This is a genomic window from Actinomyces bouchesdurhonensis (genome assembly GCF_963540955.1).
Lineage (GTDB): Bacteria > Actinomycetota > Actinomycetes > Actinomycetales > Actinomycetaceae > Pauljensenia > Pauljensenia bouchesdurhonensis.
The window spans coordinates 1-57671 of the sequence record NZ_CAUTSL010000007.1 but is presented as its reverse complement, the minus strand read 5'-3'; the positions used below and the strand labels follow the sequence as shown (position 1 = coordinate 57671).

Annotated in this window: 43 protein-coding genes; 30 read left to right on the top strand and 13 right to left on the bottom strand. The window is 66.4% G+C overall.

The features are described from left to right. The first annotated feature begins 129 nt into the window (after positions 1 to 129). The 13 genes from RYL44_RS02345 (at position 130) to RYL44_RS02285 (ending at position 14436) form a co-directional block, all read left to right on the top strand. Entirely contained in the window at positions 130 to 600 is a 471-nt protein-coding gene (locus RYL44_RS02345) for a MarR family winged helix-turn-helix transcriptional regulator (protein ID WP_314974977.1), read from the top strand. Beyond that, complete coding sequence (locus RYL44_RS02340; protein WP_314974976.1) at positions 597 to 1496, top strand: ABC transporter ATP-binding protein; 900 nt, start codon at positions 597 to 599, stop codon at positions 1494 to 1496. Before RYL44_RS02345 ends, RYL44_RS02340 begins: the two co-directional genes overlap by 4 nt. After that, on the top strand, positions 1493 to 2131 hold the full coding sequence (locus tag RYL44_RS02335; protein ID WP_314974975.1) for an ABC transporter permease: 639 nt from the start codon (positions 1493 to 1495) through the stop codon (positions 2129 to 2131). Before RYL44_RS02340 ends, RYL44_RS02335 begins: the two co-directional genes overlap by 4 nt. Next, positions 2128 to 2823 carry an ABC transporter permease gene (locus RYL44_RS02330; protein WP_314974974.1) on the top strand — a complete coding sequence of 232 codons (696 nt, stop codon included), beginning with the start codon at positions 2128 to 2130 and terminating at the stop codon, positions 2821 to 2823. The genes RYL44_RS02335 and RYL44_RS02330 overlap by 4 nt, the downstream gene beginning before the upstream one ends. Then, entirely contained in the window at positions 2820 to 3719 is a 900-nt protein-coding gene (locus RYL44_RS02325) for an ABC transporter substrate-binding protein (protein WP_314974973.1), read from the top strand. Before RYL44_RS02330 ends, RYL44_RS02325 begins: the two co-directional genes overlap by 4 nt. 261 nt (positions 3720 to 3980) lie before the next feature. Further along, a complete protein-coding gene (locus tag RYL44_RS02320; protein ID WP_314974972.1) occupies positions 3981 to 5573 on the top strand; it encodes a peptide ABC transporter substrate-binding protein in 1593 nt (530 codons plus the stop codon). Positions 5574 to 5909: 336 nt separating this feature from the next. Continuing rightward, on the top strand, positions 5910 to 6836 hold the full coding sequence (locus RYL44_RS02315) for an ABC transporter permease (RefSeq protein ID WP_073983632.1): 927 nt from the start codon (positions 5910 to 5912) through the stop codon (positions 6834 to 6836). Further along, entirely contained in the window at positions 6829 to 7800 is a 972-nt protein-coding gene (locus RYL44_RS02310; RefSeq protein WP_276740472.1) for an ABC transporter permease, read from the top strand. The genes RYL44_RS02315 and RYL44_RS02310 overlap by 8 nt, the downstream gene beginning before the upstream one ends. Then, positions 7797 to 9710, top strand: a complete 1914-nt coding sequence (locus RYL44_RS02305; protein WP_314974971.1) for an ABC transporter ATP-binding protein — start codon at positions 7797 to 7799, stop codon at positions 9708 to 9710. The genes RYL44_RS02310 and RYL44_RS02305 overlap by 4 nt, the downstream gene beginning before the upstream one ends. A gap of 911 nt (positions 9711 to 10621) precedes the next feature. Continuing rightward, positions 10622 to 11344, top strand: a complete 723-nt coding sequence (locus tag RYL44_RS02300) for an ABC transporter ATP-binding protein (protein WP_314974970.1) — start codon at positions 10622 to 10624, stop codon at positions 11342 to 11344. A 208-nt stretch (positions 11345 to 11552) separates the two neighbouring features. Further along, positions 11553 to 12341 (top strand): ABC transporter permease, encoded by a 789-nt coding sequence (locus tag RYL44_RS02295; RefSeq protein WP_314974969.1) that lies wholly within the window; start codon positions 11553 to 11555, stop codon positions 12339 to 12341. 9 nt (positions 12342 to 12350) lie between these two features. Further along, positions 12351 to 13454, top strand: a complete 1104-nt coding sequence (locus RYL44_RS02290) for a sensor histidine kinase (RefSeq protein ID WP_314974968.1) — start codon at positions 12351 to 12353, stop codon at positions 13452 to 13454. Between the two features lie 235 nt (positions 13455 to 13689). Further along, positions 13690 to 14436, top strand: coding sequence for a response regulator transcription factor (locus RYL44_RS02285; protein WP_314974967.1), 747 nt, complete (start codon positions 13690 to 13692; stop codon positions 14434 to 14436). Between the two features lie 34 nt (positions 14437 to 14470). Here the strand turns inward: RYL44_RS02285 and RYL44_RS02280 are convergent, their stop codons facing one another. The 4 genes from RYL44_RS02280 to RYL44_RS02265 all read right to left on the bottom strand — a co-directional run bounded on the left by RYL44_RS02280 (position 14471) and on the right by RYL44_RS02265 (position 18643). Continuing rightward, positions 14471 to 15325 (bottom strand): VanZ family protein, encoded by an 855-nt coding sequence (locus tag RYL44_RS02280; protein ID WP_314974966.1) that lies wholly within the window; start codon positions 15323 to 15325, stop codon positions 14471 to 14473. Positions 15326 to 15530: 205 nt separating this feature from the next. Further along, a complete protein-coding gene (locus RYL44_RS02275) occupies positions 15531 to 16274 on the bottom strand; it encodes an HNH endonuclease family protein (protein WP_314974965.1) in 744 nt (247 codons plus the stop codon). Positions 16275 to 16399: 125 nt separating this feature from the next. After that, a complete protein-coding gene (locus tag RYL44_RS02270; protein WP_314974964.1) occupies positions 16400 to 17935 on the bottom strand; it encodes an amino acid permease in 1536 nt (511 codons plus the stop codon). A 9-nt stretch (positions 17936 to 17944) separates the two neighbouring features. Further along, positions 17945 to 18643 (bottom strand): trimeric intracellular cation channel family protein, encoded by a 699-nt coding sequence (locus RYL44_RS02265; RefSeq protein WP_314974963.1) that lies wholly within the window; start codon positions 18641 to 18643, stop codon positions 17945 to 17947. Between the two features lie 239 nt (positions 18644 to 18882). Between RYL44_RS02265 and RYL44_RS02260 the strand changes: the two genes are divergently transcribed. Then, positions 18883 to 19899, top strand: coding sequence for a PfkB family carbohydrate kinase (locus RYL44_RS02260; RefSeq protein WP_314974962.1), 1017 nt, complete (start codon positions 18883 to 18885; stop codon positions 19897 to 19899). Between the two features lie 653 nt (positions 19900 to 20552). Here the strand turns inward: RYL44_RS02260 and RYL44_RS02255 are convergent. Then, a complete protein-coding gene (locus tag RYL44_RS02255) occupies positions 20553 to 21395 on the bottom strand; it encodes an alpha/beta fold hydrolase (protein ID WP_314974961.1) in 843 nt (280 codons plus the stop codon). A 239-nt stretch (positions 21396 to 21634) separates the two neighbouring features. Here RYL44_RS02255 and RYL44_RS02250 point away from each other — a divergent pair, with 239 nt between their 5' ends. From RYL44_RS02250 to RYL44_RS02190, 13 genes are all read left to right on the top strand, one after another. Then, positions 21635 to 21928 carry a YtxH domain-containing protein gene (locus RYL44_RS02250; protein ID WP_314974960.1) on the top strand — a complete coding sequence of 98 codons (294 nt, stop codon included), beginning with the start codon at positions 21635 to 21637 and terminating at the stop codon, positions 21926 to 21928. Positions 21929 to 21954: 26 nt separating this feature from the next. Then, positions 21955 to 23082 (top strand): VIT1/CCC1 transporter family protein, encoded by a 1128-nt coding sequence (locus RYL44_RS02245; RefSeq protein WP_314974959.1) that lies wholly within the window; start codon positions 21955 to 21957, stop codon positions 23080 to 23082. Positions 23083 to 23136: 54 nt separating this feature from the next. Continuing rightward, entirely contained in the window at positions 23137 to 23622 is a 486-nt protein-coding gene (locus RYL44_RS02240; protein ID WP_314974958.1) for a hypothetical protein, read from the top strand. After that, on the top strand, positions 23613 to 23966 hold the full coding sequence (locus tag RYL44_RS02235) for a hypothetical protein (protein WP_314974957.1): 354 nt from the start codon (positions 23613 to 23615) through the stop codon (positions 23964 to 23966). The genes RYL44_RS02240 and RYL44_RS02235 overlap by 10 nt, the downstream gene beginning before the upstream one ends. Then, positions 23963 to 25525 carry a hypothetical protein gene (locus RYL44_RS02230; RefSeq protein WP_314974956.1) on the top strand — a complete coding sequence of 521 codons (1563 nt, stop codon included), beginning with the start codon at positions 23963 to 23965 and terminating at the stop codon, positions 25523 to 25525. The genes RYL44_RS02235 and RYL44_RS02230 overlap by 4 nt, the downstream gene beginning before the upstream one ends. After that, positions 25507 to 26061, top strand: a complete 555-nt coding sequence (locus tag RYL44_RS02225) for a DUF6301 family protein (protein WP_276738928.1) — start codon at positions 25507 to 25509, stop codon at positions 26059 to 26061. Before RYL44_RS02230 ends, RYL44_RS02225 begins: the two co-directional genes overlap by 19 nt. Continuing rightward, positions 26054 to 26620 carry a DUF6301 family protein gene (locus RYL44_RS02220; RefSeq protein ID WP_314974955.1) on the top strand — a complete coding sequence of 189 codons (567 nt, stop codon included), beginning with the start codon at positions 26054 to 26056 and terminating at the stop codon, positions 26618 to 26620. The genes RYL44_RS02225 and RYL44_RS02220 overlap by 8 nt, the downstream gene beginning before the upstream one ends. A 100-nt stretch (positions 26621 to 26720) precedes the next feature. Then, positions 26721 to 27671 (top strand): ADP-ribosylglycohydrolase family protein, encoded by a 951-nt coding sequence (locus tag RYL44_RS02215; protein WP_314974954.1) that lies wholly within the window; start codon positions 26721 to 26723, stop codon positions 27669 to 27671. Positions 27672 to 27957: 286 nt separating this feature from the next. Further along, entirely contained in the window at positions 27958 to 33324 is a 5367-nt protein-coding gene (locus tag RYL44_RS02210) for a DUF3418 domain-containing protein (protein WP_314974953.1), read from the top strand. 198 nt (positions 33325 to 33522) lie between these two features. Next, positions 33523 to 34038 carry a SprT-like domain-containing protein gene (locus RYL44_RS02205; protein ID WP_314974952.1) on the top strand — a complete coding sequence of 172 codons (516 nt, stop codon included), beginning with the start codon at positions 33523 to 33525 and terminating at the stop codon, positions 34036 to 34038. Positions 34039 to 34425: 387 nt separating this feature from the next. Further along, the gene (locus RYL44_RS02200) at positions 34426 to 34959 is read left to right on the top strand and encodes a phosphoribosyltransferase (RefSeq protein ID WP_314974951.1); all 534 of its coding nucleotides are present in this window, start codon (positions 34426 to 34428) and stop codon (positions 34957 to 34959) included. Next, a complete protein-coding gene (locus RYL44_RS02195; protein ID WP_314974950.1) occupies positions 34956 to 35609 on the top strand; it encodes an AAA family ATPase in 654 nt (217 codons plus the stop codon). The genes RYL44_RS02200 and RYL44_RS02195 overlap by 4 nt, the downstream gene beginning before the upstream one ends. A 227-nt stretch (positions 35610 to 35836) precedes the next feature. Further along, positions 35837 to 37174, top strand: a complete 1338-nt coding sequence (locus RYL44_RS02190) for a cytochrome c biogenesis protein/redoxin (protein ID WP_314974949.1) — start codon at positions 35837 to 35839, stop codon at positions 37172 to 37174. Between the two features lie 449 nt (positions 37175 to 37623). Here RYL44_RS02190 and RYL44_RS02185 read toward each other — a convergent pair whose 3' ends face one another. Next, positions 37624 to 38403 (bottom strand): hypothetical protein, encoded by a 780-nt coding sequence (locus tag RYL44_RS02185; RefSeq protein ID WP_314974948.1) that lies wholly within the window; start codon positions 38401 to 38403, stop codon positions 37624 to 37626. A 496-nt stretch (positions 38404 to 38899) separates the two neighbouring features. On the opposite strand from RYL44_RS02185, the gene RYL44_RS02180 reads away from it, so the two are divergent. Further along, positions 38900 to 39850, top strand: a complete 951-nt coding sequence (locus tag RYL44_RS02180) for an endonuclease domain-containing protein (protein ID WP_314974947.1) — start codon at positions 38900 to 38902, stop codon at positions 39848 to 39850. A 154-nt stretch (positions 39851 to 40004) separates the two neighbouring features. Here RYL44_RS02180 and RYL44_RS02175 read toward each other — a convergent pair whose 3' ends face one another. The 5 genes from RYL44_RS02175 to RYL44_RS02155 form a co-directional block, all read right to left on the bottom strand. Next, on the bottom strand, positions 40005 to 40508 hold the full coding sequence (locus tag RYL44_RS02175) for a low molecular weight protein-tyrosine-phosphatase (protein WP_314974946.1): 504 nt from the start codon (positions 40506 to 40508) through the stop codon (positions 40005 to 40007). A 161-nt stretch (positions 40509 to 40669) separates the two neighbouring features. Then, positions 40670 to 41413 (bottom strand): 5'-methylthioadenosine/S-adenosylhomocysteine nucleosidase, encoded by a 744-nt coding sequence (gene mtnN, locus RYL44_RS02170; RefSeq protein WP_314974945.1) that lies wholly within the window; start codon positions 41411 to 41413, stop codon positions 40670 to 40672. A 685-nt stretch (positions 41414 to 42098) separates the two neighbouring features. Next, positions 42099 to 43262, bottom strand: coding sequence for a class C sortase (locus RYL44_RS02165; RefSeq protein ID WP_314974944.1), 1164 nt, complete (start codon positions 43260 to 43262; stop codon positions 42099 to 42101). A 138-nt stretch (positions 43263 to 43400) separates the two neighbouring features. After that, complete coding sequence (locus RYL44_RS02160; protein WP_314974943.1) at positions 43401 to 45023, bottom strand: SpaH/EbpB family LPXTG-anchored major pilin; 1623 nt, start codon at positions 45021 to 45023, stop codon at positions 43401 to 43403. Between the two features lie 82 nt (positions 45024 to 45105). Continuing rightward, entirely contained in the window at positions 45106 to 48168 is a 3063-nt protein-coding gene (locus RYL44_RS02155; RefSeq protein ID WP_314974942.1) for a SpaA isopeptide-forming pilin-related protein, read from the bottom strand. 458 nt (positions 48169 to 48626) lie between these two features. Between RYL44_RS02155 and RYL44_RS02150 the strand changes: the two genes are divergently transcribed. Next, a complete protein-coding gene (locus RYL44_RS02150) occupies positions 48627 to 50390 on the top strand; it encodes an L-serine ammonia-lyase, iron-sulfur-dependent, subunit alpha (protein WP_314974941.1) in 1764 nt (587 codons plus the stop codon). Between the two features lie 414 nt (positions 50391 to 50804). Beyond that, complete coding sequence (locus RYL44_RS02145) at positions 50805 to 53804, top strand: prealbumin-like fold domain-containing protein (RefSeq protein ID WP_314974940.1); 3000 nt, start codon at positions 50805 to 50807, stop codon at positions 53802 to 53804. Positions 53805 to 54036: 232 nt separating this feature from the next. Here RYL44_RS02145 and RYL44_RS02140 read toward each other — a convergent pair whose 3' ends face one another. Continuing rightward, on the bottom strand, positions 54037 to 56568 hold the full coding sequence (locus RYL44_RS02140) for an FtsX-like permease family protein (protein ID WP_314974939.1): 2532 nt from the start codon (positions 56566 to 56568) through the stop codon (positions 54037 to 54039). A 128-nt stretch (positions 56569 to 56696) separates the two neighbouring features. Next, entirely contained in the window at positions 56697 to 57458 is a 762-nt protein-coding gene (locus RYL44_RS02135; protein WP_314974938.1) for an ABC transporter ATP-binding protein, read from the bottom strand. Between the last annotated feature and the right edge of the window lie 213 nt (positions 57459 to 57671).

Here is a 57671-nt window from a genome sequence, read left to right as displayed (position 1 = left end):
ACGACGCCCCGCACGCGGTTCGAGAGCCGTTCGACGAGCACACAGCGGCGACCTATTTCGCGAAAGCATCAACGAGTCTCCCCTCACACTCACTATACATATCAATTATTTCCACGTAATATGTTGACCATGACAACAGATGCGTCATCGCTGTTTACGGCCCTCGTGAGCGCGGAACTACGCGCCTGGAACGCGGTCGAGTCCGCGCTCTGCGAGGCGAACAACCCCCTGTCACTGGGCCGCTTCCTGGTCCTGCGCGCCGTGCGCGACACCCCCGCCTGCCGCATCCAGGAGGTGGCCGCGAGTCAGGGCATCACGCTGGGCGCGGCCTCACGCCTGGTCGACCGCCTGCACCGCGACGGACTGCTCCATCGGACGCCGTGCGAGCACGACCGCCGCGCCACGATCCTGACGGTCACCGACACGGGCATGACCCACCTCGCCAGCGCCGAGGCCATCGTCGCCGCCGAGCAGGAACGACTCCTCGCACCCCTCTCCCCGGGCCAGCGCGAACGCCTCGCCCACGCGCTCGCCCTCATTGACGAGGCCGCGGACCCGACGCGCGCGGACGCGCAGGGATGCGGGAAGGGGCGCGCATGATCCGCTTCGACCACGTCTCGAAGACCTACCCGGGCGGAACGAAGGCCGTCGAAGACTTTTCCCTCCACGTCGAGCGCGGCTCGACGACGGTCCTCCTGGGAACCTCGGGCTGCGGAAAGACGACGCTCATGCGCATGGTGAACGCGATGGTCACCCCGACCTCGGGCGCGGTCTTCGTGCGCGGCGCCAACGTCGCGGACGAGGACCCGGTGCGCCTGCGCCGCTCGATCGGCTACGTCCTGCAGGAAGGCGGCCTGTTCCCGCACCGCACGATCGCGGACAACATCGCGACCGTGCCGCGCCTAGAGGGCGTCGGCAGGAAGGAGTCCCGCGAGCGCGCCCTCGAGCTCCTGGGTCTGGTGGGCCTGGACACGCAGATGGCCGATCGCTACCCCTCCGAGTTGTCGGGCGGGCAGCGTCAGCGCGTGGGGGTCGCGCGGGCGCTGGCGAATCGCGCGGACATCCTGCTGATGGATGAGCCTTTCGGCGCGCTCGACCCGCTCGTGCGCGCGGATCTGCAGCGGGAACTGAAGGAGATTCAGCGCTCGCTAGGCACGACGATCCTGTTCGTGACGCACGACGTGGACGAGGCCTTCACCCTGGGCGACCAGGTCGCCGTCCTGTCCACGGGCGGGCACATCGAGCAGGCGGGTCGCCCACTCGATCTGCTCACCTCCCCGGCCTCCACCTTCGTCGCCGACTTCGTGGGGGCCTCGCGCGCGGCGCGCCCGGTGCGCGTGACGGGCTCCCACGGCCTGGTCGTGGACGAGGCGGGAACCCCGGTGGGCACGCTCACGCACGGCACGCTCACGCAGGGAGGAGACGAGGCCTCGGCCCCCACGGCCCCCTCGCCCGCGCCGCGCGGAGGCGCCGATCCCGCCGGAGCGCGCCCATGACCTGGCTGTCCTCGAACCTGGCGCTGATCGGCGAGCTGACCGCGGAGCACCTGTGGATCGCCCTGCCGGCGATCGCGCTCTCGGTCGCACTCTCGGTGCCAATCGCCCGCTGGGCGGCGTTCTCGCGCCGCGGCGGCTGGGCGCTGTCGGCCCTGTCGGCCCTGTACGCGGTGCCGTCGCTGCCGCTTCTGGTGGTGGTTCCGGTGATCATCGGGGTGGCGCTGCGTTCGAGCGCGAACATGATCGCGGTGCTCACCCTGTACGGCGTGGCCGTCCTGGTGCGTCAGGCGGCCGAGGGTTTCCGTGCGATCCCGGGCGCGACCCTGCGGGCGGCGAACGCGTGCGGCTACTCGCTGCCGCGCCGCTTCGTGGAGGTTGAGCTGCCCCTGGCGACGCCGGTCATCATCGCGGGGACGCGCGTGGTGGCCACGTCCACGGTGTCGCTCGTGACGGTGGGCGCGTTCATCGGGGTGCGCTCGCTGGGAACGCTGTTCACGGACGGTTTTCAGCGCGGCATCACCGCCGAGGTCGTGGCCGGCCTGGTTGCGACGGTGCTCCTGGCGCTCGCGGTGGACGCGGCTGTGCAGGGGATCGGCTGGGCGCTGACCCCGTGGGTGCGGAGGGGGAGGGCGTGAGTATCGTCTTGGAAGCCCTGAGGTGGCTTGCGACCCCGGCGAATTGGGTGGGCGAGTCGGGGATCCTCGCCCGTAGCGCCGAGCACCTGGGGTTGACCGTCCTCATCGTCGCGCTTGCGGCGCTGGTGTCACTGCCCGTGGGCACGTGGATCGGGCACACGGGCAGGGGCCGGTGGCTGGTGGGTGCGACGGGCGGAGCCCGGGCGGTGCCCACCCTGGGCGTGCTGACGCTCGCGGGCCTGTGGCTGGGCATCGGCCTGGCGGCTCCGACGCTGGCGCTTCTGGTGCTCGCGGTCCCGCCGCTGCTGTCGGCGACGTATTCGGGGATTGCCTCGACGCCGCGTGCGACGGTGGATGCCGCCCGCGCGATGGGGTTGACTGAGCGTCAGATTCTTGTGGGTGTCGAGGCGCCCCACGCGGCGGGCCTCGTCGCGGCGGGTGTGCGCTCGGCGACCCTGCAGGTGATCGCGACGACCACCCTGGCGGCTTACACGGCGAACTATGGCCTGGGCCGCTTCCTCTACGCGGGGTTGAAGACCCGCGACTACGCGCAGATGATCGGCGGCGCGATCGTCGTCGTCGCGCTCGCCCTTCTCGCGGATGCTGGGCTGGCGGCCGCGAGCCGCGCGCTGCGCGCCCGCACTCACTCGCTCCCGGACGCGGGAGACAACTCACTCAAGGAGTCACTATGAAACGCTCGATGATCACGCTCGCGGCCGCCGCCGCGTCCGCCCTGGTCCTGGCCGCCTGCGGGTCGGCGCAGACCGTCGACGGGGGCACCACGGCCTCGTCGACGATCGTCGTGGGCTCGCAGGATTACTACTCGAACGAGATCATCGCCGAGGTCTACGCGCAGGCCCTGGAGGACGCCGGTTACACGGTGGATCGACAGATGCGCATCGGCCAGCGCGAGGTCTACATGCCCGAGCTCTGGGCCGGTTCGATCGACGTGTTCCCCGAGTACACGGGCAACCTGTTGCAATACCTGGATTCCGACGCGACCGCCCGTTCGACGGATGAGGTTTACGCGGCGCTGACCGGCGTCCTTCCGCAGGGGCTGCGCGCCCTCGACCAGGCGCCGGCGACCGACCAGGATTCCTACGTGGTGACCTCGGACTTCGCCGCGGAGCATTCGCTGACCTCGATCGGCGACCTGGCCGGGGCGGGGCCGCTGACCCTGGGCGGGAACTCGGAGCTTGAGACTCGCCCGTATGGCCCGACCGGCCTGTCGCGGACCTACGGGGTGACGGTGGCCTTCACGCCGATCGAGGATTCGGGCGGCCCGCTCACGGTCAAGGCGCTGAGGGACGGGGACATCCAGCTGGCGAACATCTACTCCTCGGATCCGGCGCTGGCGGACGGCACTCTGACGGTCCTGGCGGATCCGCAGGGCCTGTTCCTGGCCTCGCACGTCGTCCCCCTGGCCTCGGCTCGCGTGGACGATGCGGCGGCCGCCGTCATTAACCGCGTGAGCGCCGCGCTTGAGCCCGCGGATCTGGTGGAGATGAACCGCGCGTCCACGCAGGAGCAGCGGTCGGCGTCGCAGATCGCCCGGGAGTGGCTGTCCTCTAAGGGTTTGCTTTCCTGACGTGTCCTTCCATGGACGAGGCCGGGGCTGGGGAGCGCGTTCGTGTTTCGCACCCCGGCCTCGTTGATCGTGTAGTCGCCCACAAATTCAAACCTTTATGTGACACACACCATTATTTGACCTACTTTTTACGTTTGTAACCAAAATGTAATGCGCACATGATGGACTTACCCACTACGTTTCACGAAAGACGAGCTACTCTCAGACCATGACCACGGGCAAGGCCCCACGGTCCCAACCATCAACCAGGAGGAAGTAACCATGAACCTGAAAAAGGCATGGCTCGCCATCCCCGTCGGCGCTGCGCTCGCACTGAGCGCATGCTCCAGCGGCATCAACGCCAACGCTGTCGTCATGAACGGCTCCGAACCGCAAAACCCGCTCCTGCCGGGCATGACCAGCGAAAACGGCGGCGGCAAGATCCTGTCCGCACTCTTTAGCCAGCTCGTCCGCTACGACACTGACGGCACCCCCGTCCTCGACGTCGCCGCATCCATCGAACCCAACGAAGACAACACCCTCTGGACCGTCAAGCTCAACCAGGACCGCAAGTTCTCCGACGGCACCCCCGTCAAAGCCGAGAACTTCGTCCGCGCCTGGCAGCTCATCACCACCAAGGAACAGACGCAGGCCTCCTTCTTCGACTCCTTCGAAGGCACCAACGAAGAGGGCAACGGCGACCTGTCCGGCGTCCAGGTCGTCGACGACTACACCTTCACAATCAAACTCAAGCAGCCCAGCTACGACCTCGTCAGCCGCCTCGGCTACACCGCCTACGCGCCGCTGCCCGACTCCACCCTGAACGACCCCGATGCCGGCGGCCAGAACCCGGTCGGCAACGGCCCCTACAAGCTCGCCTCCAAGACCGCCTGGGATCACAACGTCCAGATCTACCTGGTCCCCAACGATTACTACGTCGGTGCCGAGAGGGCCCAGAACGAAGGCCTCGTCTTCAAGTTCTACCAGTCAATGGACGCCGCCTACAACGACCTCAAGGCCGGCAACCTGGACGTCATGGACGCCATGCCTTCCTCGGCCATTGGCTCCTACCAGGACACCTTCGCCGGACGCTCCGTCAATGACCCCTACGCCGGCATCATGACGCTGACAATCCCGCAGTACCTCGACCACTTCTCCGGCGAGGAAGGCCAGCTGCGCCGCCAGGCCATCTCCATGGCCATCAACCGCGACGAGATTACCCAGCAGATCTACTCGGGCACCCGCACCCCCGCCAAGGACTTCACTGCCCCCACACTCGAAGGCTACTCCGAGAACCTGGCAGGCTCCGACGTCCTGACCTACAACCCCGACAAGGCTAAGGAACTGTGGGCCCAGGCCGACGCCATCGCCCCGTGGGACGGCACCTTCGAGATCGCCTACAACTCCGACGGCGGCCACAAGGAATGGGTGGACGCTGCCGCGAACTCCATCAAGAACACGCTGAACATCAGCGCCGAAGGCAAGCCGATCGTCGACTTCAAGACCATGCTCCAGCAGGAGGATGAGAAGACGATTGGCGCAGCCTTCCGCTCCGGCTGGCAGGCCGACTACCCGTCGATCTACAACTTCCTGCAGCCGCTGTACGTGACCGGCGCAGCCTCCAACAAGGGCTTCTACTCCTCCCAGGAGTTCGACAACCTGATCACCCAGGCTGCCGGCGCCGCCACTGAAGAAGACGGCATCGCCATCATGCAGCAGGCCCAGGAGGTCCTCCTGAAGGACCTGCCCGTCATCCCGCTGTGGTACTACAACGTCAACGGCGCATGGAACGACAAGGTCGACAATGTGACCTTCGACTGGCACGGACTACCGGTCGCCTACAAGATCACCAAGACCTCGACAGACAAGAAGTGAGTTCTTAGGAACCATCCTCACGAAGGGGGTGGGTGGCAGCAGCCGCCCACCCCCCTTCGCGCAGCAACCACCACTAAACCCAAAACCCACGCCAACACACGGGCCACGCGCGCACCAAACGCGCCCCCAGCCTCGTCGAAGCCCACATCGCAGACCACACCTGTCAACCACAATCAGGGAAACACACCTGATTCGCTGGCCACATAACGACCCCCACTACTCATTTGCCCATTCTTTACCCTATGATGGGACACATAGGCAGCCCCGCCCCCAGCGGGGCGCACGATCGGGAGCGGCACAGCGCCCATCCCTCGACACGAACCTAAAGGATTGCCCATGCTCCGCTACATCGGACGGCGACTCCTCCAGACCATCCCGGTCTTCTTCGGAGCCACCTTTCTGATCTTCGCGATGGTCTACCTGATGCCAGGTGACCCCGTTGCCGCGCTCGGCGGCGACCGCGGCCTCACCGAGGCGGCCGCTGCGAAGATCCGCGCCGAGTACCACCTCGACCAGCCTTTCTGGATGCAGTATCTGCTCTACCTCAAGGGCGTGTTCACCCTTGACTTCGGCAAATCCTTCAACCAGCAGCCCGTCATCGACGTCATGGCTCGAGCCTTCCCCACCACGATGGCGCTGGCCGTCTACGCGCTCGCCATCGAGTCCATTTTCGGCATCACGCTGGGCACAATCGCCGGCGTTCGCCGCGGCGGCTGGTTCGACTCCACGATCCTCGTGTTCTCACTCCTGCTGATTTCGGTGCCGACCTTCGTCCTCGGCTTCGTCCTACAATTCCTCCTCGGCATCAAACTCGGAGTCTTACCGGTCACAGCCAGCGTCTCCGTCGACTTCGCCTCCCTCACCATGCCAGCCATGGTGCTCGGCGGCGTCTCCCTGGCCTACGTCATCCGACTGACCCGCCAGTCCGTCTCCGAGAACGTCTCCGCCGACTACGTGCGCACCGCCCGCGCCAAGGGCCTGACCAACCGCGCCGTCATGTCCCGCCACATCCTGCGCAACTCCCTCATCCCCGTCGCCACCTTCCTCGGCGGCGACCTCGGCGCCCTCATGGGCGGCGCCATCATCACCGAGGGCATCTTCAACATCAACGGCGTCGGCGGCACGCTCTGGCAGGCCATCCGACTGGGCGAAGCCCCCACCGTCGTGTCCATCACGACCGTGCTCGTCCTCGTCTACATCCTGGCCAACCTCGTCGTTGACCTCCTCTACGCCGTGCTCGACCCGAGGATCCGCTATGAGTGACATCATTCCCTCCGCCAACATTGCCCGCACCCGCGCCGGGCAGGACCACTACGTCTCCGACATCGACGAGACCGGCCTCGGAGCCGTCGACGCCGTACCCGACGAGGGTGCCCCCTCCTCGATGTGGGGCGAAGCCTGGAAACGACTGCGCGTCCGCCCCCTCTTCTGGTTCGCAGCCGTCATCATCTTCGTGGCCATCATGATTTCGCTCTTCCCGTCGCTGTTCACCAGCCAGGACCCGCGCTACTGCGAACTCGCACGTTCACTGAAAGCACCCGAACTGTGGAGCCATCCCTTCGGATTCGACAAGCAAGGCTGCGACATCTACTCGCGCGTCATCTACGGTGCCCGCGCCTCCGTCTCCGTCGGCGTGCTCACCACAATCGCCGTCGTCATCATCGGCGGCACGATCGGTGCCATCGCCGGCTACGTCGGCGGCTGGATTGACTCGCTGCTCTCGCGCATCACCGACGTCTTCTTCGCGATCCCTCTGCTCCTGGCGGCCATCGTCTTCATGCAGATGTTCAAAGAGTCACGCTCCATCGCCATGGTCGTCGTCGTCCTGTCAACCTTCGCCTGGACATCCATCGCGCGAATCACGCGCGGCTCCGTCATGAGCGCCAAGAACGAAGAATTCGTCACCGCGGCACGCGCCACCGGCGCCTCGCGCGGACGCATCCTCATGAGCCACATCATCCCCAACTCGATGGCCCCCATCATCGTGTACGCGACCGTCGCACTGGGCACCTTCATCGTCTCCGAGGCCTCACTGTCCTTCATGGGCATCGGCCTGCCGCCCACGATCGTCTCCTGGGGCGCCGACATCTCGACAGCCAAGGACCAGCTCAGCGACGCACCCATGGTGCTCTTCTACCCGGCCGCCGCCCTGGCCCTAACCGTCCTCAGCTTCATCATGATGGGTGACGCCGTGCGCGAAGCCCTCGACCCGAAGGCACGCAAGTGAGCGAAACGAACAACCCCGCCCCCTCCGACAAGGAGATGGAAGAGATCGTCGAACGAGCCGTCGCCCCCAGCGCGGCCCCGGCCTCGTCCCCCATCCACCCCGACGACGAGCGCCCCCTGCTCAAAATCACCGACCTCGAGGTCACCTTCACCTCCTCAACGGGCATCGTCCCCGCCGTACGCGGCGCGAACCTGACCATCTACCCCGGCCAGACCGTCGCAATCGTCGGCGAATCCGGCTCCGGTAAGTCCACGACCGCCGCCGCCGTCATCGGCCTACTGCCCGGCACAGGCAAGGTTGCGGGCGGCACCATCGAGTTCGACGGACGCGACATCACCCACCTGTCCACCAACGAGTGGGTGGCCCTGCGCGGTTCCGGCATCGGCTTGGTCCCCCAGGACCCCATGAGCAACCTGAACCCCGTGCTCCGAGTGGGCACGCAAGTCAAGGAAGCTCTGGTCGCGAATAACGTCGTACCCAAGTCCGAAGTCGGCCAGCGTGTCACCCAGCTTCTGGAGGAAGCAGGCCTGCCCGATGCGGAGCGCCGCGCCAAGCAGTACCCGCACGAGTTCTCTGGCGGCATGCGCCAACGCGCCCTCATCGCCATCGGCATGGCCGCGCACCCCAAGCTGCTGATCGCCGACGAACCCACCTCCGCCCTGGACGTCACCGTTCAACGACGCATCCTCGACCACCTCGGCAAGCTGACATCTGAAATGGGCACCGCCGTGCTGTTTATCACGCACGACCTCGGCCTGGCAGCCGAACGCGCCGAACAGCTCGTCGTCATGCACCGCGGTCGCATCGTCGAGTCCGGCCCCGCCCTGGAGATCCTCCAGCACCCGCGCCACCCCTACACGAAGCGCCTCGTGTCAGCCGCGCCCTCCCTGGCCTCAGCCCGCATCGAATCCGCCCACAAGCAGGGCATCTCCGTCACCGAGGAGGAACTCACAGGCGCCGGCAAAGGATCGACCTCCACGGAGGCCATCATCCGCGTCGAAGGCCTCACCAAAGAGTTCGACATACGCGGCGCTAAGAAGGGCAACAATACCTTCCTGGCTGTCGACAACGTCTCTTTCGAGCTGCGTCGCGGCACGACCCTCGCCGTCGTCGGCGAATCCGGCTCCGGCAAGTCAACCGCAGCGAACATGATCCTGCAGCTCCTCAAACCCACCGCTGGAAAGATTTTCTTCGACGGTGTCGACACCTCGACAATGAGCCGCACGGAACTGTTCCACCTGCGCCGCCGCCTCCAGGCCGTCTTCCAGAACCCCTACGGGTCACTGGACCCGATGTACTCGATCTACCGCCTCATCGAGGAACCACTGAAAATTCACGGCTACGGCACCCTCGAGTACGCCGCCCAGGAGATCAAGCGCGCCGAGGCCACCGGTCGCGAACCCGAAGAGTGGATGACGAAACTCGTCGAAGCATCCGAGGGCAAGCGCACGCTCACCGCGGCCGAGAAGCGCGAACTCAATCCGAAGAAGCTGCGCATCGAGCGCGCCGCCGAGCTGCTCGACATGGTGGCGCTGCCTCGCTCCGCGATGCGTCGTTATCCGAACGAACTCTCCGGTGGTCAGCGCCAGCGCGTGGCCGTCGCCCGCGCCCTCGCGCTCAACCCGGAGGTCATCGTCCTGGACGAGGCCGTCTCCGCCCTGGACGTGCTGGTGCAGAATCAGATCCTGTACCTGCTCAACGACCTGCAGGCCCAGCTGGGCCTGTCATACCTGTTCATCACGCACGACCTGGCGGTCGTCCGCCAGATCGCCGACGACGTCATTGTCATGGAGAAGGGCAAGCTCGTCGAGGCCAACTCGACGGACGAGCTGTTCAACAACCCGGTTCAGGACTACACGCGCGAGCTGATCGAGGCCGTCCCCGGCCGCAACATCCAGCTCAACCTGTGAGCAACCGGCACACGCGAGTGTGGGGGCCCGAGGCGCGGCGCCTCGGGCCCCTTGCTGTTTCGCCCGCTGCGGCGCTTTGGGCCTCTTGCTGTTTGCTGTGCCCGGGTTCCGGGCTGTGCGTTCCTGCCTCGTCGGGCCGGGCTGCTTGGTGTGCCGGGCTGCTTGGTGTGCCGGGCTGCTCGTCAGTTCTGTTGTGCCGCTATGTACTGATCAGTCATGCCCGCCAGCCACCAATGTCGCACGTAATTCCCCGGAACATGTTTCAGACTGTGACATCCGACCGTTGGAATTGCAACGTTTGTGGGCTATCTCGAAAAATGACCGAGTTAAATTACGTGCGAAACTAATCTGGCGCTCACCACGGTTCCCCCGCGGGCACCGTGGCCTGGCCCGAGCCCACCGGCGCTCGCTGCACCGTTGGCGATGGGGGTTTTGCACCATTAGGAGCCTCCCTTCGGCGTGTCGCCGGCGTGTCGCGCCTCTAATGATGCAATTCCCCCCATTTGGTGGCGGTGAGGTCGCGACTTGAGGGGGATGGCCGCCCAACCGAAGCAATGTCGCACGTAATTCCCCTCCACATATTTCAGACTTTGAAATCCGACCGTTGGAATTGCAACGTTTGTGGGCCATCTCGAAAAATGACCGAGTTAAATTACGTGCGACTTTTGCTGGGACGGTTACCGTCGTCACTCTCGGGCCCTCTACCGACCACGCGAACCGCGACCAAGATTGGCTACAACGAACTCCTTCACCAAGAACGGTTGCAACCACCACGAGAACCTGCAGAGTGCGGCGCGCCCCGCCCCCACGGGCCCCTACAGAACGCACCCGCGCACCCTGACATTTGTCATGGCACCACCTGCATCAAAGGACACTTCCGGCCCCATACATACGAGCGCAGACTGGGAGCCATGAGCACAGAAACAACGCCCGCCCTTCAGGCGACGAACATCCACCAGTCCTTCGGCCACGTCGACGCGCTGCGCGGCGTCAGCCTGACCCTCATGCCCGGCGAGATCGTGGCGCTCCTCGGCGTCAACGGCGCGGGCAAGAGCACGTTCCTGGACATCGTCCTCGGCCTGGCCGCCCCCACGCAGGGCAACATCAGCGTCTACGGCATGAGCCCGCGCGAGGCCGTGCGCCGCTCGCTCGTGGGCGCCATGCTCCAGTCCGGGGCCTTGCCGCGCGACGGGAAGGTCCGCAACACGATCGACCTGGTCGCCGCGATGCACGCCGACCCGATCCCCACCGACGAACTCCTCGAGCGCACGAACCTGACGAAGCTCGCCAAGCGCCCGCTCAACAAGCTCTCCGGCGGCGAGGTGCAGCGCGTGCGCCTCGCCCTCGCACTGTCCGGAAACCCGGACTTCCTGATCCTCGACGAGGCCACGGCAGGCATGGACGCCCTGGCGCGGCGCGCGTTCTGGGACACGATGCACGCCGAGGCCGCGGAAGGCCGCACGCTCCTCTTCGCCACGCACTACCTGACTGAGGCCCGTAAGGAGGCGGATCGCATCGTCATCATCGACGCCGGAAAGGTTCTCCTGGATGCGCCGACCGAGCAGGTTGTCGCCGACAACGAGGACCTCGAAGACGTCTTCGAGCGCATCACTTCCCACGCGGACGCCGAGTGAGCGCTCGGGGTCACGCGCCCCGAATACCCGCCTCCGCCCTGAAGCCAGCCGTGAGCGACGGGCAGCCGAGACGCGAGAACCCGGCCCAGACCTCGTCCCCACGGGCGCCAAGGCCCGCACGAGACAGGCCCCGACCTCATCCCGAGGCCGACGCCGAAGCCTCGCCCCACGAACCCAAACACGACACACGACACACGAAGAAGGAATCATGACCACCCACGCAGCCGCGCGCACCACTGACCGACCGATTCCCTCCCCCTTCACGGGGGCCGGGAAGCTGTGGCGCGCGACGTTCCTGTCGCACATCCTCAACCCGTGGAACATGGCGTTTGCCCTGCTCCTGCCCCTGTTTATGTACGCGATGTTCGGGATGACCGAGGCCGCGCGCACCACGCAGACTGGGCGCGGCAACGTGGCCGCCGCGATGGTCGTCATGATGACCACGTACGGCGTCATCCTGGTGGGCGGGTCCCTCGGCGCGACGCTGTCCGTCGAGCGCACAACCGGCATTTCGCGCATGTACGCGCTGACGCCCATCCAGCCGTGGGTGATCCTCCTTGTGCGCCTCACGGCCCTCGTGGCGCTGAGCGCGTTCATCGCGCTTATCTGCTTCAGTGTTGGTCTGGCCACGGGCTCAGAGATGACGGCGGGCGCGTGGGTGGCCAGCGCCGCGGTCGTCATCGCGCTGTCGGCGCTGGGCGCGCTCATCGGCCTGGCGTGCGGCTACACGATTAAGGGCGAGAACGCCTACAGCGCCTCGGCGTTCGTCATGGTGTTCGGCGCGTTCGTGTCCGGCATGTTCATCCCGCTGGAGCAGATGCCGCCCTTCGTCTCCCACGTCGCGCCCTTCACACCCCTGTACGGCGCCGTCCAGGCGATCTACGCGGTCGCCGGAACCGTGACGATGCCGACCGCCGCGTGGCTCAACATCGTCGGGTGGGTGGTTCTCACGGCGGGCATCGCCTGGTGGGGCGCGTCCCACGACACGGCTCGCTAGGCTGGTGTCATGAAGGAGCGCTTGATCTCCCTGGCGTGGGCGGCCCCGTGGATGCTGTTCATGGGGTTTCCCCTCGCCTACGCCCTGGAACTGCCGGATCCGGCCCAGCGCGCGGGCCTCATCGGGTTGTGCGCCCTCGTCGCGGTCGTGAACTCGGCGACGTGGCTGGCCAATCCCCTGCCCGCGCGCAACTCCTTCACGAGGCCATTCATCCTCTCCCACGCGGCGCTGGCGGCGGCGACGGTCGCCTACCTCGTGTACGCGGTTTCCGTCGACACCCCTCACGCGTTCATGCTGACGTCGTATCTGCTGGTCGCGTGGGTGTTTCAGGCGCCAAGCAGATTCATCGTTGCGGGCCTCGTGCCGGTGACCGTTATCGCGGGAGCGGCCGCTTACGCGCAGAGTGAGCCCCTGTGGATGGGCTGGTACCTGGTGCTGCTGTGTGTCTTCGTGGGGGTGGCGCGTTGGCGCATGGAGCGTTCGGCCCGCGAGCATTTGCGTCGCCAGGACGCGATCCAGCGCGCGAAGGCCGCGGAGCGGGCGCGCCTGAGCACGGATCTGCATGACATTCTCGGGCATTCGTTGACGGGGATCACGATGGTGTCCGAGCTGGCGGGTCGCCTTCTGGATGCGGGGCGCGTCGAGGAGGCGCGCGAGCAGATTCGCGCGGTGACCGCGCAGTCGAACGAGGCCTTGGCTGACGTCCGCCGCATCGTGGCGGCCACGCGGGCCCTGTCCCCGGCAGAGGAGCTCGAGGAGGCGCGGTCGCTTCTGGAGGTCGCGCGCATCGACGCCGAGATCACGAATGAGGGTGAGCCGCCGTCGGGGCCTCGTTCGGCGGCCGCCGCACACGTGATCCGCGAGGGGGTCACGAACGCGATCCTACACGCGCGCCCCTCGTGGGTGCGGGTCCTCCTCTCCCCGGGCGGAGTCACCGTCACGAACGACGGATATTCGGCCTCCTACGCCGCGTCGAGCGCGGGCTCAGGGTCGGGACTGGCGGGCCTGTCCGAGCTGGTCGGCGAGGAGGGCACGCTCACGTGGGGCGCGTCGGGTTCCACGTGGACGCTCGCGCTGTCCTTCGACGCTGCACCCGCCGCTCACTCGTCCTGATTTTCTCCGCCGCGGCCCCATCGACGAGGTCTGAGCTCCTCCTCGGTTCCCGCGCGGTCCCGGAATCCTGCCCCTCCCAGAGCCCCGCGCGGTCCCGGAATCCTGCCCCTCCCAGAGCCCCGCGCGGTCCCGGGAGGGCAGGTCGGCTTCGTCCGGCGTGATGAGTCGATCAGAGAAACGGGCCGCCTCCCTGCGTTAGCCTTGTATCTCAGGTACAGACAGACAGGGGGGCGACGTGACGATTCGGGTGCTCGTGGCTGACGACCAGGCGATGATTCGTGGGGCGCTGGCGGGGCTGCTGGACTTGGAGAGTGACATTGAGGTCGTCGCGCAGGCCGCCGACGGCGCGCAGGCACTCGAGGAGTTGGCGCGCCTGGCCGAGTCGGCTTCCATGTCGTCTGATTCTGCGGCCAACGCTGGTGCTCCACCGGCCACCCGTTGCACGCCCAGGCACGCGCCCACAGCCGACCGGGTGACCTCCGCTCGTCCCAACGGTCCTGCGGGTCAACCTGTCCCCGCCGACGTCGCCATCATTGACATTGAGATGCCTCGCATGGATGGCATCACGGCAACGCAGGCGATTCGCGCACGTTTCCCGGGCGTGCGCGTGCTCATCGTGACGACTTTCGGGCGACCGGGATACCTGCAGCGCGCTCTTGACGCGGGGGCGACGGGCTTCATGGTGAAGGACGCGCCCGTCGAGACTCTGGCCGAGGGCGTGCGCACGGTGGCCGCGGGTGGCCGCGCGATCGATCAGAATCTGGCGCTGGAGGCGCTGTCGGCGGGCTCCTCGCCGCTGACGGATCGCGAGGCCGACGTGCTGCGCGAGGTCGAGGGAGGCGGCACAATCGCCGACATCGCCCATTCCCTCCATCTCAGCCAGGGGACGGTGCGTAACCACGTGTCCTCGGCGATGCTGAAGATGGACGCGCGCACGCGCGCCGAGGCCGCGTCCCTGGCACGCGCCGCGGGTTGGCTGTAGGCCGCGTCCCTGGCACGCGCCGCGGGCATCGCCCTTACGCGCCCATGAAGCGCGCGTTGCGCGCGATGAGGGGTAGGAGCCGCACGCCCAGGTAGGCGCCGATCGTGTTGGTGATGACGTCGTCGATGTCGACGACGCGGTAGGTGCAGGGTACGAGTCCGAAGAGTCCCGTGTACTGCGTGAACTCAATGAGGCAGGAAATGAAAGCTCCGATGGCGACCCACACGAGGACACGCCAGGTGGGGATCGCGCGCGCGAGACGTCCGCCGTCGGTGGGCAGGTCCTCGCGGGCTTGGCGGGCGCGCCGAATTCTCCACGTTGTCTCCGCGAGCGCGCCGAGGGGCACGAACAGGGCGATATTGAGGAGGATCGACAGGGCGTAGAGGGTGCCGCGCAGGTGTTCGCCGTCGCGGAATTGGTCGGCGACGGCGGCCAGGGACCCGAAGGGCACGTAGTTGTCCCAGTGGATGATCGCGGCGCAGGCGGCCACCGGGTCGGAGGGGATCGGCAGGAGTGTGAAAATCAGCAGGCCTGCCAGGTAGAGGATCCACGCGAGGGGCAGTGCCCTCGGCAGCTTCCACATCGACGAGGCCCGAGCCGCGACCACTGGGATCTCCGCGGTCGTGGGGGTGTGTGGGTTGTCTTCTCGCGGCAGGAGGGCGCCGGTCCGCTTGGATCGACGGTAGATGAGGGGCAGCGCCTTGGAGACGGTGAGGCGATCGTGGCTGGCGTGACCGGGTGCCTCGTCGTGCGAGGTGGCGCGCGAGGGACGTCCGCGCAGGCGCGCGCGGTCGGCGCGTCGGCTGAGGAGCCACCACAGGGCGCAGGTGAGCGCGATGACGACCGCGTACAAGCCAGCGTCCGTCGCCCAGTTGATTGCCGTGTACATGTCACCCCTCTCTTTGAGGGGAACATTACCGCCGTTGTTCGGCAACGTTCACCGATTTGCGGGGTGTTCCACACCAGATGGACACATGGTGAGAAAATAACGGGGTTTCTCCCATATATCGTTAGTCACAATCGTGGGTGCGCGACGCATTCAGGAGAGATAATGCCACGCATGTCGATGCTTCCAGCACACTGACAGTTTCGGACTATGGGTCACCTGGACAGGTTGCCAGCTGGGTCGCCATTGCGTCCTGCTCAGCCTGGGTGACGCTGAGTCCGTACGCGTTTTTAACGGCGATCTGCCGCTTGACGTAGTCGCAGCGGAAGTTGACGTTGGGCGGTAGCCACTGGTCGGCAGAGGATGCCGACTTGTCTTCGTTCGCCGCCCCGTCGACCGCCAGAAGGTTCTCCGGATCGTTGGCGAACTCCTGCCGACGTTGGGCATCCCACTGCCATGCTCCCGAGCGCCACGCGTCGGCGAGAGCGACGACGTGATCGATCTGAACCAGGGACGAGGTCTTGTTACCCCTCTGGAACTGGATCGTAGCGCCCGTGTAAGGCTCAGCGAGCGTGCCAGAAAGCACCACGCAATCGTGGGTTCCAGGCTTGAATGTGGGGCGCGCGAGGTCTCGCGCAAGAATGTCGTTGCGCGTGTCGCAACCATTGTGGTCAATGTCCGCCCATCGTTGCCCGAAAGCCGCGCGGTCGTACTCCGGGACAGCGGATGCATCGTCCGCTGACCGGACAGTAAGTTCACGCAACTGGCGGGCTGCCTCACTGTCGGGAAGGGCCGACAACGCCTGCCCACTGTGCACCGGCGGCCACCCCAGGCGCGAACGCAAGCCCAGTAGGTCCCAGCCGACACCGGGCGCGAACGCCCACACGAGGGCGACAATGATCACCAGGGCACCGAACGTATCTCCAATGCTCCTGCGACGGCGACGAGACATCTCTCCTCCTTTCCGCCCTGCGGCCGGGTGTGCCGAGGGGGCCTCGAATCTTCGTTCGAGACCCCCTCATGATGCGTCCACCCATGCGCATCTGCGTCCTACGCGCCGGGCACCTGTGGATAACGTTAGCCGCGTACGCGCTTACGCATCGCCTCACGCACAAAGTAGATGCACACGATGATGAGCGTGAGCGCACCCATCGAGACCAGCTGAGTGCGACCCTCGGCGCTCGTGAGCATGAGAGCGGCGACCCCCGCCAACCCTACGAGCACAACCCACGGCAGCCACGGCCAGCCGGGCATACGGATCGCCAGGTTACCGGAACGCTCCAGGGCCGGGTGTAGGCGCATGAGCGAGATGATGATGAAGGTCCACACGATGAGCAGAACCATGCCGATCGCATTGATGAGCATCGCCAGGATGGTGTCAGGCAAGTACCAGTTGCCCAGGACCGCCAAGAGCGCCAGCACGACCACGAGGCCAACCGCGTTCTTCGGGGTACGCCCGTCCTCAATGTCGCCCTCCCTCTCGGTGGCCAGGACGGCCTCGCCGCCGTCGAGTGCCGCCGTCGAGTCGCTCGACAGGCCGGTCTCGGACACGTTCGAGCCCAGCAGCCAACGCGGACCCATATCGCGCGCCGACAGCGAATACGCCATGCGCGAGGAAGCGTAAATGTTCGCGGAAAACGCGGAAACCAGCGCCATGAAGATAATGGCTTCCATGATGGTGCCCACGTCAGGGACCAGCCACGCCGGCAGGACGGTCTTGAGCGGATCGATGACCATGCGGAGGACAGCTGAGAAAGCGTCAGGACCCATGTCGGGGCCATCCCACGGCAGCAGGGCGATCAGCAGGATCACAGAGCCGACGTAGAACACGAGGATGCGAGTCACAACGGAGCGGATCGCACTCACCATAGCGGCGCGAGGATTCTCGGCCTCGGCGGCGGCGATCGTCACGATTTCAAGGCCACCGAAAGACGTGATGACCGCCAGCAGGGCGACGGCAATACCGGCCAGCCCGTTGGGTGCAAAACCGCCGTGGCCGCCGATGTTCTCGGCCACGCTCTGGTGGCCCGGCAGCGGCCCCGACACCATCGTATGGATGACCAGACCGACACCGACGAGGAGGAAGATGACGATCGCGACGACCTTGACCATGGACAGCATCGCCTCGATGAAGCCGTAGCGTCCCGCGGCCAGCAGGTTAATGCCGCCGATGATGACGACGATGGCCAGAGCGATAGCCCACTGAGGAACGCTCGGGAACCACCCGACGAAAAAGGTGGCCGCGCCAGTGACTTCCAGGCCCGACACCATGATGAGCATGACCCAGTACAGCCAGCCGATCGTAAAGCCTGCCCATCGACCGATACCGGCCTCAGCGTAGGAGGAGAAGGAACCAGTCGTCGGCAGTGACGAAGCCAGCTCAGCGAGAGCCAACATGACCGACACGACGATGACGGCGGCCACCGCGTAAGAGACGAGGACCGCGGGACCGGCCTGAGCGATCGCGGAACCCGTGCCTATAAAAAAGCCGGCACCAATCGCCAGGCCGAGGGCCATCATGGACAAATGCCAGGTCTTGAACTGCTTGCGCCCCGAGGCGCTCGCCGCCGACGTTGCGGGAGACGAGGAGGAAGGTGTTGATTTGGGATTCACACCGCCATACTAACGCCTGCTCCTACGCAGAGCTTTCAACTGTGAATATGTGAGAGTGATCGTCCATTCGCGGGTCTGCGGCAGCCTCCAGCGCCGCCAGTTAGCCAAACCTGTGAAAACGAGGCCAACGATAATGGATGCGCCCATGCCGAGGACGGGCTGCCCCATGTACCAGAAGCAGACGGTCACGAGCGAGCAGGCGAACGCCGGGGTTGCATACAGGTTATTACCGCCAAAAACGCGCGGGACGATGCCCGCCGAGATGTCGCGGACCATGCCGCCTCCGATGGCCGTCATGATGCCCAGCAGGATCGCGGGCATGATGGCGAAACCCGCGTCGAGGGTTTTGATCGCGCCAGTCGCGCTCCAACACCCCAGCACCATTCCGTCTGCGATAACGAGGAGCACCGACCAGATGTGCGAATCCATGCGGAACGCCATCGCGATGAGGGCGCCGACGATCGCAAAGCCCAGATAGTAGGGGTCAGTGATCGCCACGGGTGCCCCCGTGTGAGTGGCTAGGAGCATATCGCGGACCATGCCACCCGCGAGGGCCGTCATGATCGCGAGGATACAGAAGCCAACGGCGTCGAAGTTGCGTTCTCGCGCAACCTTGCCTCCGAGGATGCCGTTGAGGAGCACGCCCATGAGGTCGATGGCTCGGAAGACCTCGGGCAGTGAGTTATTCAGCGCGTCGAGCAGGTGCATGGCGGTCCGAACAGTCGGGGGTTGTTCGTCCTCATGGTACCGCCTGCCCTCAGCCCGGCGCGGGATGGGCAGTGTAGCGAACACGCGGCGAGTCCTGGCGGCGGGCGCGTGTCCGCCATGGGTACCGAGCTGTCACGGTGACTGGCAGGCTGGCTCAGGGCCCTCAGGGCCCTCGGTGCCCCATTTTCGCGTATCTTAGGTCCGCCCGCACCAGGACGCCTGAATGCGACAATAGGCACATGACTGCCCTATTTGCTGGACTAACCACCCTGGATGTTGTGCACCGACTCGACCACACGCCCGACCCGGGCTTGAAAGTGACGTCCACGGATTTCACGATGGCGGCCGGAGGGCCCGCGACGAACGCGGCAGTCACCTACGCGGCGTTGAGCGCCGCCGCCCGCACGCCCCCCGACCAGGCGGGGGCGGGTTGCTCGGGTCGCGCACCCGCCTCGGATGCGCCGATCTTAGCGACAGCCCTCGGCGAGGGACCGGTATCAGCCTTCCTAGCTGCCGACCTGGCATCCGCAGGCGTACGAGTCCTGGACGCGACGGTCCCGGCCTCATCGGAAGCAGCCACGGCCTCGTTCCTGCGTGAGCCGGCCGTGTCCTCGATCATCGAACACCCGAGCGGGCGCATGGTCGCCTCCACGAACGCGCGGCTGGAGGCCGACCCTGCGCGCATCGCGGCCGAGCTGCCCGAGCGGGTCGGTGTCGTCCTCATCGACGGGCACAACCCGGCGCTGGCGCAGGCGGCGCTGACGCTGGGCGTGCCGGAGGTGGACGATGAGGATCCATTCGCTCTCCTCGAGGCGCGCCCGCCGCACCTGCGGGTGCTCGATGGCGGCTCGTGGAAGGACTGGCTCACTCCCCTGCTGGGCCTCGTGGACGTCGCCGTCGTGTCGGAGGATTTCGCGCCCCCGCTCCTCGCGCGAGCGGACGGCGAGCAGGTCGCCGGCTTCCTGCGCGGTTTCGGCATCACGCGGGTGGTGCGCACGCGCGGCGAGCGGCCCGTGCAGTACTGGTGGGACGGGGAGAGCGGCGCGGTTCCCGTGCGCGAGGTCCCCGACGCCTCGACGATGGGCGCGGGGGACGCGTTCCATGGGGCGTTCGCGTGGGCGCTTGAGCGCGCGGGGGCGGCGGATCCGGAGCGCCTCATTCGTTTCGCGTCGGCGGTGGCGGGCGTGTCGGTGTCCTCCTTCGGGACGAGGCAGTGGCTGGCTTCTCCTGCCCTGGCGGAGTTGGTGCGCGGGTAGCTGGCGCTTGGCCGGCGACGGTTGCATGCGTTTCTGCTGGCGCGCGTGGCTGACGCCTGTCGTGGGTGAGGCTCGCACTGATCACCTCCCCACTTCCCTCTCCCCCTCCCCCCTCCCCCAAAAGTCGCACATAATTTATGTCGGTCAGTTTTTAAGACACCCTACAAACGTTGCAATTCCAACGACGCGTTTTCAAATTCTGAAATATTCGCTGGGGAATTACGTGCGACATTGTTAGGGAACCACGCATGGTGGCGCGGACTGTCGACACACGCGCGGGCACGCGGATCCGCCTGGCACGCGGACCCGCCTAGCACGCAGCACAACAGGGACCTGAAGCCAGTCGGACAGCCCCACGGTCCAGACTACCCGCCCAAAAACACGCACTAGACTCCCCGGCGCACTCGCCGAGCGGGCAAGCCACGTCCCTGCGAATCCGCGCGGACGGGAAATCAACATCCGGATAGGAAACGAACATCCGGATAGGAAACGAACATCCGGATAGCTTAATAACCTATCCGGATGCACATAACCTATCCACATCCGCGCAACCTATCCAGATAGCAACAGCTTATCCGCGCAGCGAGCCACCAGAGCGCGCCCAGGGGGCGGGCCCAGGAGCAGAGGCAGCGACAGCGCAGCCTACCGGGCGGCTACCGGCCTGCTGGCACCCAGCGGCTGGCCCACCGCACGGCAACGTCAGGCAGCGTGGGCAGGTGAGCGGAACCTGAGGCGGCCAGGGCGCGATCCACGGCCTCGTCGGCGACGGGCACGCCGTCAGCGGGCGTGTACTCGCCGACGATTCCTGCGTGTGGGGTGGTCATGTCGACGACGGACCCGTCGGGCAGCAGGTGGAAGGCGTCGCGTGTGCGGTCGAGGAGCCCTGTTTCCTCGTCGAACGCGTCGTGAGTGATGAGGACGGGCGTGTCGAGGCCGTGCAGGGTCTTCTCGGTGGACACCATGGACATGTCGGCGAGGGTGTTTTTGTTGATGGTGAAGTGGCGGCGCACGGACTCCGAGTCGTTGGGGACGGTGGTGGTGCCGTGTCGCTCCAGCTCGAGGAGTTGCACGTCGGAGAAGACGAGGTCCCAGTCGTAGGACAGGGGGCCGAGGACCGGCGAGACGAGCACGTAGGTCTGTACGGCGGCGGGGCGGGCGCGCAGGGCGATGGTGGCGCCGAACTCGTGGCCGACGCAGATTTGGCGTGTGAATCCTTGGTCGGCCAGCCAGCCTGAGGCGGAGCGGAAGTCTTCGATGAGCGGGTCGAAGGTGATGATCTCGTCGCCGGACTTTCCGTGTCCGGAGTAGTCGAAGGCGAGGGTGGCGTAGCCGGCGCGGCGCAGGGCGCGACCGAGAGCGTCGAACACACCTGAGGCGTGGCGGTCCGACAGGAAGCTGTGAGAAAAGATTACCGCGGCGTCGCGGCAGTCCACGGGACGCGTGAATGTCCCGGAGATGGACACACCCCGGGGCGTCTGGATAGTTACTTGGCTCACGCATTAAACATAGCGCGTTCACGGTGTCGCGGAAAGAGGGGACCACAGTGTGCGCATCTGTAACAAGGGGACGAGGCCTGGGCTGGGTTTCCGAGAGAAATCTCCACTCGGCGTCAGGGGCGTGCGAGTGGGCGCCGCCCGGCACTAAGATGAGGGTGATTATGCGCCGGTGGGAACGCCTGCGCGAGAACGCCCGGCGGACCGCGGGCGCCGCCCCACGCAGCGAGAGAAGGACAGACATGGGAACCAAGACGGGGATCCTCATCGGGATTGGCATCGGATACGTGCTGGGTGCCCGCGCGGGGCGTGAGCGCTACGAGCAGATCCGCGCTGGCGCTTCGAAGGTTCGTCGTTTCCCGATCGTGGCCCGCCCCCTGGATGCTGCGGGTCAGAAGGTGTCGGATTTCGTGCGCGCGGGCGGCGAGCAGGTGACGGATAAGGTTGCCGACGCCGTGAAGGAACGCCTTTTCGGTGCGCCCGCCTCGCCCGCCACGGTTGACGCGCAGCCCGCCCCCGCCTCGTCTCAGCGGTGAACGCGCGAGGGAGGGAGGCCTCGGCAATGAACGCGGATCACGCGGCCGCGGACGGGGAGCCGACGCGCGCGCAGATTAAGCGCTGGCGCAAGCACCTGGCTGAGGAGCGAATGGAGGCGCGCACCTACCGTGACCTGTCGGAGCGTCGCACGGGCGAGGAGCGCGCGGTCCTGCTGCAGTTGGAGGAGGCGGAGCGCCGCCACGAGGAGTATTGGCTGGCGCGCCTGGGTGAGCGGGCCCTGCCCGCGCCGAAGCCGCCGCTGCGCACGCGCGCCGCGTCCCTCCTGGCGCACCTGTTCGGCACGATTTTTATTCTGGCGATGGCTCAGCGCGCGGAGCAGCGTTCCGCGCGCGACGTGGATGATGACGTGCCGGCGCACATGCAGGCGGACGAGCACATTCACGCGGAGGTCATCCGTTCCCTGGCGGCCAAGTCCCGCGAGACGCTGGCGGGAACGTTCCGCGCGGCGGTGTTTGGGGCGAATGACGGCCTGGTGTCGAACTTGGCGCTTGTGCTGGGTGTGGCGGCGTCGGGCATGGAGCCGCACGTCGTGTTGCTGACGGGCGTGTCGGGCCTGCTCGCGGGCGCCTTGTCGATGGGTGCCGGCGAGTGGGTGAGCGTGCGCAGCCAGCGTGAGCTGCTTGACGCCTCGATCCCGGATCCGGACGCGCATCAGGCGGTCCCGGATTTGGATGTGGACGCGAACGAGCTGGCTCTTGTGTTCCGTGCGCGTGGGGAGAGCGAGGAGGAGGCGGAGGCTCACGCGAAGCAGGTCTTCGCGCGTCTCGCCAAGCCGACGACCGGCGAGTCGGGTGCGATCGCGGTGCGCGCCGCCCTCGGCGGCAGCCCCGAGTCGGATGGCGCGGGCGACCAGATTGGCACGCCCACGAAGGCGGCGTTGTCGTCGTTCTGTTTCTTCGCGACGGGCGCGTTTTTCCCGTTGATTCCCTATATTTTGGGCTTGACGGGCCTGACGGCTATTGCCGTCGCGGCTGCGATTGTGGGCGTGGCCCTGCTGTTCACGGGCGGCGTGGTCGGCATCCTGTCGGGCCAGCCTCCGATGCCTCGCGCACTGCGCCAGCTCGTCGTGGGTTACGGCGCCGCGGGCGTCACCTACCTGCTGGGATTGCTGTTCGGCACGACGGTGTCCTAGCAGGGCGGTCGCTCAGAGTTTGACAGGTTACCTTCGGGGGGGTAACTTGACCAAATGGTTACCTGTCGCCCCGATGCAGCAAGCCAGAGTGACTCGGGTGGAGATGGCACGCCGGACTTGTCCGCTTTCGACGAGGCCGCCGCGAACGTGCGCCGTTCGGTGCTGAAAGCTCAGCACCTCGCGGAGAAGGCCGCAACGTTCCTTGAGCTCCGGGAGACGGTGCGCGGTCAGGGTGAGGATGCGTCTGGCCGCGTCAACGTGACGGTCGACGCCTCCGGTTGCCCCCTTCGGGTGCTCATTGACGGGGACGAGGCCGTGGGGCGTTTGGTCATTGACGCCTGGAAGGCGGCCCAATCGAGCGCTGGCGCCCAGGTAGCCGACGCCGCCGTTGATGCTTACGGCGAGTCAGACCCGGGCGCACAGGCATTGGTCGCGCGTTATGGGTCGGCACGAGAGCAAGACGCCGGGGAGCGCGAGAGCCGACCGATTGATCGTTTCGGGATACTGCGCAATCCTGCTATCCGCAGGGAGTGGCACTGACCATGGCGGACATCTCCCTTGACTTCGAGAAAGCGCGTGCGGCGGCACGCGAGTCGCAAAGCGCCGGCGACGACGTGAAGTCGTCGGTCGCTGGCGTGGATGACGGTTGCAATGATGCAGCCCTCGGCCTGCTGGTTGGACCGCTTGTCACGGCCCCGCTGGGTCTTGTTCGCTGGTGGGTGCGCTCCATGGTGGAGGAAGCAGCTTCTGGAGCAACGAAAGATGGAGACAGGCTGATCGAAGCTGTTCAGAGCTTCGAGGAGTGCGAGGAGGCCTCAGCTCAAGCAATTCGTGATGCTGCACAGGGTCGTAGCGGCATAGGGGGAAGGACGCTGATGCCGTGAGCACGGAAGAGCTAGCAGGTTCGGGCCTCCTGGAGGACTTGGATGGGCTCAATAAGTCCATGTCGTCGGGCTCATGGCTGGGAACGGGTTTATCGGGGCTGGCCGTCGTCGGGGATGTCGTGGGGTTGATGGTCGACCCGATTGGGACGCTCATTGACTGGGGCGCTTCCTTTTTGCTGGAGCATTTCGAGCCGCTCAAAGGTTGGCTTGACGATCTCGCTGGGAACGGTGATGCCGTCCAGGCTGATGGCCAGTCGTGGTTGGCGTGTGCTGCAGCGGTGGCGCAGCGAGCCGATGAGCTTGAGTCGCGCACGCAGGCGCTCGTGGGAGAATTCGAAGGACTGACCGCGAGCACCTTTCGATCGCGGTCCGCCTCAACGGTCGGCGCGCTCCGTTCGGGCGCTCAGGCGTTGGAGGCGGTTGCGACCGCGTATTCTATTCTGTCGGGGGTTGTCAGCGCGGTCCACGATCTCGTCCGTGATGTTCTCGCTGAGATCATTGGAACCTTAGCCAGTGCGATCATCGAGATCGTCGGCACGGTTGGTTTGGCGTCTGGCGGTGTCATTGCTCAAATTCAGATCAAGGTTGGCGCAGCTGTCACGTCATTGACGGACAGCGTCACGGGTGTCGTCACTTCGGCGAAGAATCTTGTCTCTCACCTGCATGATGCTCGAGGCATCCTCGAGTCCATCACGAACCTGCTGAAGAAGGCTCCCGGCACGTCGCTCGCGGCGATTATTCCGTCTGGGATGTGGGTACGACGCACGAAGAATGGCCTGGACGTCGTGGAGAGGGGTCATTTCACGAACTCCTTCGCCGACGCCGCGCATACCGCCCAGGTGCTCGATGAGCTGGAGACGATCCGACAGGTGAATCTGACGACCGCGCGTGAACTTCAGCCTTCTCTGGCCCAGCGGCTCGCGCGGTACGACCTGCCTCCTTCTGCGGGGAACGCCGACCAAATTGGGAATACCCTCGATAAACTGCGTCGACAGAGCATTGACGATTTGGAACTCATTCAGATACGCCAAATGTCTTCAGATCTGACCTCGTCGCGCAATGGTGCGCGCTATGCGGCGGAGCGGATGGGGCATGCGGGGCTCGATCACGCGTGGCACGAGCGGGGCATCTATAACCTGGGCCTGGGCGGCCCCGGAACGGGTGCCGGGCATCTTGACGATTTTGCGATCCACCATTCGGGAACGGAGTTTCACATCGGCGAGTCGAAGGGCGGAGGGGCCCGGATGGGCACGTATTCCGTGGACGGGGTACGGGTGCGTCAGGGGTCTGCGGCCTATATCGGCGACCGCCTGGGCACCGACACGTCGTTCCACGAACTAATGTCGATGAATCAGGATGTCTGGCACGACATCAAGACGGGGCGCATGACGCTGCACTCAGACGTGTCGTTCACGCGCACCGCGGATCCGGAGAAGATTCGCTTCACGACGACTCCGATCACGCTCGCGCCGCACCACATGGATAATATTGATGCGAAGATTGCCGCGTGGACCGACGCGGCCAGAAGAGGGGACACCCCATGGATCAGACACCGTTGAATCCCGAGCACGTGCGTGTCACGCCCGAGGGGGTGCGCATGATGACTCCGTCGCGCCTGAGCGAGATCCTCGACGCGTGGGAGTCTCTCACGTGGCCCGCCAGCCGGGCGGACGCCGCGGCCTTCCGCGATCACTTCGGATGGACTCCCGACCCCAGAGAAAGCCTACTCTTCACCTCCGACGTCGTGCCCGAACGATCATCCTCCTTCATCGTCTACAACTCCTTCAACGGCGTCGCATGCTTCGACTTCTATCTCGCAGCGCACCTAGACCCACACAACACGTCACAATTTGACGACACCCTTTCCTTCTACCTCAATCACATCATCAAACACCTCGGCGAGAGGCTACAGAATAGAACGGGTTCACGCGAATCAGGAATCCGATTATTCACAAGCGACAACCTTTACTATCGCATTGGAGATGGAGGTGAGAAGATCACACTATCTCTGAACTCCCCTTCGGAGACGGGTAACCTGCTCGACTTCCTCGACCGCAAAGCCCGCGGCGAACTTGAAGACTGGGAACGTGAGTAACACACCGTTGAATCCCGAGCATGTGCGTGTCACGCCCGAGGGGGCGCGCATGATGACGCTGTCGCGCCTAAGCGAACTCCTTGACGCGTGGGAGTCTCTGACGTGGCCCGCCAGCCGGGCGGACGCCGCGTTCTTCCGCGATCGTTTCGGGTGGACTCCCGACCCCAGAGAAAGCCTGCTCTTCACCTCTGATGTCGTCCCGGAGGAAACTTCTTCATCCTTCTCTGTTCTCAGGCCTGACGACATAGTTGGTCTTGACTTTATCGTCGCTAATCGTCCGGACTTCCAACCAGGCAACGATGAATATAAGCCCCTTCTCACCGAGTGTCAGCCCTACCTTACAACTATTCGACAACGCCTCGGAAAATCCCTAGCTTGGAGCAAAATAGAGCCCGACGGAATATGGCGATTTGCAACTGTAGACGGCTCCATGTATGTTCTTTCGGCCGGACGACGCAGTATCACTCTCTTCCTCAAGTCGTCCAGACTCGCAAACCTCTATTTCGACTTCAAAGATAGGGAAGCCCGCGGCGAGCTGGAAGACTGGGAACGTGAGTAACGCGCGGCGGCGTCAGCCTGCACCACTGTTGACCGACATCGCCTGAGAACGAACACCAGGGGCGGCCCCCGCATGAGGGCCCCTGTGGCACACTGTCGGAATGATTGATTTTCTTTCTCGCGCGCGCGGCGCGCTGGTGGGCCTGGCGGTCGGTGACGCGCTGGGAACGACGAACGAGTTCAAGGTGGTAGGCACCTTCACGCCGTCCACGGGCATGGTTGGAGGAGGCGCCTTCCAGCTCGAGCCCGGCCAGTGGACGGACGACACGTCGATGGCGCTGTGCCTGGCGGATTCGCTGCTGGCGATGGGTCGTTACGACTCTTTCGACGTGATGGACCGATACATGCGCTGGTTCAAGGACGGGTACCGTTCGTCGACGAACGTGTGTTTCGACATCGGTGGCCAGGTGCGCGCTGCGCTGTTCGACTTCGAGCACGAACAGCGCGTCCCCCGGACCGCGCAGCGCACGACCAGCGCCGGCAACGGCGCGATCATGCGCCTGGCGCCCGTCGTCATCGCCGGCTTCGAGCACCGCGAAATCCGCGAGATCGTCGCGACCGCGGGCCTGAGCGCGCGCGAAACCCACTATTCGGTCGAGGCCGAGGCCGCCACCGAGGTCTTCGCCGCCCTCCTCGTGGGCGCCCTCCTCGGCTGGGCGCCCGAGCACATCATCAACGTCGGCTGGGCGTCGACGGGTCCCGCTTTCGACGAGATGGCCGCTCGCGTCATCTCCACGGACCCGGCCGAGCGCGCCGCGTGGGAGAAGGACACCAGTGGTTACATCGTGCACGGCCTGCGCCTGGCGGTGCACGGCCTGCTGGATTTTGGTTCCTTCGACGAGGCCGTCCTGGCGATTGCGAACATGGGCGGGGACGCGGATACGAACGCCGCGATCTACGGGCAGCTCGGCGGCGCGCATTTCGGGGTCGAGGCCATCCCGGCCTCGTGGAGGTCGACGCTGTATCAGGGCGAGGAGATCGACGCGCTTGCACGCGCCCTCGTGGACCTGCGCCTGGAGGCACCGCTCACGCGCTTCGACGAGGACCTGTAAGCCCCGCCGCACCCCGCCGCCCCCGAAGCGTCGCACCCATACCCACACCCACACCCACACCCAACAATTACCCAAAAATGTCGCACGTAATTCCCTCACACCTATTTCAATATTTGAAATCGGACCGTTGAAATCATGCGGATTTAAGCCACACTCAAAAACTGACCAAAGGGAATTACGTGCGACTTTTGGGGCGCGCCCCGCGCCCCTGCCGCGCGCGCCCCACGCGCCCCACGCGCGCGCCGCTCGGCGTCCCCCTCTGGCCTGCGACTAGACTGGCTCTATCATGCCTGACTCTCGTTCCACGCCTCCCGAGCCCAACGCGGGTCGCCCCGCCCGCGGGCGCGATGCCGCACGACGCCGCGGCCACAGGGAGACCAGCAAGAATCGCACGGACCGCTCGGGCCGGGGACGACGCGACCAGGATCGCGAGCCCCAGAGCCGCCGCGGGGGCCGCCGCCCGCGCGACCACGCGCGCCCCTTCAAGCCGTTCACGCCGGAGCAGCTCGCCGAGCGCGCCGCAGCTATCCCGGTGATCGAATTCCCGGACCTGCCGGTGAGCGCCCGGCGCGACGAGATCGCGCGCGCCATCGGCGACCATCAGGTGGTCATCGTGTCGGGTGAGACGGGCTCGGGTAAGACGACGCAGCTGCCGAAGATCTGCATGCAGCTGGGCCGCGGCGTGGCCGGCATGATCGGGCACACCCAGCCGCGCAGGCTCGCGGCGCGCTCGGTCGCGGATCGCATCGCCGACGAGCTGGGCCAGACCGTGGGCCGCGAGAGCGGTCAGGTCGTGGGCTACCAGGTGCGTTTCACGGACGAGGTCGGCCCCACGACCCTGGTCAAGCTGATGACGGACGGTATCTTGCTGGCGGAGATCCAGTCGGATCCGATGCTGCGCCGCTACGACACGCTCATCATCGACGAGGCCCACGAGCGCAGCCTGAACATCGACTTCATTTTGGGTTACGTGGCGCGCCTGCTGCCCGCGCGCCCGGACTTGAAGGTCATCATCACGTCGGCGACGATCGACTCGGATCGTTTTGCGCGCCATTTCGGCACGTGGGAGGGCACGCCCGGCTCGGGCCGCCTCATCGAGCCTGCGCCGGTTATCGAGGTGTCGGGCCGCACGTACCCGGTGGAGATCCGCTACCGTCCTCTCGGCCCGACGACGCCCTCGTCGTACACGTCCGAGGCTTCGCCCGCGCAGGCGGATGAGCCCGTCGAGGTCATCGAGACCACTGACGTCACCGAGTCCGGCCCCCTCCAGCTGGTCCTGGAGGACCCGGACGACGAGCTGGCGACGCTGGGCTACGGCATGGGCGAGGACATCGACGTGGAGACCGCGATTTGCCACGCGGTGGACGAGCTGAGCGCGGAGGGTGACGGCGACATCCTGGTCTTCTTGCCGGGTGAGCGCGACATCCACGACACGGAGGCGGCCCTCCTCGACCACTTGAAGGGACGAGGCCGGCGCGCGGGAGACGACAAGGGCGCACGCCCCGGGGACATCGAGATCCTGCCGCTGTACGCGCGGCTGACGGCGGCCGAGCAGCATCGCGTGTTCGAGCCGCACCGGCTGCGCCGCGTGGTCCTGGCGACGAACGTCGCGGAGACGTCGCTGACGGTGCCGGGCATCCGCTACGTGATCGACCCGGGTTTGGCGCGTATTTCCCGCTATTCCAATAAGACGAAGGTGCAGCGCCTGCCGATCGAGCCGGTCAGCCAGGCCAGTGCGAACCAGCGCGCGGGCCGATGCGGCCGCGTCGCGGAGGGCGTGGCGATCCGCCTGTTCTCGCAGGCCGATTACGTTTCACGCCCGCGTTTCACGGAACCGGAGATCCTGCGCACGTCGCTCGCCAGCGTCATCTTGCAGATGGCGTCCCTGGGCCTGGGTGCCGTCGAGGACTTCCCCTTCCTGGACGCCCCGGATCGGCGCGCGGTGCGCGACGGCGTGGCCCTCCTCGTGGAGATCGGCGCGCTCGCGTCCGGTGAGCCTCAGGAGCGCCGAGGCCGTGGCGACCGTTCCCGCACACGCGACGAACGCGGCACACACGACACAGGCAACGCGCGGGATACCCGCGCGGATCAGGACGCCTCGGGCACCGCGCCCACCGCCCGGGACACTGAGCAGCCGGACGCGGCCCCGGCCTCGTCCCAGTACAGGCTCACCGGGATCGGCCGGGACCTGGCGCGCCTGCCGATCGACCCGCGCCTGGGGCGCATGCTGCTGGAGGCCGAGCGCCTGGGCTGCGCCTCGGAGGTGCTCGTCATCGTGGCGGCGCTGTCGATCCAGGACGTGCGCGAGCGCCCGGCCGAGCACCAGGGCACGGCGGACGCCTCGCACGCGCGCCTGGCGGACCCGCATTCGGACTTCATCACCTACCTGAACCTGTGGCGCTACCTGGCGGTGCAGGCGCGCGACCTGTCGGGTTCGGCGTTCCGGCGCTTGTGCCGCGCGGAGTTCTTCCACTACCTGCGGTGGCGCGAGTGGCGCGACGTGGTCGGCCAGCTGCGCCAGATGGCCCGGGCGCTGGGGATCGCCGCGGGGCCGGTGGGCGAGCCGTCGACGGGCGACGTCGTGGAGGCCGCCCGGTTCGGCGGCGCGCAGGACGCGGCCGTTCGCGCGGTCCTGGCCTACGGGCAGGGCCCGGCGAGCGTGGACGCGGACCAGGTGCACCGCTCGCTGCTGGTCGGCCTGCTGTCCTACCTGGGCTCGTGGGATGAGACGAAGCGCGACTACGAGGGCGCGCGCGGCACGCACTTCACGATCTGGCCGGGCTCGGGCGTGAGCGGTCACCCCGCCTGGGTGATGACCGCGGAACTCGTGGAGACCTCGCGCCTGTTCGCGCGCACGGTGGCCCGCATCCGCCCGGAGTGGGTGGAGCCGGCGGCGCGCGGCCTGCTCAAGCGCTCGTATTCGGAGCCGTTCTGGTCGCTCGCGAAGGGCGCGGCGATGGTCCGCGAGCGCGTGAGCCTCTACGGGCTGACGCTGGCGGCGGACCGAGAGGTGCTGCTGGGGCGCTTGGGTGACCTCGTCATCGACGAGGCCGTGGCCGCCTCGCGCTCTCACGCTCCGCGCGCGGGGTCGCTGGAGGCGCTGGCGGCCGGGTTGGTGTCGGCGTCGAAGGATCCGCTGTCGTCTGGGTCGTTTGAGCCGCGTCATTTCGAGGAGCTGGCGGCCGCGCGCGAGGGGACGACGGCCCGCGAGCTGGCCCGCGAGATGTTCATTCGTAACGCCCTGGTGGATGGCCAGTGGAGGGAGAGGCACGGTTTCCAGCGCCGAAACGAGGCCCTGGTGGAGCAGGCCCGCGAGGTTGAGCGCCGTAGCCGCACCCACGGCCTCGTCGCGGACGAGCAGGCTCGCTTCCGTTTCTTCGACGATCTGATCCCCGAGCACGTGACCAGCGCGGCGGCGTTCAACCGCTGGTGGAAGGACGAGCGCCGCTCTCACCCTGATCTACTCATTTACCCGGCGTCCCTGCTGATGCCGCGCGAGGCGACCTCAGGCGAGGGCTTCCCGGACCGGTGGCAGTGCGGCGACCTGTCGCTGGCGCTGAGCTACGAGTTCGCGCCGGGCAGCCCGCGCGACGGCGTGTCGATGCGCATCCCGATCGAGGTGCTCGAACGCGTCAGCGATGCGGGCACGGACTGGCTGGTGCCCGGCATGCGCGAGGACCTGCTGACCGAGGCGATCCGCGCGCTGCCCAAGGGCGTGCGCCGCCTCCTGGCCCCCGCGCCGGACGTGGCCGCGTCGGTTGCGCGCTGGATCGAGCAGGCGGGCGGCGGTGCGGGCGGCGGTGCGGGCGGCGGCGCGGGCGGCGGCGCGGGGAGGGGTGCCAGCGTTGGAAAGCGCGGCGGCCAGAAGGCCGCCCAGGCCGACGAGCCGGACCCGCTGAGCCTGGACGCCGCGATGGGACGCCTGGCCGCGTGGGGCGCGTCCTCGGGCCGCCTCTCGACGCGCAATTCTCCCGCCAAGGCCTCCAAGAAGGGCGCGCAGAAGGCCACCGCCAAGCATGCCTCGGAGGCCGCGAGCACGGGTGACGCGACCGGCGCAGGCGCGACGGGCGCAGCGGCGCAGCCGGGCGCAGCGACGCAGCCGGGCGTGAACCCCGCGCCCGACGCGGGCGATCCGACCGGGACGAACCCCGCGTTCGCGCCCGACGCGGCCGCCGGCACCGGGAGTCACGCGGGAGCCGTCGCATCGGGCGCGGCCGGCGCGGCCACATCGCCCAACGCCGGCACCCCCACCGCTGCTGCCTCCACGCGCCGCACGCTCACCGACGGCCCCGTCCTGGATGCCCTCGCCCACGCGGTGCGCGTCCTGCGCGGCGTGGACCTGTCCGACTCCGACCTGGCGCACGCGCGCGCCCACCTGCCCGACCACCTGCGCATGACCTTCGTCGTCACGGACGCCTCGGGGCGCGAGCTGGGCGCGGGCAAGGACCTGGCCTACCTGCAGCGTTCCCTCGCCAGCGACGCGAATAAGGCGGTGCGCACGGCCGTGCGCGCCGCCCTCGAGGAGGCCAGCGAGAAGCAGGCGCGCAGGAACAAGCGCGGGCGCGGCACCTCAGGGAAGGCCGCCACCGGCGCGAATGACACCGCGAGTGGAGCACCCTCCCCCGACACCTCCACTGGATCGCCCGGTGGGGAGAGTCCCTCCACCCCGGCTCACGGCGCGACCGCGACGGGCACCGGACCCCGCGACGCGGCCCAGGCCTCGTCCCCCGACCCTGCGTTCCACGCGGACGGCGTCACGCAGATGCCGACGCTGCCGCGCTCGATCACCCAGACCTCGGGCACGATGACGCTACGGGCGTTCCCCGCTCTGGTCCCCCAGGGCAGCGCCGCGGCCCCGGCTGCGGGCGTGCGCGTCATGGCCAGCGCCGCCGAGGCGGACCGCGAGCATCGCGCCGGCCTCGCCCGCCTGCTGCTCACCCGCATCGCCCTGGCGACGAACCGCGTCACCACGCGGTGGACGGGCCGCGAGGCCCTCATGCTGGCGGCCTCCCCCTACGCGGACACGGCGGCCCTGGTCGCGGACGCGCAGCTGGCCTCGGCCCTCTCCCTCGTGGACGAGCTGAGCACCCCCGCCGACGTGCGCGACCCCGAGGCCTTCGAGACCCTCGTGGCGGCCGCGCGCGACGCCCACGAGGACCGCGTCTACCAGATCCTCTCCCACGTCGTGCGGGCCCTGGAGGCCAGCGCCGAGGCCGACGCCGCCGTGCGCTCCCACCCCCAGGCCTCGTTGGAAGAGACGACGCGAGACGTCGCCCGCCACGGAAAGACGCTGCTCTACGAGGGCTTCGTGTCGGCCACGCCCGCCTTCGCGCTCCCGCACCTGGCCCGCTACCTGCGCGCCGGGGCCGTGCGCATCGAGCGCGCCGCCTCCTCGCCGGGGGCGCTGGGGCGCGACCTGGAGGACATGGACCGCATCCACCAGGCCGAGGCCGAGATCGCCGCCACGCGCGAGGCCCTGGAACGGCGCCCCTACGAGGCCCGCGCCGCCGCCGCGCTCACGCAGGCGCGGTGGATGGCCGAGGAGCTGCGCGTCTCCATGTTCGCCCAGACCCTGGGCACGCCGAACAAGGTCTCCATGAAGCGCCTGCTCGGCGTGCTCGGAGCGCTCGGCGTGCTCGCGGGGGCGCGATGAAGCGGAACAAGCGTCGCGTCTCCTTGTTCGCCCCGCTCCTGGGCGGACCCGCCACGCGGCGCCCGCTCGGCGTGCTCGCAGGGGCGCGATGAAGCGGGACAAGCTGCGCGCCTCCTTGTGCGCCTCTCTCCTGGGCGAACTCGCCACGAGGCGCCCGCTCGGCGTGCTCGGAGCGCTCGGAGCGCTCGTGGGGGCGCGATGAAGCGGGAAGAGGCGCGCGCCCTCGCCCGCTCCCTCATGGACGCCTCGGGGTTGACCGACTGGCGTTTCCGCTTCGACCACGCCAAGCGGCGGGCCGGGGCGTGCACGCACTCCACACGCACAATCAGCCTGTCCGGACCGCTCACCGACCTGTACGACGCGACCACGATCCGGGGCGTCATCCTGCACGAGATCGCCCACGCCCTCGTCGGCCCCGCCCACGGGCACGACGCCGCGTGGAAGAGGGCCGCACGCGCCCTCGGCGCGCCTGACTCCGCGCGACTGTCCTCCTCCCTGCCCACCCCGGACGCGCCCTGGGTGGGCACGTGCCCGCGCTGCGGCGCCAAGCGTCGCCTCTACCGCGCGCCGCGGCGCGTCTCCTCGTGCGGGGTCTGCTCGCGTGCTTTCGACCCGGCGCTGATCCTCACGTGGGAGCACCGGGGGAAGGCGGCCTCGCCCGGTCGCGTCTACGAGCGCGAGCTCGCCGCGCTCCGCCGCCGACTCCCCGGCTAGCGCCGCCGCCTGCCCGCCGCCGGCTCCCCGGCTAGCGCCGCCGCCAACGGAGTCCGAGCATGGTGCCGGTTACCCAAAAATGTCGCACGTAATTCCCCCACCACTCTTTCAAACTTTGAAATCTGGCCGTTGGAATTGCAACGTTTTGAGCCATACTCAAAACCTGACCAAGTTAAATTACGTGCGAATTTTGGGGAGGGGACTCCCAGCTCCGGCCTCGGACCCGGCCTCAGCTCCGGCCTCGGACCCGGCCTCGGACCCGGCCTCGGACCCGGCCACGGCCGCGTGCATCTGCCCACGTCACAAGCCCCCACAAGCCTAAACGCAAGCACACACCCACCCGACGGCGATACCCTTATTCCCAACAACCCCCGAGAGAAGGAAGCCATGGGTACCATCGCCAGCCCCGACGCCAGCACCGCACCCGACCGCGAAGTCCTCACCTGGCAGGGCTTCGGCGACGCATCCCGCGAACTCACGCGACAGATCGTTGCCTCCGAGTGGATCCCGGACCTGATCGTCGCGATCGCGCGCGGCGGCCTCATCCCCGCGGGCGCGATCGCCTACGCGATGGACGTCAAAGCGATCGGCACCATGAACGTCGAATTCTATTCCGGCATCGGCGAAACACTCACCGAACCCATCCTCCTTCCCCCACTCATGGACGTCTCCGCGATGGACGGCAAACGCGTCCTCGTCGTCGACGATGTCGCGGACTCCGGCAAGACCCTGAAGATGGTCATGGACCTCATCGATGAGCACGGCCTGTCGCTGGACGGCTCCTCCTCCATCCGCGTCGATGCCCGCAGCGCCGTCATCTACAAGAAGCCTGTCTCCATTATTGAGCCGGACTACGTGTGGCACCTCACCGATAAGTGGATTAACTTCCCCTGGTCAACCCTGCCCGTCATCCAGCCGTGAGCGAGGAGCAGGTGGACACCCAGGCCTCGTCGATCACGAAGCGCATCGTCGAGGCCGTGGCCGCGCGTGCACGCGCCGGTCACCCTGTGCGCGTGCTCGGGTTGACGGGTCCGCCTGGGACTGGGAAGAGCACGATCGCTGCGGAACTGGCCAACGCCCTCCCTGAGGCGGGCCTCGCTGTCGCGGGCATGGCTCCCATGGATGGCTTTCACATGTCAAATGCCTTGCTAGCCGCACGCGGATTGGCTGACCACAAGGGCGCGCCCGACACCTTCGACGTGGGCGGGTACGTGGCCCTCCTCGGGCGGGTGCGCCGCGCGGACGGCGTGGTGCTCGCCCCCGACTACCGTCGCGACCTGCATGAACCCGTCGCCGCCTCCCTGCCCGTCGAGGTCGACGGCGTCGTCATCACAGAGGGCAACTATCTGGGGTTGGAGTTGCCGGGGTGGGCGGACGTGCGCGGACTCATCGACTTGCTCGCCTACATTGATACGCCGTTCGAGGAACTAGCCTCTCGCCTCATCGACCGGCACGTCAGTTTTGGTCGCGACCGCTCGGACGCGGCTCACTGGGTGCGCACGGTAGACGCGGCGAACATGACGCTCGTGGAGCGCACGAAAGCCCGCGCGGACTTAATCGTGTCGCTGTAGTCCCCGCGCCCCAACATGTCGCACGTAATTCCCCCGGGTCAGTTTTAGAGTACGGCCGAAAGTCGCATGATTTCAACGGCCCAATTTCAAAGTTTGAAATTCTCGGGAGGGAATTACGTGCGACTTTTGGGTGTCGGGTAATTAATACCAACCCAAGCCTCAGGGTTTTCACACCTTCAGGCACCATGTTGCGCGCATTTTCAACCACTTCCAAGTAAGGTGAACCTATGTTCCTCTTGCTTGGCTTGCTCGGCGGCCTCGTCACGGGCATCTCCCCGTGCATCCTCCCCGTTCTCCCCGTCCTCTTCCTCGGCGCGGCCGGCGCAAAGGAGACCGCGAACGCTGCCACGGCCTCGTCCTCAGGCGACACCAACACCGTGAACCCCGGACTTTTCCGCGTCGCGCCGGGCGTTTCCCTCGGGGGAGGCGGCACCCCAGCCGTCGCCGCGCGCAAGACCGCCGACGACTCGCCGAGCGTCGCGCGCCGGCCCCTGCTGATCGTCGCCGGTCTCGTTACCTCGTTCATGGCGATCACGGTCGCGGGCTCGGCGCTACTGACCCTCCTCCACCTGCCGCACACCGCGATCCGCTGGGCCGGCATCGTGGCGCTGGTAGCCGTTGGCGTCGGCATGATCGTCCCCAAGGTCATGGAAATCCTGGAGCGCCCCTTCGCGCGCATCGCGCCGCGCACAACGAGTGACGGTGCGGGCTTCGGCCTTGGCCTGGTGCTCGGCGCTGCGTTCGTGCCCTGCGCGGGGCCCGTCCTCACCTCGGTCATCGTCGCCTCGAACAACGGCCAGTTCACGTGGCGCATCGCGGGCCTAGCGCTCTCCTTCGCGGTGGGCCTGTCGATCCCACTGCTGGCCGTCGCTATGGCGGGTTCAGGAGCGGCAGCGAGCTTCTTGAAGTCCCGCCAGCGGCCCTTGCGTATCGCCGCCGGCGTCTCCATGATCGCACTCGCGATCGGCATCGCGACCGACGCCCCCGCGACGCTGCAGCGGATCATCCCGGACTACACGGCCTCACTGCAGACCGGCGACGACGAGGCTTGCGACACCGGCGCCTGCGACCCCGAGCAGGAGGTCGAGGCGCGCGGCGACTTCGCCCAATGCGCCCGAGGCACCGGGAAGGACTGCGGGACCCTGCCGGCGCTCACCTCCACCGAGTGGATTAATGCGCTCGGTCAGCCGACCGGAACGGTGACTCTCGTGGACTTCTGGTCGAGTTCGTGCACGAACTGCCAGCGTGAGATTCCCGAGCTGGAACGCATATACGAGAAGTACAAGGACTACGGCCTGGTCGTGATCGGAGTGCATTCGCCCCAGCAGGCCTACGAACGCGACCCCTCGGTTGTGTCCGACGCTGTGTCGCGCCTGGGCATCACGTATCCGGTCGCCTTGGATCCGGAGCTGACGGACTTCCAGACGTATGGCGCGTCCGCGTGGCCCACGCACTACATCGCGGGCGCGGACGGGCAGCTGCGCTCGGTCGGCCGCGGCACCGCTGGCGTCGAGGAGCAGATTCGCGCCCTCCTCACCGAGGCGGGGGCGTCCCTGCCCGACTGAGTCGGCCCGACTGAGGGGATCCGACTGAGGCGGCCGAGGCCTCGCGACGGCACACGGGCGGCTACCCTCTCGGGGGGCCGAGGCCTCGCGACGGCACACGGGCAGCCACCCTCTCGGGGGGCCGAGGCCTCGCGACGGCACACGGGCGGCTACCGCGGGGCGGCTCGTCGCATTCATACCGGCCTCGTTCGTCGCCCCTCCACACGGTCTTCCGCCCCGCGATTCCGCCCCACCCTTCCACCCTGATCACTAGTTACCCAAAAATGTCGCATGCAATTCCCCCACCACTATTTCAACATTTGAAATCAGATCGTTGAAATCATGCGGTTTTGGCAGGGTCCATCAAAGACCCCGGGAAGGAATTGCATGCGACTTTCGAGGGCCGCCGAGCATGGCGGACACACGGTATATCAGCCGCACAGATCCATGTCCCACGCGCCTCGCGCCGATCAGTGCCACTCGGCGTTACCGACAGCCCAGGTGCCATCCTCCTGCTCGACGAGGGTCAGGAACACCAGCTCGTGGACCGGCTCGTGCGAGCCGTCCGCGTAGGAGCGCGTGAAGCTGACGAGCCTCACCCACTCATTACCTTCGCGGCGGGTCGATTCCCTGCCTTCGACGCCGATGTTCTCAATCGTGACAGTCGTGTGGGAGCGATTTGGCACCAGCGGCAGGAACTCACCCTGCCCCTTCACCAGCTCGGGGGTCGGCGTGTGATTACGCTGCAGCTCGGGCGTTTCGTAGACGCTCGCGCGGATGGACGCGAACGCGTCCGTGACGTCGCGCGACGCGTCCCACGTTTGATTGGTGATGACGTAGGCGGAGCACACCGCGTCAGCATCCTTGCGATCAACGGTGGACGGGTCGGGCAGAAGGTCGTCGAGCCACTGAACCGATGCTGGGTGCAGGCAGGTTCCGTCGGGCGCAGAGGTGCCGTCCTCACACGGGGGCATGCTCGAGGCCGTGGCCTCCGGGGTGGGAGCAGCCGCCTCAGACTGCGGCGCGGTGTCGGGCGCCTGTGACGCTTCACCGGACGTGACGTCGCCACTCATTCCTCCGTTTGAATCGGAGCTCGCGTTCGAGGCCGTGGTTCCCGAGTCCGCGCTATTCAGGAACGTGCGTGCCATGAAGAAGCCACCCACACCCAGGACAAGGGCGACGGCTGCGACAAGTGCAATGACGACGATTGTCGTCCGCTCACCACGTGCAACTCTTTTCAGTGCGTTCATATGCGTCCTTAGTTCGTGCTGTGTGCGCATGCAATCGCCTGTGGCGCGTGACCGCTCACCGGTGCCGTCGTGCGCGACCGATACTCGCGCGTTGGCACCTGGTGCGACATGCCAACAAGGTCTTGTTGGACTCCGCGCAACCCACAGACCGTGCAGCTGACCAACATGCCAGCCTCACCATAGTCCGTGACGCGAGCAACATACAATCTCGTTCCGTTGGCAAGACACGCTTGACAACGCGCCTCTCTCGAACCGCACGCCAGGCCTCGCGCACACCAGGCCTCGCGCACACACCCTCCACACCCTCAGTTACCTAAAAATGTCGCACGTAATTCCCCCACCGCTATTTCAACTTTTGAATCCACACCGTTGAAATTCCGCGGTTTTCAGGGGACCCCAAAATTTACCACTTTAGAATTACGTGCGAAATCTCTGAGTTATCCACAGATTTCTCAAACTACACGTATGAACTGTTATAAAGATGCACAATATGAGCATGGACCTCAACGAAGAGCTACGTAAACGCCATGGAATCACGAAACTATCGAATCTGCACCACGCGGAGCTCACACCGGCAATGCTGCCGCAATCCATCGGACACTATCGGGGCTGGATCTACGACAGGCACAGCTTCACGCTGGACCAGGTCCGAGCCTTCGTCTACAACGCCAGCCTCTCGTGCGTGAGTGCCGCCCAGATATACGGGCTACCCCTTCTGCTGGAGGAACGCCCACAGAAGACCCACCTGTCGGTTGCGTATAACCGAGGAATGCACGCGTCGAAACTACGCCGCTTCGACGACGTATGCATCCATAGGGAACAGATCATGAGCGAGGAAGAGAGGCGCACACACGTGGCCAGTATCGGCACGGTGCTGGAGCGTGTGCTCGTCTGCATGCCGCTCAAGGTCTCGCTGCCGATGCTTGATGCCGCGCGCAACCGCGGCTTGTACGACATATCGACCCTCACACTGCCGATTTCTGGCAGCAGAGTTCCCCATTTGCGCGAGGCAATCGGCCTGTCGACTGACCACGCCCGCTCGATCCTCGAAACCGTTGCCCGCTTGCAACTGATCGACATGGGGCTGACACCGCAGGTCGGAGTCTGGATCGAGGGGGTCGGCGAGGTCGACATGATCATCCTCGGTTTCATCGTCATCGAGGTGGATGGGTGGGCCTTCCACTCATCGAAGGAGCAGCGCGAGAAGGACCTCAAGCGCGACCGCGAACTTCTCCGGCGCGGGTACGTGGTCCTGCGTTTCACCTATGACGACGTCATGAATGGAGATTTCGCGCGGGAGGTCCCCGAATCGGTGAAGGCGGTCCGAGGCCTCGTGTCGCACGCGGAAGGAGGGGAGATTCACGAGTGCGCCGCGAAAAACATCGGTTTCCTGCAGATCTTGGGCGGACTCTATCTGCCGATCCTCGGCCTCGGACGAGCATCTTGACGCCACACACCGCGCTTACCCAAAAATGTCGCACGTAATTCCCCCACCGCTATTTCAACCTTTGAATCCACATCGTTGATATTCCGCGGTTTTCAGAGGACTCCAAAACTTACCGTTTTGGAATTACGTGCGACATTAGGTGGGGGAAGCGCGCTCAGCGAGCCAGGTCGAGGATGACCGGCGTGACTCGCTCTATGACCTCCAGGGTGTCCAGGAAGTCCTGGTGGCCGCCGTACCACGGGTCGGGCACGTCGCCGCTGCCCTCGGGATCGAGGTCGCGGTACAGGCAGATGCGCGGCCCCTGGACCAGATCGGAAGGGGATGTGGGCGCGCCCTCGTGCTCAACCCCCGTCCGATCGGCGAGGCGCTCCAGGACGCTCAGGTGCCGCGAGGTCATGGCGAGGATCAGGTCCCACTCCCCCAGCTCCCCGGCGCGGATCTGGCGCGCGCGATGGTCTGGCACGGCGTACCCGGCGTCGCGCAGGACGCGGGCGGCGCGGCGGTCGATGGGGTTTCCGGCTTCCTCGTCGGAGACGCCGGCGCTGTCGACGACGATGTCCACGCCGGCGCGCGCGGCGGCCTGGTCGAGGATCGCGTGGGCCATTGTGGAGCGGCAGATGTTGCCGGTGCACACCATCAGGACGCGGGTGGGGGTCATGGTCGGTTCCGTTCGGGGGCGGGCAGACAGGCACGAGGCCGGGGCCGACGCCGCAGGGGCGAGCGCGTGGCTCCGGGTCGCAGGGCGCCGCGGCGTCAGACCGTGCCGCGCAGGGGCGCGCAGTAGGCGCACGCTGCGGGGAAGCGGTGCCGCGGGCGGCCTCAGAGGAGCGTCAGGTAGGCGCGGACGGCGGCGGCGCTGTGGGCGGCGGCGCGGGGGCCGTCCATGTGGAAGGCTTGGTCGGCGGTGGGCCCGCACAGGTCGGAAACGGCGCGCAGAGAAATCCAGTCGATGCCGGAGGACCAGCAGACTTGGGCCATCGCGCAGGTTTCCATGTCGGCGCCGATGGCGTCGGGGAAGCGTTCGCGCATGGGGCCGACGTTGGCTTCGGTGCAGAAGGAGTCGGAGGAGACGATGCCGCCGGCGCGCACGGTGTGGGCGATGAGCTCGGGCAGCTGGGCGAGCCGCGCGACGGCGGCCTCGGAGGAGGCGTAGTCGACGGGCATCTGGGGGACTTGGCCCATGGCGTAGCCGAAGGCGGTGGCGTCGGCTTGCCCGTAGATGGCGCTGGTGCCGGCGGCGATGTCGCCGACGTTGATGTCGGCGGCGAGCCCGCCGGTGGTGCCGGCGGCGATGACGATGGGAGCGTCGACGAGGGTGAGGGCGCGCGCGGTGGCGGAAGCGGCGTTGGCCAGTCCGATGCCGGAGGTGACGACCAGGACGGTGCGTCCGTCGAGGAGGCCGAGCGCGAATCGTTGGGTTTTCATGGTGCCGACTAGGACGGCCTGAGGGGTTTCGTCGTCGCCGATGGGCGTGAGCGCGTGGAGGAGGGGCGCGGCCTCCATGTCCATGGCGGCTTGGATGATGGCGTCGACGCGGGGGTGTGCGGGGAAGGCGAGGTTCATGCGTCCATGGTAGGGGACGAGGACGGGTCGCGCGCGCCCCGCGTGGGGGGTGCATGGACGAGGCCGTGGCAGGTTTGTCGGGCCCGCTTTCCTGGGCACCCCTAAAGTCGCACGTAATTTAACACGGTCATTTTTGGACATAGCCCACAAACGTTGCAATTCCAACGACGCAATTTCAAAGTCTGAAATACGCACAGGGGAATTACGTGCGACATTGTTGAGGAACCACGGGGCCGGGACAGGGCCGGGTCGCGCGCGCCCCGCGCGGGGCCGCGTGGGGGCGGCCCCTTTCCTGGGCCCCCCTAAAGTCGCACGTAATTTAACACGGTCATTTTTGGACATAGCCCACAAACGTTGCAATTCCAACGACGCAATTTCAAAGTCTGAAATACGCACAGGGGAATTACGTGCGACATTGTTGAGGAACCACGGGGCCGGGACAGGGCCGGGTCGCGCGCGCCCCGCGCGGGGCCGCGTGGGGGCGGCCCCTTTCCTGGGCCCCCCTAAAGTCGCACGTAATTTAACACGGTCATTTTTGGACATAGCCCACAAACGTTGCAATTCCAACGACGCAATTTCAAAGTCTGAAATACGCGCAGGGGAATTACGTGCGACATTGTTGAGGAACCACAGGGCCGGGGCCGGGACGAGGCCGGGGCCGGGTCGGGGCCGGGGGCCCGCCCGCTTACTGTTTGCCGCGCTCCTCTAGTATTTTCTTCAGGGCTGCGCTCCGGCCTGCGTCGATCTCCTCGTCAGAGATTTTCTCGGCGTCAGCCAGCAGGTCGGGGGTGGGCGCGGCGCCTGGGTCAGCCGCGACCGCGTCGGGGGCACCGGGGGAATCGGGCGCTTCGGGCGAGGTGCCAGCGGGCGTGGCGCCTGCCCCAGCAGAAACACCGGGCTCGGCGGCGGACTGGGCCACGGTCTCGTCCCCGGGATCAGCGGGTGCGAGCGCGCCGGCACCGCCTTCAACTGACTGGGGCTCCCTGCGCGTGCGTGAGCGCGCCCAGATGATGGCGGAGATCAGGAGGATGATGGCGACGGCGATGAGGATGGCGATCATCCAGGGTTTGAGGACGGCGCCCTTGACTTGGGCTGCTTCTGCGGCGGCGGTGGCTTCGTCCATGGGGACGCGTTCGCCGGTGACTAGGAGTCGGTGGGTGTTGATGCCGTAGGGGGTGCAGGTGATGAGGGTGGCCAGGTCTTTGCCTTCGACTTTGTTGAGGGTTTCGGTTTCGTTGGGCAGGACGACGCGGATGTCGGTGACCTGGTATTTGAGGTGGCGTCCGGGGACTTCGATGTAGAAGACGTCGCCTTCTTTGAGGCTGGTGAGCTGGTCGAACATGGTGGCGGTGCCGAGGCCGGTGTGTCCGGTGAGGACGGTGTGTGTTGAGTCGCCGCCGACGGGTAGGGCGGTGCCGAAGAGGTGGCCGATGCCTTTGTCGAGGGTCGCGCTTTCGGTGCCGTGGTAGATGGGTAGGTTGACGTTGATGGCGGGGATTTTGATGGTGGCCATGACGTCGTTGAGGTTGAGTTGGCTGAGGTATTCCTGGTAGGGCGCTGTGTCGGGGCGTTGGGCGTCCAGCCAGGGGTCGAGGATGGGTGATTCGGCGGCGGTGGCGTTGTATTCGTCGGCGCGGCGTAGGTTTTCGGCGACGGCGTCGGGGCCGGCGTCCTGCGCGACAGCGCTGAATTGGGAGGCGATGGTTTCTTGGCGGTAGTTGTTGTATTGGGTCGCGAAGACGGGGTAGAGGAGGACCAGGATGCCGGCCAGCAGCAGGATGGGGGGCGCGATGGTGAGGAGACGCCGTTTGAGGGGGGTCTTCTTGTGGTTGGGCGTTTGGGTGCTCACGCTTTCTCCGTTCGTTGCCGAGGCCGTGGTGGTTTGTCTGGTGACAGGGTAGTTCCGCTGTGGGCGGGGTGTGGGTAGCGCGTGGGGGGTGTGGACCTGCGGGTCCACACCCCCCTGTGTGTTGCTAGCTAGCGAGGGTCAGGAGTCGGCCTGGTCCTTGCGGCGCTTGTTGGCCAGGGCGATCGCGCCGGCGCCGCCCACGAGGAGGGTGCCAGCTCCGATGAGGACGCCGATGCCGGCTGCACCGGTGACGGGCAGGTTGAAGCCGCCGTTCTTGGGGACGTCCTTGACGGTTGTCGCGAGGGTGTACTGGTTGTCGGCCTTGGAGTTGGACTGCAGGATCTGGAAGGCGATCGGGCGGGTCTGGAGTTCGTAGCCGTCGGGGGCCTGGGTCTCAACGAGGCAGTACCAGCCGGGGTTGGTGACGGCTTCGTTGTTCTCCCAGTCGTTGTTGCGCAGGCCGTCGATGGTGACGGTGCCGTCGGTGCCGGTGGTGAATTCGGTGGCGCCGTTGACGGTTAGCTTCTTGTCGAGGGTCGCGTCAACGGAGTCGAAGTTCGCGGTGGGGGTGGACTGAGGCGTGCACTTGTAGACCGCGAACTTGGCGCCCGAGAGCTTGTCGAAGCTGCCGTCGGGCTTGGCTTTGGCGGAGGTCTTGGTGATCTTCACCTTGCCGAACTTGGACTCAACTTCGGACTTGGGGGTTCCCGGCGGGGGAACGGTGCCGGAGTTGGGGGTCCAGCCGTTGGAGGGGGCGCTGGGCAGCAGGTAACCGGTGTTCTTGTAGATGCCGTCGGTGCCGACCGGTTCGTTGACGGTGCCCGACAGGTCCATCTGGACCTTGGTGGTGTCGTCCTTGCGGTTGTCGATCAGCTTCTTGCGACCGGCCTGGGTGAACTCGGCGGTCCAGAACTTGGTCTTGCCGTCTGGGGCGTCGGCGGCGATCAGCTTGTAGTCGACGTCCTTGGTCAGGGTGACGTCGCCGGTCTTGCCGTTGATGAGCTTCAGCGTGACGTTGGCCTCGGGCAGCTGCACGCGCTTGTCGTACTGGTCGACGACGTCGTAGTAGTCGAGGGTGTCGACTCCGGGCACGTCGGACTTGATGGTGTAGGAGATCGGGGAGCCGACGGCGGGGGTGTCGGTGTCGTTGACGGTCTTCTCCAGGCCTGCCTTGGTGTTCTTCGGGTAGGCGTGGACGTCGTAGATCCACTTGTTGAGGTCGGTCGGGTGCGTCATGGGCACCGTCATGATGAAGGCCTTGGAGCCGACGTAGCCGGGGGGCGTGACGGTTTCTTCCACGATGTAGGCACCAATTCCCACGCTGGGGAACACAGCCTTGCCGTCCGCGCCGGTGGTCTGTTCCTGGGGGGCGTCGGTGCCGTCGTTCTCAGCGGCAGAAACGTCGCCGTTGTAGCTGATGAGCTTCTCCCAGCCGGCCTGCGTGGTGAGGTCGATGTTGGTGAGCTTCCTAATTTGGAAGTGCGCGCCCGGCAGCGGATTACCGGTCGCGGTGGGGTCCTCGAGGCCGTTGCCAGCGGTGGTGCCGTTGGTGGCGTCCTTGACCAGCTTGTGGATGGTGATCGAGCCGGTCTTGTTGGTGTCGAGGTCGACCAGCGACGGGGCGCGCTCGACGGTGGCAGCGAGGCCGAAGGCGGGGGCAGCCTGCGTCGCGGAGGTGGCGGCGGGCAGTGCCAGCGCGCCGGCGGCGACGGCGAAGGCTGCGAGCAGGCTCAGGCTGCGGCGGGTCTTCGTGGTGCTCATAGGTTTTCTTTCTCCTGTGTGTGTGATTTCGGGAGTTTTTCTTGATGGTGGGTCACCGTGGTCACGGGACCTCATGGGTGGCTCAGGCGAGTGCCTTGCGCCTCTTGGTGGTGACCACGGTCATCACCATCGCCCCGGACATGAGCGCCGCTGCGACGCCGATGTAGGGGTAGATTCCGGTGCTGCCGGCTTTGGGCAGCTCGCCAACCTCGGTGTCCTTGACGACCAGGGTGGCCTTGCGGGTGCTGCCGACCATGAAGCCTTGCTCCTCAGAGCTGATGTTCAGTTCGGAGGAGAAGGCTTGGACGGCGCCCTTTGCCCACTGGGAGGTGTTGTTCAGGTCGGATGCAAGCTCAACCGTCGTTCCGGAGCCGTCGGCTCGGGCGGATTTGAGGGTGAACTTGAAGGGCCGGGGCAGGAGCGAGTGTCCCGCGGGGGCCTTGGTTTCGACCAGCCAGTAGGCGGTGTCGATGTTCAGGTCGTTGACGCTCCAGTAGTATCCGTCGGTCGCGGTGGCCTGGGTCAGGGTCTTGACCACGGTGGCGTGAGCGTCCGTGTTGGGGTTGGCGTTGTAGATTGCGAACTCTGCGCCCTTGAGGGGGTACATCGCGTCGTTGTTGTCGCCGTAGGTGTACTGGTTCGTCGGGTCGGCGAACGTGGTGCCCGTGTTCTGCGTGCCGGCCTTCACGATCACGAAGTCGTGGGGGACGGTGGGGCCGCAGGCCTTGTTGTTGTTCGTGCCGTCGGTGTCCTTGCCGCTCTGCGCTAGGACCTCGTTGAAGAGGCCGTGGCCGGCGGCCGGGACGTTGTTACCGTTGATCGAGCAGGCCAGGTCGGCCTCGTTGTAGCCGGCGGCCGCGGGGTTACGGGTGACCGCGAAGCGGATCCAGTATTCCTTGGTGGCACCGGGAGCCAGCTCGACGCCGTCGGTCAGCGTGTAGACGCCGCCGGTGGCGGTGGCGTTGGACGCGGAGTCCAGGCCAGCCTGGGTTTCGGCGATCTTCGCGGACTGGATTTCCAGGCCCTTGGCGAAGTCGGGCTTGTCGGTGAGCTTGCCGGTGTTGGCGGCCAGCGTGCCGTCGTTGGTGGCGACGATCTTGTAGTCCACGTTGAAGCTCGTGGCGCCATTGGCGCCGCCGTTCGTCACGATGGACTTCTCAACGCGCAGCTTGGGAGCCTGGTATTCGTTCACGAACGTACAGGTGATGGGGGCCGCCTCGTTGGACGCTGCGCCGCCGACGTTCTTGAAGTTGACGCCGCGCTCGGTGCGGGTCACGGCGACCTCTTCACCGATGCCGTTGACGCATTGGATGTCCTTGAGGTTCCACTTGTCCTCGCCGCCGGTGGTGATGTCCTTCTCCGTGATGGTGAAGTCGGAGTTGCCGACCTCGAAGGGGATGAACGTCGAGTCGTACTTGGCGTTAGCCTCACCGAAGCCGGTGGGGGTCAGCGACGCGACCGGGTCGGCTGCGGAGATGTACGAGGTCTTGGCAGGGGCGGACGAGGCCGTGGGCTTCGTGACGGTCACGGTGCCGGTGGTGGCCGGGGTGCGGCTCGTGTTGTCCGCCCAGGTGGAGCCGGTGGTCACCGCGAAGTTGGCGGCGGGGATCGTCGGGTTGGCGCCCGAGGGGTCCTCGACGGACTTCACGATGCGCACGCTTCTCTCCTCGGTGATGACGCCGTAGAGGCAGCCGTAGTTGACCGAGAGCTCCTGCGTGATGAAGGTGTCGGTGCGCTTGGCGTCCGCCGGAGGCGTCGCCGGGCAGTCAGCGGTTGGAATGGAGTTGAAGTTGTCCGGGGTCAGGAAGTTAACCGCGTTCGTCGCGGGGACGAAGCCCCACAGCTGCAGGCGGTAGGTGCGGCCATTCTTCGTGAAGGTCTGATCCGACGTCGTCTTCTGCAGCTTCACGTTATCCCACACGTAGGGGTTCTCGTTGACGTTTCCCTTGGCACCTGGCCAGTAAATGGGGGTAACACTCTTGCCGGTAATCTGGTTGAAAGGCTGTTCGGCACCCTTGTTGTAATACTGGCTGTACAGGTCGTAGTCGCCGTTTCCCTCGCCCACGTACTTGACGCAGTAGTAGCGTCCCGACTGGCTCTCGGGCTTGTTGACGTAGCCCTTCGAGCGGTCGGAGGAGTCGATCGGATCCGGCTCATAGGCGGTGCCAATGAAGACCTGCTGGCCGTTCGCGGGGTCAGTCACCCAGTGCGGCGTGCCGTAGTAGATCCCCTGATCCATGACGGCGTCGCGCATGTTGCTAAAGCCTGACGCTGCGAACGGGGCGTCAGTGGCGGACTTACCATTCACACCAAAGTCAGTACGGCACGTTCCGGTTCCTCCGATGCCGGGGTGCTTGATGTAGGCACCACCCTTGCGGTAGATGATCGTCGAAGAGAGCGTGTTGTAGGTTTCCTGGTTGACGAAGGGGAATTCTTCAGGCGTGCTGCCAATCAGGTCCGGCAGGGTGATGCTCAGGCTCGAATGCAGGTAAGGCTGAATGTCTGTGCCGCCGCGGATAGGCAGGTTGTTGTGGCGGATCGCGCCGAGCAGGAAGGTCTGGCCCGGCTGGACGGTGCCCGGGTCGTTCGGCTTGAAGCCGATGGCGCTCTGGCCGTTCGCCCACAGCCTGGCGTCACCGCCGTTGTCCCACATCTTGCCGTGGTCATTCATCCACGCTTCGCTGGTGCCAGCCGTCGGTGTACCTCCCTGCGTGTCCCACTTCCAGGGATGACCGCGGGTGATGTAGGTCCACAGATCGTTGTTCTTGGCGAACGTGCCACCGAGGTAGGTAGTGATCGGCTGGTTGTTAGTAATCGGCTTACCGCTGTTAATGCCAGCGCGAGAGAAAGGCGTATCCGACATGCCGTGCACGATGCCGTAGCGAATGTAGTTGTTGGGGTAGCTGGTGGTCGTGTCGGTCGGGGACGCATTCACGATGCCCTTTCCCATGATGGCGCGGACGGCACCAACCTCAATGCCGGTGGCGGCGGGCTCCTGGGCGGCGTGCGCCTCCTGGGGCGTGAGCTGAGAGGTGACCAACACGCCCGTAACACTGACCATAGCGGTCAGCGCGGCGATGGCGCGGGCAAAGGAACCCCGGCGCTCGTGGCGCACGTGTCCGGCTCGCGGCTGGCTCTTTCTCATAGTCTCTCTCCTTGACGGGCTGCCCCTGTCGCATTGGTCGAGCTGTTCAGTATTGCTCGCGGGGCGGTTGTTCCAAAACCTTGATGCCCCTTAGGCTACGCCATGGTTACTCGAAAAATCAAACGGAATCTGACCAACCATGGTATGCAATAAGTTACAGACAAACAGTCAAGTCTCCTTTCTACGACATTTCACGATTATATAGCATTACGTCTAGTTACCGACTAGATGACCATGCTCACGTTTTGAATATTTTTAACGGATGGCAAGTAACCAAAAATTGCCTTATTGCAGCTCTTCACACTTGCCTGGTAAGACTCTGCGAGGTGCATCAACGCAGGCCACTTTGACAATGGAGACTCTCACCACAACCTCACGACCAAGGTGACCACAGCGACCACCCACCCCGCCCCGGCCTCGTCACGCGCCCACCCCCACACAGCTGCACAATAGGGCGCATGGATCGACGCCCCGTCACCCTCGTGCCCGTCACCGCCTACGAGCCGACGCGCCCCACGCCCGCCGCCATCGTCTCCGGCGAGGTCGCCGCGCACGACGCGCCGCACCCCCTGTCGGTCTTCGACATGTTCCGCATCGGGATCGGACCCTCCTCGTCGCACACGGTGGGCCCGATGCGCGCAGGCCTGGCCTTCACGACGGAGCTGACGGCGCTCACCCCGCCCTCGCGCATCACGATCGACCTATTCGGGTCGCTCGGCGCGACGGGCCGCGGGCACTCGACCGACCGCGCGGTGCTGCTGGGCCTGGCCGGCTACGACCCGGAGACGGTGGACATCCACACGGTGGAGGCGATCCTCCCAACGCTGGCGAGCACGGGTACCCTCACGCTGCCCTCGGACACGCGCGTGCCCCTGAGCATCGCCGAGGACATCCGTTTCATCCCACGCACGGTCCTGCCCTATCACGTGAACGCGCTGACGATCACAGCCACCGGCGAGGACGGTGCCGTCAAACTGGAGCGCACCTATTATTCGGTAGGCGGCGGCTTCGTCATGCTGCAGACGAACGACGACCCGCTTCACCCCGAAGTTTCCTCACTCGCATCCAGCCAGGCCGGCGTCGGCATCGACGTTCCCGCACCACACCCGTTCGCCTCTAGCGCGCAACTGCTCGCCCAATGCCAGGCATCGGGCCTGAGCGTCGCCGAGTTAGTGCGCGCCAACGAGGAGGCAGTGCGCCCGCGCGACACCCTCAACGCCTACCTGGATCGCATCGCCGACACGATGTTCGACTGCGTGGACGCGGGCACGTCGGCGGCGGGCATCCTGCCGGGCGGCCTCGACGTGCCGCGCCGCGCCCGCGCGCTGGCGGGCAAGCTCGCGCAGCGCCTGACGGGCACCCCCGCATCCTCCGGCGACTCCACAGACGAGGCCGGGGCCGGCTCCGGCGCTCACCGCTCGGGGTCCGCGGCGTGGGCGTCGACGACCGCCGACCCCATGCGCGCGATGGACTGGGTGAACCTCTTTGCCCTGGCCGTCAACGAAGAGAACGCGGCGGGACACCGCGTGGTGACCGCGCCGACGAACGGCGCTGCCGGCGTCATCCCGGCGGTCCTGGGCTACCTGGTGACGCACTGCCCGGAAACCGGCTCAATGCCGGGCGTGGCGACAGGCCCGGCAACGCAGGACGGGGCGCGCGCGCCGCTGCGCCACATTCGCATGACGCCGCCCCTCTCCTCGGACACTCCCACCCCCGCGGAGGACACGGATTCCTGCCACGAGGCCCCGGCCTCGTCCATCGAAAAGTGCCAGGCGCGGCGCCGTACTCTCGTGCACGACTTCCTACTGGCCGCCACGGCGATCGGCGCGCTCATCAAGACGAACGCGTCCATCGCGGGCGCGGAGGTCGGCTGCCAGGGCGAGGTCGGGTCGGCCTCGGCGATGGCGGCCGCCGGCCTAGCTCAAGCGCTGGGTGGCACCCCGCAGCAGGTGGAGAACGCCGCGGAGATCGCGATGGAACACTCGCTGGGGCTCACGTGCGACCCGGTGGCGGGCCTCGTGCAGGTGCCGTGCATCGAGCGCAACGCGATCGCGGCCGTCAAGGCGATCAACGCGGCGCGCATGGCGCTGTGGGGCGACGGGCGGCACATGGTGAGCCTGGACGTCGTCATCGAGACGATGCGCCAGACCGGCAACGACATGCTGTCGAAGTACAAGGAGACGTCGGAGGGCGGCCTGGCCGTCAACGTCGTCGAATGCTGAGGCGCTACTCCCGCCTACACGTGCGAAGAGGTCCAATTGCCGGTTGCGCAAGTGTGTCCGCCACTCCCCGTCCTCGGCAAACTCTGGGCGACCAGCCACCCGCACCCACGCCATAGGACCAATAGCCCATGCGACGCTGCAACAAGGCTCCACACTCACCCTTGTAGACCATCCGGTCACACGAACTGTCAAGCATTTACCATCGAGTATAGATTTCAGATCAACTTCGATAATTTATTGCATTTCCGCCATTTTAGTATCCTGACACATCCTTGCAAACTGTGATGTTATGACAAACGCTTGCGATCGCACCCGTCCGCGGGTAGCATTCTCACGAATTAGTTTGACGATAACTAACCGGGAACGAAACCCGCCCCACCCCATCACGCACGCCACGGGACACACGGAGTACACATGCGACTGTTGACAGCCTTCACTCGGCGCACGACCCACGCCAAGTCGCAGGCCAACACGCTGCTCCGAAAAATCGCCTGCACCGCCACCGCCGCATTCATGCTCGGCGGCGTCTGCCTCACCGCACCGCTCAACACCGAACCCGCGAACGCCGCACAGGAACCCGCCGGGTCCGACACGTTCACGATCAGCAACGTCGCCTCGATCTTCTCGGACTCCGTCGTCAACAATTCGCCCACCCAACGCACCTACCCCGGCATCGCCCTGACCGACCAAACCGCCATGCAGGACAAGAACTTCCGCCGCCTGGTCTACTACGGCACGGTCGAAGATACGAAGAACTCGGTCTTCCAATACGCCTTCATGGAGACCTACAAGGCGAACATGTGGTCGCGCGACGGCTGGGTGAAACCCCTGAATCAGTGGGGTCCATGGCCGGGCGGATCCATGCAGGAGGGGACAGGCTGGAAGCGCGCCCAGTGGTTGGAGTCCTCCCTGGCGTCGCAGGGCTACTGGAGTTACACGACGCGCTCGTTGCCGTGGGGCGAAAACCCGGAGGAGAACGGCGTTATCTTCTACAACAACGAAACGACAGTCCAGGGCAAGATCGCGCCGTGGAAACAGACGGCGGTGGGCTTCCAGCCGGCCACGCCGGGCACGGTCGCGGCCGGACAGCCATTCCTGCTGGGCACGCTGCGCAACAACAACCTCCCGATTTTCAACAACCTGGAACGAGGCACGGGCGGGAACCAGAAAACGCTGACCGATGTGGGCCCGCAGCGCTACTTCCACGGCAACCTGAACCTGCGCATCCAAGGCGACGGCTTCGCCATGCAGGGCATCGTCCCGTGGGACATCACCGAGACGCAGGACGACACACAAACCACGGTCGTTCCGCGCGCGGGCGGTGCCTACACCATCGTTGCCAACTCCGTGTGCGACACCAACCCTGACGGATCGGTGGCCGCCAATGGCAGCCGCCGTAGGATCCACGGCAAATTCACGGGACCCGCGCGCCTGTACAACCCGGACGGACGCGACTCCGACCAATGGCTGACAGGACGGACCGTGTGCGCCCAAAACGTCGGCGTCGGAAACGGAAACTACGACCTCTACAACAAGGGACAGCAGGGCCACATCAACCAGACCCTGGGCTGGACGGCCGCGCAACGCGCCGAAAGCGACTGGCCGGACGCCGTCGACATCTCGCTGCGCACCCCAGCCTCGAACGACACCGTCTCCATCTCAACCTCCACGCTGCCCGACACCGTGTGGGAAAAGAACGGCGTGCGCTACCGCATGACCATCTGGGGATTCACAAACAACGGTCGCAGCGCTTCGTGCCCCGCCGCGCCCCCGGCCGGCTCCACCCCCGTCACGTCCATGAGCACGCAAGAACTCAACATGACCTTCGCGTGCCTGTACGCCACCATCAACCAGGAACGCTACGTGCGCATCCACAAAGTCATCACCACCGACGACGGACGCACCTACACCACCCAACCCTCCGCCACCTTCACCTCCACCGCCACCCAGGACACCATCGACGCATCCACCGGCGCCACGGCCTCGTCCACAACCTCAAACGGAAGCACAGTATCCGGATGGGTCGGCAACGGCTCCCTCAGCCAGACGATCACCCCCACCGGGGTGGGCGCAGCCAACAAGGGATCCATGGCCTCGTACCAGGCGTTCCTCGTCGGACACTCAGACTTCACCGTCACCGAAACAGGCATGACCAGCACAGACGACCCCACCGAACAATGGGAACTGACGGACATCACCTGCGTCAACGGCGAGGGCGACGACGTGGACGTCACCATCAACAAAGCCACCAAATCCATCAACTTCGCGGGCGTGGGCGCCGCACACAGCGCAGCCGCCCAAATGATCGACTGCACCTACACGAACCACTCACGCCACGCATCCGTCAGCTTCCAAAACACGGTCGCCACCAACGGCGGCCTGACGGGCGCACTCACCTTCGACGTCGACTACAAAATCACCGCGTCCAACAAGGGAACCCTCAACAGCGACACGGGCACCGTCCAATTCGTGCCAAACTTCGCCTACGGCCTGACCATCAACTCCGTCATGATCGGCTCCAGCCAAGACGCCCTCGACTTGGGCACACCCGTATCCGCAGTCGGAGGACGCTACACGATCACCGGTTCCGAACCACTGCCCGCCAACACCACACGCGAATACTGGGTACGCGTCAACGTCACCCGCTCCGAGGCCGCAGGCGTCACCATCTCCAACTACATGTGTCGAAACGTCGGCGGCACACCCACCAGCGGGTACGGCATGTACGCCGATCTCTCCGTCGCCGCCAACCGCGACATCGACGGCGCGGCCAACAACAAAGCCTGCGGCTCCGTCCCCGTCCACACGCTCGTCATCGCGAAAGCCGGCCACCAGTACACGAACCTCCAGTGGCCTGAAATCAGCAACGAGTACATAGACGATCAAGGCAACGGACTCTACCCACTGTCCGGCTCCGAATTCGCGATCTACGACGTAGACCCGCGCGTGAGCGCTTCCGCCACACCCATCGTTTCGCTGAATTCAACCAACGTCGGCTACTCGCCCTACTACTGGAAGATCACCACCCTGGAAATGGGCAAGCAGTACTGGCTCGTCGAAACGAAGGCACCCGCCGGACACTCCCTGCTCCCCCAGCCGATCCCCTTCACGCTCACCTCCAGGTACCCCGACGGCTCCGGAACAAACGTGTCGATGGGTGCCGAAATGAGCAACCCATTGCGGTGGGCGAAAGCCGCCGTCCAGTCCTATAACTCCGACTTCGATAACAACTCGCCGAACTCACAGGGCATGATCGTTGACGGCCACTACCAGGCCTCAATCATCGTCGTTGACACGGAAATGCCGACCCTGCCCAAATCCGGCGGCCTGGGACTGTACCCGTACGTGGCGCTCGCGGCAGCCCTGCTTGCCTCCGCGCTGGCAACCCGCCGCGCGGCCCGCACGCGCGCCTGACGCCCGGCGTCCCCCGGGGTACCTGCCGCACCCCGCAATCCCGGAGCCGCCACGCCCGGGGTACCCGGAGCGCACGGCGATCCCGGGCCGCCACGCCCGGGGTACCCGTAGCGCACGGTGGCCAAGCGAGGCCGGGCCAAACCGGTCGCGCAGTGTCGCAAACGGGTGGGGAGCTTCGCACCTCCCCACCCGTTGCTCATCGCCCAGTCTTGCGACCGCAGTCAACCGGCGATCATTCCGTCGCCAGCGCCTCCGAGGGGCTGACCTTCGCGGCCCGGCGGCCGGGCAGCCAGGACGCGATCAGCGCGGACACGATGGCGACGACGCACACGCCGGCCAGCTGCAGCCACGGCACGCTCAGCACGGGAGTGGCTCCCTCGACAGGCAGGCTCATGACGCCGACCCACCCGAAGGCGACGCCCATGCCGACGCCGATGAGTGCACCCGTCAGTGACAGGAACAGCGCCTCGAGGGCGAGGAGGCCCTTCATCTGGCGTCGCGTCAGGCCGAGGGCCCGCAGCAGCCCGTTCTCGCGGGTGCGTTCGGCGACCGACAGGGACAGCGTGTTGGCCACGCCCACCAGCGACACCAGGACGGACACGCCCAGCAGCCCGACGAGGACGAGCATCAGCCGGTCGATGATCTTCGTGTACGTCTGGCGCTCCAGCGCGGAGCCGTTGACACTCAGGTGCGAGTCCTTGAGCAGCGCGGCCTGGACGGTCTCGGCGTCGGCCCCGTCGGCCATCTTGATGATGATTGCCTGACGCTCGGGCGAGGACGCGATGGATCGCAGGGTCTTCTCGGAGACCTGGGCCTCCCCGACGCTGCCCTTCTTGTCGTAGGTGGCGCTCAGGTCCACGCACGACTCGGCGCACAGGCGCAGCGTCTGCCCGGCCAGGGCCTCGTCGCCGACACGCACCTGGCCGTCGCCCATCTGCTTGACGGTCGAGTGGGTGACGCCCGTGTAGTCGGGTTCCCCGGTGATCATGACCGACGAGGCCGGGGCCTCGTCCCCCTCGTCGCTTCCCTCACCGGGGGCGTAGGCGGGCACGCCCGAGGTGGTCGTCAGGGTGCCGGGGGCGGAGTACTGGGCGACGGTGGCGGCGACGCCGTCGGTGGCCGCGATGGCGGCCTGCTGGTCGTCGGTGAGCGCCCCATCTGTGGACACCGCCATGAGGTCGAAGGGGCGCGCGTCGTTCACGGCGTTGGTGAGGGTGGTGCGCACGGATGCGGCGCCGACCATGATGGTGACGACGAGGGTCACGCCGATGATGATCGCGGTGCCGGTCGCGGAGGTGCGGCCGGGGTTGCGCATCGTGTTCTCGCGGGCCATGGCGGACAGGGTGCCTGGGAAGGCCGAGCCGAACGCGCGGGTGAGGGCGGGCAGCAGCACGGAGGCGACGAGCAGCGCGCCCAGGAGGGCCAGGAGCGACCCGCCGAAAGCCCCGAGGAATTTCGTGCCGCCGCTCGAGCGCCATGCGAGGGCCACAGCTCCGCATCCTGCCGCCGCGATGAGCGCGCCGATGATGAAGCGGACGGTGTGCTTCTTGCGGGCGGCGGCCCCGGCCTCGTTCACGGGGGCGAGGGCGGCGACGGGCGCGACGCGGGAGGCGGCGCGGGCCGGGAAGACGCCGACCAGGGTCGTGAACAGGGTGGCACCCACCCACGTGAGGCCCAGCTGCCAGATGGAGGCCCCCGCCAGCGCCGCGACGACACTAGAGGACAGGCCGGTGCCCGCCTCCGCGAGCGCGCCAATCAGCCAGCCGGCCGCGACGCCAATCGCGGACGAGATCGCTCCGATCGCGAGGGCCTCGCGGGTCACGAGCGAGCGGACCTGTCGCCTGGTTGCTCCCAGCGTGCGCAGCAGCGCCAGTTCGCGGGTGCGCTGCGTGAGTACCACGCGGAATGTCGAGGAGACGACGATAGAGGCCACGAGCGCCGCGATCGCCGGGAAGATCAGCATGATTCCCATCGTCATGGATGCCCCCAGTCGCGCCTGGGCCAGGTCGTCCTGGATCGCCTGGTGCACGCTGGTCACGCTCACGCCCGAGATGCCGCTGAGCGCGGAGTTTGCTGTTGCCACCCACTCGTCCTGGGTGGCGCTGGGAGGGTTTTCGTTGCTGTCCGTATCAACCCCGGACGTCGCGACGATGAACTTCCCGGAGGCGGTCGTTCCAAAGATCGCAGAAAAGCCGCCGTCGGTCACGTAGCTGGCGGGCACGCCCATGCTGATCGTGTTCGAGCGCGTGGTGCCGACGATCGTGAGGGTGCGGTAGTCACCCTCGGCGAATCCGGCTCGCACGCGGACGGTGTCGCCGACCTTCAGCGAGAGGGCCGAGGCCGTGTGCTCCGGGATGGTGATCTGATCGTCGGCGGTCGGGGCGGTTCCGGCGCTCAGGTCGAGGTCGGCAAAGGGCTTGGGGGCCAGCGGCGACACATACAGGCCGGCGCGCGTCGCGTCGGTCTGGGCGTCAGCGGGCCACTGGGCCATGTGCTTGATGGCGGTGACGCCGCTGGTTGCACTCAGGGTCTTTTCGGCGTTCTCGATGGCGCCTTCGGGGGCGTCGTCGTTTTGGGAGACCACTATCGTGCCGCCGCGGTACTGACTGTAGACGCTAGAGGTCAGGCCCGAGGTCATCGCCGTCATGACGATGAGGGTGATGACGATGAAAGCCGTAGAGATGGCGACGGCCAGGCCCGTGGAGATGTAACGGCGGCCGTGGGAGCGCAGGTTGGCGCTCAGGAGCGAGTTTGTTGCAGACATGAGGTGAGCCTTGGGAGTGTGGGGACACGAGCCTTGTCCGTTTGGAATATGCGCACTCTCGCAGGAGCGCTGTCGTGCGGGTACGCGCTTGGTGGCGCGCACGTGGGTTCCTCGGACGGCACGCTTGTTCATCGGAGTGCGGAGGTCAGAGTGTCGGCGGTGATGTCGCGCAGGTCGGAGACGATGCGGCCGTCTCGGCACACGAGGACGCGGTCCGCGTAGGCGGCGGTGGAGGTGTCGTGGGTGACCATGATGACGCTCTGGCTGAGTTCGTCGACGGCGCGGCGCAGCAGGTCCATGACCTCGTCGGTGGAGTGGGAGTCGAGGTTGCCGGTGGGCTCGTCGGCGACGATGACGGCGGGGCGGCTCATGAGGGCTCGGGCGACGGCGACGCGCTGCTGCTGGCCGCCGGACATTTCGGACGGGCGGTGGCTCAGGCGGTTCGCGATGCCCAGGGAGCCAACGATGAGGTCGAACCATTCCTTCTCGGGGGCTTTGCCTGCCAGGCGCATGGGCAGGAGGATGTTGGCGCGCGCGTCCAGGGTGGGCACCAGGTTGAAGGACTGGAACACGAAGCCGATGCGGTCGCGGCGCAGCTTGGTCAGCGCAGTGTCTTTCAGGGCGGTGATGTCGGTGTCTTCGACGAAGACGTGCCCGGAGGTGGGGGCGTCGAGGCCGGCGAGGATGTGCATCATCGTGGACTTGCCGGAGCCGGAGGGGCCCATGATGGCGGTGAATTCGCCGGCGCCGAAGCCGACGCTCACGTCGTCGAGGGCGCGCACCTGCGCGTCGCCGCTTCCGTAGATCTTGGAGACGCCCTGGAGTCGGACGATGGACGAGGCCGGGGCCTGTGCGGCCGCAGGGGCCGTGATTGTTGTGTTCGTGTTCATGCATCCATCGTGCGCCTGCGGCGCGCGTCACCGCTACGGAGGTTTCCCCTGATTCGCCCCCGAGGCCACCCTGGGTGGCCTCGGGGTTCGCTCCGCGGTGTTCCGTGGTCCCTACGGAGTGGCCTGCAGGGCCACGACACATCTCCCCACCACAAAAGTCGCACGTAATTCGATTGCATGAACTTTCAACAAAGCCCAGAAACGTTGCAATTC

What these genes read in the sequence shown, in the direction of transcription:
- RYL44_RS02295 (WP_314974969.1), top strand. Translation starts at nt 11,553, where the DNA reads ATGACCACCCACGCAGCCGCGCGCACCACTGACCGACCGATTCCCTCC.
- RYL44_RS02260 (WP_314974962.1), top strand. Translation starts at nt 18,883, where the DNA reads ATGACTGCCCTATTTGCTGGACTAACCACCCTGGATGTTGTGCACCGA.
- RYL44_RS02345 (WP_314974977.1), top strand. Translation starts at nt 130, where the DNA reads ATGACAACAGATGCGTCATCGCTGTTTACGGCCCTCGTGAGCGCGGAA.
- RYL44_RS02205 (WP_314974952.1), top strand. Translation starts at nt 33,523, where the DNA reads ATGAAGCGGGAAGAGGCGCGCGCCCTCGCCCGCTCCCTCATGGACGCC.
- RYL44_RS02300 (WP_314974970.1), top strand. Translation starts at nt 10,622, where the DNA reads ATGAGCACAGAAACAACGCCCGCCCTTCAGGCGACGAACATCCACCAG.
- RYL44_RS02310 (WP_276740472.1), top strand. Translation starts at nt 6,829, where the DNA reads ATGAGTGACATCATTCCCTCCGCCAACATTGCCCGCACCCGCGCCGGG.
- RYL44_RS02215 (WP_314974954.1), top strand. Translation starts at nt 26,721, where the DNA reads ATGATTGATTTTCTTTCTCGCGCGCGCGGCGCGCTGGTGGGCCTGGCG.
- RYL44_RS02150 (WP_314974941.1), top strand. Translation starts at nt 48,627, where the DNA reads ATGGATCGACGCCCCGTCACCCTCGTGCCCGTCACCGCCTACGAGCCG.
- RYL44_RS02335 (WP_314974975.1), top strand. Translation starts at nt 1,493, where the DNA reads ATGACCTGGCTGTCCTCGAACCTGGCGCTGATCGGCGAGCTGACCGCG.
- RYL44_RS02155 (WP_314974942.1), bottom strand. Translation starts at nt 48,168, where the DNA reads ATGAGAAAGAGCCAGCCGCGAGCCGGACACGTGCGCCACGAGCGCCGG.
- RYL44_RS02190 (WP_314974949.1), top strand. Translation starts at nt 35,837, where the DNA reads ATGTTCCTCTTGCTTGGCTTGCTCGGCGGCCTCGTCACGGGCATCTCC.
- RYL44_RS02275 (WP_314974965.1), bottom strand. Translation starts at nt 16,274, where the DNA reads ATGTCTCGTCGCCGTCGCAGGAGCATTGGAGATACGTTCGGTGCCCTG.
- RYL44_RS02265 (WP_314974963.1), bottom strand. Translation starts at nt 18,643, where the DNA reads ATGCACCTGCTCGACGCGCTGAATAACTCACTGCCCGAGGTCTTCCGA.
- RYL44_RS02340 (WP_314974976.1), top strand. Translation starts at nt 597, where the DNA reads ATGATCCGCTTCGACCACGTCTCGAAGACCTACCCGGGCGGAACGAAG.
- RYL44_RS02185 (WP_314974948.1), bottom strand. Translation starts at nt 38,403, where the DNA reads ATGAACGCACTGAAAAGAGTTGCACGTGGTGAGCGGACGACAATCGTC.
- RYL44_RS02325 (WP_314974973.1), top strand. Translation starts at nt 2,820, where the DNA reads ATGAAACGCTCGATGATCACGCTCGCGGCCGCCGCCGCGTCCGCCCTG.
- RYL44_RS02225 (WP_276738928.1), top strand. Translation starts at nt 25,507, where the DNA reads ATGGATCAGACACCGTTGAATCCCGAGCACGTGCGTGTCACGCCCGAG.
- RYL44_RS02160 (WP_314974943.1), bottom strand. Translation starts at nt 45,023, where the DNA reads ATGAGCACCACGAAGACCCGCCGCAGCCTGAGCCTGCTCGCAGCCTTC.
- RYL44_RS02200 (WP_314974951.1), top strand. Translation starts at nt 34,426, where the DNA reads ATGGGTACCATCGCCAGCCCCGACGCCAGCACCGCACCCGACCGCGAA.
- RYL44_RS02320 (WP_314974972.1), top strand. Translation starts at nt 3,981, where the DNA reads ATGAACCTGAAAAAGGCATGGCTCGCCATCCCCGTCGGCGCTGCGCTC.
- RYL44_RS02210 (WP_314974953.1), top strand. Translation starts at nt 27,958, where the DNA reads ATGCCTGACTCTCGTTCCACGCCTCCCGAGCCCAACGCGGGTCGCCCC.
- RYL44_RS02245 (WP_314974959.1), top strand. Translation starts at nt 21,955, where the DNA reads ATGAACGCGGATCACGCGGCCGCGGACGGGGAGCCGACGCGCGCGCAG.
- RYL44_RS02315 (WP_073983632.1), top strand. Translation starts at nt 5,910, where the DNA reads ATGCTCCGCTACATCGGACGGCGACTCCTCCAGACCATCCCGGTCTTC.
- RYL44_RS02175 (WP_314974946.1), bottom strand. Translation starts at nt 40,508, where the DNA reads ATGACCCCCACCCGCGTCCTGATGGTGTGCACCGGCAACATCTGCCGC.
- RYL44_RS02250 (WP_314974960.1), top strand. Translation starts at nt 21,635, where the DNA reads ATGGGAACCAAGACGGGGATCCTCATCGGGATTGGCATCGGATACGTG.
- RYL44_RS02140 (WP_314974939.1), bottom strand. Translation starts at nt 56,568, where the DNA reads ATGTCTGCAACAAACTCGCTCCTGAGCGCCAACCTGCGCTCCCACGGC.
- RYL44_RS02135 (WP_314974938.1), bottom strand. Translation starts at nt 57,458, where the DNA reads ATGAACACGAACACAACAATCACGGCCCCTGCGGCCGCACAGGCCCCG.
- RYL44_RS02280 (WP_314974966.1), bottom strand. Translation starts at nt 15,325, where the DNA reads ATGTACACGGCAATCAACTGGGCGACGGACGCTGGCTTGTACGCGGTC.
- mtnN (WP_314974945.1), bottom strand. Translation starts at nt 41,413, where the DNA reads ATGAACCTCGCCTTCCCCGCACACCCCCGCGTCGACGCCATCATCCAA.
- RYL44_RS02290 (WP_314974968.1), top strand. Translation starts at nt 12,351, where the DNA reads ATGAAGGAGCGCTTGATCTCCCTGGCGTGGGCGGCCCCGTGGATGCTG.
- RYL44_RS02180 (WP_314974947.1), top strand. Translation starts at nt 38,900, where the DNA reads ATGGACCTCAACGAAGAGCTACGTAAACGCCATGGAATCACGAAACTA.
- RYL44_RS02145 (WP_314974940.1), top strand. Translation starts at nt 50,805, where the DNA reads ATGCGACTGTTGACAGCCTTCACTCGGCGCACGACCCACGCCAAGTCG.
- RYL44_RS02240 (WP_314974958.1), top strand. Translation starts at nt 23,137, where the DNA reads ATGGTTACCTGTCGCCCCGATGCAGCAAGCCAGAGTGACTCGGGTGGA.